Annotated in this window: 56 protein-coding genes (2 of these 56 cut by a window edge); 26 read left to right on the plus strand and 30 right to left on the minus strand. The window is 60.6% G+C overall.

Annotated elements, in window-relative coordinates; translation table 11 throughout:
- Together AC1Q9F_RS05115 and AC1Q9F_RS05120 are read right to left on the minus strand one after the other, a co-directional pair.
- Window positions 1-1,072, minus strand: the 5' portion of a protein-coding gene (locus AC1Q9F_RS05115) for a methyl-accepting chemotaxis protein (RefSeq protein ID WP_492634777.1). It extends 533 nt beyond the left edge of the window; 1,072 of the gene's 1,605 nt are visible here — the first part of the coding sequence; it begins with the start codon at window positions 1,070-1,072; its stop codon lies off the left edge, out of view.
- 228 nt (window positions 1,073-1,300) lie between these two features.
- Window positions 1,301-1,705: a TraR/DksA family transcriptional regulator gene (locus tag AC1Q9F_RS05120; RefSeq protein WP_007935965.1), complete on the minus strand. Its 405-nt coding sequence runs from the start codon at window positions 1,703-1,705 to the stop codon at window positions 1,301-1,303.
- 409 nt (window positions 1,706-2,114) lie between these two features.
- Between AC1Q9F_RS05120 and AC1Q9F_RS05125 the strand changes: the two genes are divergently transcribed.
- The 3 genes from AC1Q9F_RS05125 to AC1Q9F_RS05135 all read left to right on the plus strand — a co-directional run bounded on the left by AC1Q9F_RS05125 (window position 2,115) and on the right by AC1Q9F_RS05135 (window position 4,554).
- Complete coding sequence (locus tag AC1Q9F_RS05125; protein WP_492618769.1) at window positions 2,115-2,720, plus strand: glutathione S-transferase; 606 nt, start codon at window positions 2,115-2,117, stop codon at window positions 2,718-2,720.
- 2 nt (window positions 2,721-2,722) lie between these two features.
- Window positions 2,723-3,826: a DNA alkylation repair protein gene (locus AC1Q9F_RS05130; RefSeq protein ID WP_492618768.1), complete on the plus strand. Its 1,104-nt coding sequence runs from the start codon at window positions 2,723-2,725 to the stop codon at window positions 3,824-3,826.
- Between the two features lie 110 nt (window positions 3,827-3,936).
- Entirely contained in the window at window positions 3,937-4,554 is a 618-nt protein-coding gene (locus tag AC1Q9F_RS05135; RefSeq protein ID WP_492618767.1) for a LysE family translocator, read from the plus strand.
- Between the two features lie 462 nt (window positions 4,555-5,016).
- On the opposite strand, the gene AC1Q9F_RS05140 is transcribed toward AC1Q9F_RS05135, so the two are convergent.
- Window positions 5,017-5,673, minus strand: a complete 657-nt coding sequence (locus tag AC1Q9F_RS05140) for a DUF2931 family protein (RefSeq protein WP_492618766.1) — start codon at window positions 5,671-5,673, stop codon at window positions 5,017-5,019.
- Complete coding sequence (locus tag AC1Q9F_RS05145; protein WP_492618765.1) at window positions 5,673-7,202, minus strand: phospholipase effector Tle1 domain-containing protein; 1,530 nt, start codon at window positions 7,200-7,202, stop codon at window positions 5,673-5,675. The genes AC1Q9F_RS05140 and AC1Q9F_RS05145 overlap by 1 nt, the downstream gene beginning before the upstream one ends.
- 172 nt (window positions 7,203-7,374) lie before the next feature.
- Between AC1Q9F_RS05145 and AC1Q9F_RS05150 the strand changes: the two genes are divergently transcribed.
- Window positions 7,375-7,731 carry a hypothetical protein gene (locus tag AC1Q9F_RS05150; protein WP_492618764.1) on the plus strand — a complete coding sequence of 119 codons (357 nt, stop codon included), beginning with the start codon at window positions 7,375-7,377 and terminating at the stop codon, window positions 7,729-7,731.
- Between the two features lie 67 nt (window positions 7,732-7,798).
- On the opposite strand, the gene AC1Q9F_RS05155 is transcribed toward AC1Q9F_RS05150, so the two are convergent.
- The 10 genes from AC1Q9F_RS05155 to AC1Q9F_RS05200 all read right to left on the minus strand — a co-directional run bounded on the left by AC1Q9F_RS05155 (window position 7,799) and on the right by AC1Q9F_RS05200 (window position 16,525).
- Window positions 7,799-8,161, minus strand: coding sequence for a DUF6124 family protein (locus AC1Q9F_RS05155; protein ID WP_492618763.1), 363 nt, complete (start codon window positions 8,159-8,161; stop codon window positions 7,799-7,801).
- A gap of 424 nt (window positions 8,162-8,585) precedes the next feature.
- A complete protein-coding gene (locus AC1Q9F_RS05160) occupies window positions 8,586-8,909 on the minus strand; it encodes an antibiotic biosynthesis monooxygenase family protein (RefSeq protein ID WP_492618762.1) in 324 nt (107 codons plus the stop codon).
- Entirely contained in the window at window positions 8,906-9,901 is a 996-nt protein-coding gene (locus tag AC1Q9F_RS05165; RefSeq protein WP_492618761.1) for a zinc-dependent alcohol dehydrogenase family protein, read from the minus strand. Before AC1Q9F_RS05165 ends, AC1Q9F_RS05160 begins: the two co-directional genes overlap by 4 nt.
- 63 nt (window positions 9,902-9,964) lie before the next feature.
- Window positions 9,965-10,267, minus strand: coding sequence for an ArsR/SmtB family transcription factor (locus tag AC1Q9F_RS05170; RefSeq protein WP_007950555.1), 303 nt, complete (start codon window positions 10,265-10,267; stop codon window positions 9,965-9,967).
- A gap of 114 nt (window positions 10,268-10,381) precedes the next feature.
- Window positions 10,382-11,620, minus strand: a complete 1,239-nt coding sequence (locus AC1Q9F_RS05175) for a DUF2599 domain-containing protein (protein WP_492618760.1) — start codon at window positions 11,618-11,620, stop codon at window positions 10,382-10,384.
- A gap of 75 nt (window positions 11,621-11,695) precedes the next feature.
- The gene (locus AC1Q9F_RS05180; RefSeq protein WP_492618759.1) at window positions 11,696-13,384 is read right to left on the minus strand and encodes a DUF2599 domain-containing protein; all 1,689 of its coding nucleotides are present in this window, start codon (window positions 13,382-13,384) and stop codon (window positions 11,696-11,698) included.
- Window positions 13,385-13,469: 85 nt separating this feature from the next.
- On the minus strand, window positions 13,470-13,955 hold the full coding sequence (locus AC1Q9F_RS05185; protein WP_492619432.1) for a GNAT family N-acetyltransferase: 486 nt from the start codon (window positions 13,953-13,955) through the stop codon (window positions 13,470-13,472).
- A 13-nt stretch (window positions 13,956-13,968) separates the two neighbouring features.
- On the minus strand, window positions 13,969-14,184 hold the full coding sequence (locus tag AC1Q9F_RS05190; protein ID WP_492618758.1) for a DUF4287 domain-containing protein: 216 nt from the start codon (window positions 14,182-14,184) through the stop codon (window positions 13,969-13,971).
- A 91-nt stretch (window positions 14,185-14,275) separates the two neighbouring features.
- Window positions 14,276-15,538 carry an MFS transporter gene (locus AC1Q9F_RS05195; RefSeq protein WP_492618757.1) on the minus strand — a complete coding sequence of 421 codons (1,263 nt, stop codon included), beginning with the start codon at window positions 15,536-15,538 and terminating at the stop codon, window positions 14,276-14,278.
- A 99-nt stretch (window positions 15,539-15,637) separates the two neighbouring features.
- Entirely contained in the window at window positions 15,638-16,525 is an 888-nt protein-coding gene (locus AC1Q9F_RS05200; RefSeq protein ID WP_492618756.1) for a LysR family transcriptional regulator, read from the minus strand.
- 133 nt (window positions 16,526-16,658) lie between these two features.
- On the opposite strand from AC1Q9F_RS05200, the gene AC1Q9F_RS05205 reads away from it, so the two are divergent.
- Window positions 16,659-18,308 carry a GMC family oxidoreductase gene (locus AC1Q9F_RS05205; RefSeq protein ID WP_492618755.1) on the plus strand — a complete coding sequence of 550 codons (1,650 nt, stop codon included), beginning with the start codon at window positions 16,659-16,661 and terminating at the stop codon, window positions 18,306-18,308.
- Window positions 18,309-18,389: 81 nt separating this feature from the next.
- Window positions 18,390-20,012, plus strand: coding sequence for an MFS transporter (locus AC1Q9F_RS05210; protein WP_492618754.1), 1,623 nt, complete (start codon window positions 18,390-18,392; stop codon window positions 20,010-20,012).
- A gap of 49 nt (window positions 20,013-20,061) precedes the next feature.
- Here the strand turns inward: AC1Q9F_RS05210 and AC1Q9F_RS05215 are convergent, their stop codons facing one another.
- Window positions 20,062-20,430, minus strand: a complete 369-nt coding sequence (locus tag AC1Q9F_RS05215; protein ID WP_085602857.1) for a DUF427 domain-containing protein — start codon at window positions 20,428-20,430, stop codon at window positions 20,062-20,064.
- A gap of 180 nt (window positions 20,431-20,610) precedes the next feature.
- Between AC1Q9F_RS05215 and AC1Q9F_RS05220 the strand changes: the two genes are divergently transcribed.
- Complete coding sequence (locus AC1Q9F_RS05220; protein ID WP_492618753.1) at window positions 20,611-21,825, plus strand: MFS transporter; 1,215 nt, start codon at window positions 20,611-20,613, stop codon at window positions 21,823-21,825.
- Between the two features lie 93 nt (window positions 21,826-21,918).
- Here AC1Q9F_RS05220 and AC1Q9F_RS05225 read toward each other — a convergent pair whose 3' ends face one another.
- A complete protein-coding gene (locus AC1Q9F_RS05225) occupies window positions 21,919-23,325 on the minus strand; it encodes a serralysin family metalloprotease (RefSeq protein WP_492618752.1) in 1,407 nt (468 codons plus the stop codon).
- 279 nt (window positions 23,326-23,604) lie between these two features.
- Here AC1Q9F_RS05225 and AC1Q9F_RS05230 point away from each other — a divergent pair, with 279 nt between their 5' ends.
- The 4 genes from AC1Q9F_RS05230 to AC1Q9F_RS05245 all read left to right on the plus strand — a co-directional run bounded on the left by AC1Q9F_RS05230 (window position 23,605) and on the right by AC1Q9F_RS05245 (window position 26,940).
- Complete coding sequence (locus AC1Q9F_RS05230; RefSeq protein ID WP_492618751.1) at window positions 23,605-25,548, plus strand: DNA topoisomerase III; 1,944 nt, start codon at window positions 23,605-23,607, stop codon at window positions 25,546-25,548.
- Window positions 25,549-25,595: 47 nt separating this feature from the next.
- Window positions 25,596-26,099, plus strand: a complete 504-nt coding sequence (locus AC1Q9F_RS05235; RefSeq protein ID WP_492618750.1) for a GNAT family N-acetyltransferase — start codon at window positions 25,596-25,598, stop codon at window positions 26,097-26,099.
- A gap of 45 nt (window positions 26,100-26,144) precedes the next feature.
- The gene (locus tag AC1Q9F_RS05240; RefSeq protein WP_158248202.1) at window positions 26,145-26,435 is read left to right on the plus strand and encodes a hypothetical protein; all 291 of its coding nucleotides are present in this window, start codon (window positions 26,145-26,147) and stop codon (window positions 26,433-26,435) included.
- Between the two features lie 175 nt (window positions 26,436-26,610).
- Window positions 26,611-26,940 (plus strand): hypothetical protein, encoded by a 330-nt coding sequence (locus tag AC1Q9F_RS05245; RefSeq protein ID WP_007950569.1) that lies wholly within the window; start codon window positions 26,611-26,613, stop codon window positions 26,938-26,940.
- 73 nt (window positions 26,941-27,013) lie between these two features.
- Here AC1Q9F_RS05245 and cynR read toward each other — a convergent pair whose 3' ends face one another.
- Window positions 27,014-27,892 carry a transcriptional regulator CynR gene (gene cynR, locus AC1Q9F_RS05250; RefSeq protein WP_492618749.1) on the minus strand — a complete coding sequence of 293 codons (879 nt, stop codon included), beginning with the start codon at window positions 27,890-27,892 and terminating at the stop codon, window positions 27,014-27,016.
- Between the two features lie 120 nt (window positions 27,893-28,012).
- Here cynR and cynS point away from each other — a divergent pair, with 120 nt between their 5' ends.
- The 3 genes from cynS to AC1Q9F_RS05265 all read left to right on the plus strand — a co-directional run bounded on the left by cynS (window position 28,013) and on the right by AC1Q9F_RS05265 (window position 29,469).
- A complete protein-coding gene (gene cynS, locus AC1Q9F_RS05255) occupies window positions 28,013-28,477 on the plus strand; it encodes a cyanase (RefSeq protein ID WP_492618748.1) in 465 nt (154 codons plus the stop codon).
- 83 nt (window positions 28,478-28,560) lie between these two features.
- Entirely contained in the window at window positions 28,561-28,797 is a 237-nt protein-coding gene (locus AC1Q9F_RS05260) for a DUF2790 domain-containing protein (RefSeq protein ID WP_492618747.1), read from the plus strand.
- A gap of 12 nt (window positions 28,798-28,809) precedes the next feature.
- Window positions 28,810-29,469, plus strand: coding sequence for a carbonic anhydrase (locus AC1Q9F_RS05265; RefSeq protein WP_007950573.1), 660 nt, complete (start codon window positions 28,810-28,812; stop codon window positions 29,467-29,469).
- A 47-nt stretch (window positions 29,470-29,516) separates the two neighbouring features.
- On the opposite strand, the gene AC1Q9F_RS05270 is transcribed toward AC1Q9F_RS05265, so the two are convergent.
- Together AC1Q9F_RS05270 and glsB are read right to left on the minus strand one after the other, a co-directional pair.
- Complete coding sequence (locus AC1Q9F_RS05270) at window positions 29,517-31,019, minus strand: aldehyde dehydrogenase family protein (protein ID WP_492618746.1); 1,503 nt, start codon at window positions 31,017-31,019, stop codon at window positions 29,517-29,519.
- A 69-nt stretch (window positions 31,020-31,088) separates the two neighbouring features.
- Window positions 31,089-31,997 (minus strand): glutaminase B, encoded by a 909-nt coding sequence (glsB, locus tag AC1Q9F_RS05275; RefSeq protein WP_011334745.1) that lies wholly within the window; start codon window positions 31,995-31,997, stop codon window positions 31,089-31,091.
- Window positions 31,998-32,359: 362 nt separating this feature from the next.
- Between glsB and AC1Q9F_RS05280 the strand changes: the two genes are divergently transcribed.
- Together AC1Q9F_RS05280 and AC1Q9F_RS05285 are read left to right on the plus strand one after the other, a co-directional pair.
- On the plus strand, window positions 32,360-32,563 hold the full coding sequence (locus tag AC1Q9F_RS05280) for an HvfA family oxazolone/thioamide-modified RiPP metallophore (RefSeq protein WP_492618745.1): 204 nt from the start codon (window positions 32,360-32,362) through the stop codon (window positions 32,561-32,563).
- A gap of 57 nt (window positions 32,564-32,620) precedes the next feature.
- The gene (locus tag AC1Q9F_RS05285) at window positions 32,621-33,136 is read left to right on the plus strand and encodes an HvfX family Cu-binding RiPP maturation protein (protein ID WP_236195080.1); all 516 of its coding nucleotides are present in this window, start codon (window positions 32,621-32,623) and stop codon (window positions 33,134-33,136) included.
- 3 nt (window positions 33,137-33,139) lie between these two features.
- Here the strand turns inward: AC1Q9F_RS05285 and AC1Q9F_RS05290 are convergent, their stop codons facing one another.
- A complete protein-coding gene (locus AC1Q9F_RS05290) occupies window positions 33,140-34,753 on the minus strand; it encodes a L,D-transpeptidase family protein (RefSeq protein ID WP_492618744.1) in 1,614 nt (537 codons plus the stop codon).
- A 151-nt stretch (window positions 34,754-34,904) separates the two neighbouring features.
- Between AC1Q9F_RS05290 and AC1Q9F_RS05295 the strand changes: the two genes are divergently transcribed.
- From AC1Q9F_RS05295 to AC1Q9F_RS05310, 4 genes are all read left to right on the plus strand, one after another.
- Window positions 34,905-35,618: a murein L,D-transpeptidase catalytic domain family protein gene (locus AC1Q9F_RS05295; protein ID WP_007950579.1), complete on the plus strand. Its 714-nt coding sequence runs from the start codon at window positions 34,905-34,907 to the stop codon at window positions 35,616-35,618.
- Window positions 35,619-35,765: 147 nt separating this feature from the next.
- A complete protein-coding gene (locus tag AC1Q9F_RS05300) occupies window positions 35,766-36,023 on the plus strand; it encodes a DUF2790 domain-containing protein (protein WP_115078329.1) in 258 nt (85 codons plus the stop codon).
- A gap of 12 nt (window positions 36,024-36,035) precedes the next feature.
- Window positions 36,036-36,707 carry a heavy metal response regulator transcription factor gene (locus AC1Q9F_RS05305; protein ID WP_007950581.1) on the plus strand — a complete coding sequence of 224 codons (672 nt, stop codon included), beginning with the start codon at window positions 36,036-36,038 and terminating at the stop codon, window positions 36,705-36,707.
- Window positions 36,704-38,119, plus strand: a complete 1,416-nt coding sequence (locus AC1Q9F_RS05310; RefSeq protein WP_207983108.1) for a heavy metal sensor histidine kinase — start codon at window positions 36,704-36,706, stop codon at window positions 38,117-38,119. Before AC1Q9F_RS05305 ends, AC1Q9F_RS05310 begins: the two co-directional genes overlap by 4 nt.
- Here AC1Q9F_RS05310 and AC1Q9F_RS05315 read toward each other — a convergent pair.
- A complete protein-coding gene (locus AC1Q9F_RS05315) occupies window positions 38,064-39,464 on the minus strand; it encodes an MFS transporter (protein ID WP_492618743.1) in 1,401 nt (466 codons plus the stop codon). The two genes, AC1Q9F_RS05310 and AC1Q9F_RS05315, sit on opposite strands and share 56 nt — an antisense overlap.
- A gap of 103 nt (window positions 39,465-39,567) precedes the next feature.
- On the opposite strand from AC1Q9F_RS05315, the gene AC1Q9F_RS05320 reads away from it, so the two are divergent.
- Window positions 39,568-40,455, plus strand: a complete 888-nt coding sequence (locus tag AC1Q9F_RS05320; protein WP_492618742.1) for a LysR family transcriptional regulator — start codon at window positions 39,568-39,570, stop codon at window positions 40,453-40,455.
- Here AC1Q9F_RS05320 and AC1Q9F_RS05325 read toward each other — a convergent pair.
- Window positions 40,452-41,072, minus strand: a complete 621-nt coding sequence (locus tag AC1Q9F_RS05325; protein ID WP_207983110.1) for a cell wall hydrolase — start codon at window positions 41,070-41,072, stop codon at window positions 40,452-40,454. The genes AC1Q9F_RS05320 and AC1Q9F_RS05325 overlap by 4 nt on opposite strands.
- Before the next feature lie 199 nt (window positions 41,073-41,271).
- Between AC1Q9F_RS05325 and AC1Q9F_RS05330 the strand changes: the two genes are divergently transcribed.
- A complete protein-coding gene (locus AC1Q9F_RS05330) occupies window positions 41,272-42,123 on the plus strand; it encodes a CAP domain-containing protein (protein ID WP_007950586.1) in 852 nt (283 codons plus the stop codon).
- A 46-nt stretch (window positions 42,124-42,169) separates the two neighbouring features.
- On the opposite strand, the gene AC1Q9F_RS05335 is transcribed toward AC1Q9F_RS05330, so the two are convergent.
- From AC1Q9F_RS05335 to AC1Q9F_RS05350, 4 genes are all read right to left on the minus strand, one after another.
- Window positions 42,170-42,325: a DUF2474 domain-containing protein gene (locus tag AC1Q9F_RS05335; RefSeq protein WP_102687029.1), complete on the minus strand. Its 156-nt coding sequence runs from the start codon at window positions 42,323-42,325 to the stop codon at window positions 42,170-42,172.
- Window positions 42,312-43,328: a cytochrome d ubiquinol oxidase subunit II gene (cydB, locus tag AC1Q9F_RS05340; RefSeq protein WP_492618741.1), complete on the minus strand. Its 1,017-nt coding sequence runs from the start codon at window positions 43,326-43,328 to the stop codon at window positions 42,312-42,314. Before cydB ends, AC1Q9F_RS05335 begins: the two co-directional genes overlap by 14 nt.
- Window positions 43,329-43,345: 17 nt before the next feature.
- Entirely contained in the window at window positions 43,346-44,761 is a 1,416-nt protein-coding gene (locus AC1Q9F_RS05345; RefSeq protein ID WP_492618740.1) for a cytochrome ubiquinol oxidase subunit I, read from the minus strand.
- Between the two features lie 109 nt (window positions 44,762-44,870).
- Window positions 44,871-47,195: an FdhF/YdeP family oxidoreductase gene (locus AC1Q9F_RS05350; RefSeq protein ID WP_492618739.1), complete on the minus strand. Its 2,325-nt coding sequence runs from the start codon at window positions 47,193-47,195 to the stop codon at window positions 44,871-44,873.
- 357 nt (window positions 47,196-47,552) lie between these two features.
- Here AC1Q9F_RS05350 and moaA point away from each other — a divergent pair, with 357 nt between their 5' ends.
- Together moaA and AC1Q9F_RS05360 are read left to right on the plus strand one after the other, a co-directional pair.
- Window positions 47,553-48,551 (plus strand): GTP 3',8-cyclase MoaA, encoded by a 999-nt coding sequence (gene moaA / locus AC1Q9F_RS05355; RefSeq protein WP_492618738.1) that lies wholly within the window; start codon window positions 47,553-47,555, stop codon window positions 48,549-48,551.
- A 29-nt stretch (window positions 48,552-48,580) separates the two neighbouring features.
- Entirely contained in the window at window positions 48,581-49,480 is a 900-nt protein-coding gene (locus AC1Q9F_RS05360) for a bestrophin family protein (protein WP_007958819.1), read from the plus strand.
- Between the two features lie 148 nt (window positions 49,481-49,628).
- Here the strand turns inward: AC1Q9F_RS05360 and AC1Q9F_RS05365 are convergent, their stop codons facing one another.
- From AC1Q9F_RS05365 to AC1Q9F_RS05375, 3 genes are all read right to left on the minus strand, one after another.
- Complete coding sequence (locus AC1Q9F_RS05365; RefSeq protein WP_492618737.1) at window positions 49,629-50,915, minus strand: ATP-binding protein; 1,287 nt, start codon at window positions 50,913-50,915, stop codon at window positions 49,629-49,631.
- Complete coding sequence (locus AC1Q9F_RS05370; RefSeq protein ID WP_007958821.1) at window positions 50,916-51,623, minus strand: response regulator; 708 nt, start codon at window positions 51,621-51,623, stop codon at window positions 50,916-50,918.
- 140 nt (window positions 51,624-51,763) lie between these two features.
- Window positions 51,764-52,372 (minus strand): MiaE family protein, encoded by a 609-nt coding sequence (locus AC1Q9F_RS05375; protein WP_085602796.1) that lies wholly within the window; start codon window positions 52,370-52,372, stop codon window positions 51,764-51,766.
- 159 nt (window positions 52,373-52,531) lie between these two features.
- Here AC1Q9F_RS05375 and AC1Q9F_RS05380 point away from each other — a divergent pair, with 159 nt between their 5' ends.
- Window positions 52,532-53,395: a universal stress protein gene (locus AC1Q9F_RS05380; RefSeq protein ID WP_007958823.1), complete on the plus strand. Its 864-nt coding sequence runs from the start codon at window positions 52,532-52,534 to the stop codon at window positions 53,393-53,395.
- Window positions 53,396-53,440: 45 nt separating this feature from the next.
- On the opposite strand, the gene AC1Q9F_RS05385 is transcribed toward AC1Q9F_RS05380, so the two are convergent.
- Complete coding sequence (locus AC1Q9F_RS05385; protein WP_492618736.1) at window positions 53,441-53,911, minus strand: DUF1289 domain-containing protein; 471 nt, start codon at window positions 53,909-53,911, stop codon at window positions 53,441-53,443.
- 469 nt (window positions 53,912-54,380) lie between these two features.
- On the opposite strand from AC1Q9F_RS05385, the gene acnB reads away from it, so the two are divergent.
- Window positions 54,381-54,766 carry the beginning of a bifunctional aconitate hydratase 2/2-methylisocitrate dehydratase gene (gene acnB, locus AC1Q9F_RS05390; RefSeq protein ID WP_179695755.1) on the plus strand. The gene runs 2,224 nt beyond the window's last position, so 386 of the gene's 2,610 nt are visible here — the first part of the coding sequence; its start codon is at window positions 54,381-54,383; its stop codon lies beyond the right edge, outside the window.

The raw sequence follows: 54,766 nt of genomic DNA on the forward strand, positions 1-54,766 counted from the left end.
CGGCCAGACGTTCGCTGATGGTTTCCGCCTGCCCTTCCATCTGCACCGCGGCCTCGGCCAGGCGCCGGGTCTGTTGGTCGCTGATCGCCAGATCGCTGCGCATCTGCTCGATGGCGGTGAACAGGCTGTCGAGCTGTTCGCGATTGGTTTCCGCGCCTCGGGCGATTTCGCCGACTTGGGTTTCTACGCCGGCAGCCAGTCGCGCGATGTTTTCCAGGTGCTGACCGGTGTGTTCGACCTGCTCGACGCCCGTGTGCAAATCGTCGGAGAGCTGGCGAATCTGCTCCACCACCTGCGCCGTGCGTTGCTGGATGTCGGCGACCATCTCGCCCACTTCGCCGGTGGCTGTCGCGGTTCGGGCAGCCAGACCGCGCACTTCATCCGCCACCACTGCAAAACCACGACCGTGCTCGCCGGCCCGGGCCGCTTCAATCGCGGCGTTCAATGCCAGGAGATTGGTCTGGCTGGCGATAGACTGAATCACCAGTGTCACGCGCTGAATGTCATCACTGCGCTGACTCAAGGCTTCGATCAGTTCGCGGCTGGCATTGGCGCGCTGGCTGAGCTGATGCATGCGCGAGATCGAATCCACCAGTTCGGTGCGCCCCGCTGCGCTGCTGTGATGGGCTTCGCTGGCAGCGCCCAATGCCTCACGGCTGAGCTGCGAAGTAGCCTGCTCAGTGGCGATCATGACTTCAGCGTTGTTGACGATCTGCGCGGCGGCGTCGAGTTGCGATTGCAGCTTGCCGGCCAGCTCCTTGACGGAAAACGCCACGCCGGCGGCTGACAGCGCGTTATGACTGGTGGTGTAGGAAAGGTCGCGAGTCAACTCGGACATCGCGCTATTGCTGTCGACCGGTTGCGCATCGCGGACCGCCCGGGAACGCAGGCGCGGCAGCCAGATAATCAGTACCGCCAGCGGCATGCCGACGTACAACGGCCATTCGCCCAGGCTCATCCCGGCCAGCAACAGCATCAGGGCGATGCTTTGCAGGGTCGGCGTCAGCCAGCGATTCTTCGGCAAAACAACTGGTGCAGGCAGAGCCGCAACCAGAGATCCATCTCTCGTCATTTTGTTACCCCACGCTTGTTCTCATTGTTGTGGCTGCATTAAACGCCACTACAACGCCATTATCCATGGTCCGTTAGTCGTGGGTCTGTGGCAGGTCAATGGAATGGTGCGGGGACTTTCCGGCAGACGAGAAAAAGCAAAGATCGCAGCCTTTTGCAGTTCCCTTAGGAGCTGCAAAAGGCTGCGATCTTTTCGCGACGACCCGCATTGAAGGGGTCGCCTCAGAAATCAGGCCTGACGCTGGTGCTTGTCGATCTGCTCGTGACGCTCTTGAGCTTCGATGCAGTACTTGGTGGTCGGGCTGATCAGCAGGCGTTTCAGGCCGATCGGCTCGCCGCTGTCGTCGCACCAGCCAAAGCTGTCTTCCTTGATACGCTCAAGGGCCTGCTCGAGTTGCGGCAGCATGCGCTGGTCGCGATCGATCGCGTTTACCAGCCAGGTGCGCTCTTCTTCCACCGATGCGGCGTCCGCCGGGTCAGCCGGGGTGTCCAGGCTTTCGATGGCAATACGGTTCTGCTCAATGCGCTCATGGGTTTCGACTTTCATGTTCTGCAACAGCTCGCTGAAAAAAGCGTGTTGCTCGGCATTCATGTAGTCATCTGCCGGCATGGCCAGCAACTTGTCCTTTGTCATTGATATCTCTATAAAAAAACGTGCATTAAGGCGAATTAGGGAGCGTTCCGGCGAACCGCCTGCGGTCATCGGAAAGGCATCGTTTATTGCAAACGCCACCCGGCACTCAATTTACGAAGGGGCGGCAGTCTAAGGCCCGTTTGAGGCCTCAGCAACTGTAAATACCGGGAATTTGTCCGACAAGGCCCGGAAACTGCTCTGACACAGGCTTCACAGCGCTCATCGGAGTGCGTTTATAGCAAGAAATTCAGTCGAGCGGCTGTATATAGAAGACAAACGTCGGACGAGCGGCGCTTTGTCGCAATTCGTTACGGTCGTTGACGGCAACACCAGCCCTTCCAAAGACTGACAAAATCCCCCAACCTCAGCTACGTTATGCCCTCCCCGGTTCGACTTGAAGGAACGCGTCATGAAACTGATCGGCATGCTGGACTCCCCTTACGTGCGCCGCGTGGCGATCTCCGCCAAATGCCTGGGGATCGAATTCGAACACGATCCGGTCTCGGTGTTCCGCCACTTCGAGCGCTTCCAGCAGATCAATCCGGTGGTCAAGGCGCCGACCCTGGTGCTCGATGACGGCGAAGTGCTGATCGACTCGACCCTGATCCTCGACTATCTCGAAGCCCTGTCCGGCAAAACCCTGCTACCCGCAGATCTGCCGCAACGGGTCAAAGCCCTGCGCCTGATCGGCCTCGGCCTCGCCGCCTGCGAAAAAGCCGTGCAGCTCTACTACGAACGCAACCTGCGCCCGGCCGACATTCAATACCAGCCGTGGGTCGAACGCGTCGAAGGCCAACTCGCCGCCGCCTTCACCGCCCTCGAACACGAACTCGAAAAACACCCATTGCCCACCGACGGCCCCCTCCAACAGGACGGCATCACCCTCGCCGTCGCCTGGAGCTTCACCGGCCTCGTCGTCCCCGACCAGATCGACGCGGATCGCTTCCCGCGCATCGCCCAATACACCGCGTACGCCGAAAGCACCCAAGCGTTCATCAGCACCCCGATGACCTGACCATGAGCGCAACCGAAACCGCCGCCCCGGCCCTCAAAGAAATCTTCAACGCCGAACGCCTGCAACATATCGCCACAGAAATGAGCGCCGTGTACCTGGCGTTCAAGGCCAAAGCATTTCTTAAACACGCCCATAACGGCCTCGCCGATCTCTCCGTCATGCAACGCATGGCCCGTGTCAGCGAAAGCCTGCACCACGTGCTACCGCTGGATTACGAAGATTCCCTCGCCGTACTACGCGAACTTGCCCCACGCCTGAACAGCGGCTTCGTCAGCATGTGCCTGCCGCACTACGTGGCGAGCTACGGCGCGCACGCGTTCGATACATCGATGGACGCCCTGAAGTACTTCACCACCTTCGGCTCCTCCGAATTCGCCATCCGCCACTTCCTGCGCAGCGACCTGGAACGCTCGCTGGAACTGATGCACGACTGGACCCGAGACGAAAACCACCACGTCCGAAGACTGGCCAGCGAAGGCAGCCGCCCTCGCCTGCCGTGGTCATTTCGACTGGAACCGGTGCAGGCTGATCCGCTGTTGGCTGCCGGGATTCTTGACCGGTTGAAGGCGGATGAGAGCTTGTACGTGCGCAAGTCCGTGGCGAACCATTTGAACGACGTGACGAAAGAGCATCCGGAGTGGGTGCTGGATACGGTTGAAGGATGGTCGCTGGAGAACAAACACACGGCGTGGATAGCCAAACATGCGTTGCGGAGTTTGATCAAACAGGGGGATTTGCGGGAGCTCACTGTGATCGGTGCGGGGGCGAAGGCTGAGGTTGAGTTGCTGGATGTGAAGGTGGAACCGGCGGTTGTGCGGCTTGGGGATACGATTACCTTGTCGTTTACGGTGCGATCGTTGGTGCCGGTGGAGCAGCGGTTGGTGATTGATTATGCGATTGACTATGTGAAGGCGAATGGCGGGACGTCGGCCAAGGTTTTCAAGTTGAAGACGTTGGTGTTGGCGGGGTTTGGGAGTGAGGTTGTTGCGCGGCGGCAAGTGATTAAGGATTTCACTACGCGGAAGCATTATGCGGGGGTGCATGCGGTGCATGTGGTGGTAAATGGGGAGCGGTTGGGGAGTGCCGCCGTTGACATCATCACTTGAGAGGCGTCAAAAATAGTCTGCTCATCAGATGAAAACCGAAAATAGCAGGTCTGTTGGGCCTTGAACCGAATGATGAACTCACCAGCCAAAAGATTCGCAAAGGAATGCATATGATCGATGGTCCCGCCGTTTTGACAGTCTTTTTGGTTTACCTGGCCGGTGTCGTTATTCCAGGACCAAATTTCGTTGCGGTAGTCCACAAAGCGGTAGCTGCATCGCGGCCAGAAGCCTTGGCCTTGGTGGCAGGCATTGTATTGGTCAACTTACTCTGGGCCACCTGTGCAATAGCAGGTATCGGCGTTGTATTTGCTGCGTTTCCTTGGGCGGCGCTGATCGTAAAAGTTCTGGGGGCCGCCTATCTGATGTGGTTTGGACTGCGCCTGCTGCTAAATGCCGGAAAGACCGCGCTTGCCCCCAATAATGACGCTGCCGTCGGAAACTTTCGGCAGTCGTTCATTCAGGGAGTCATCACGAACATCGGCAACCCAAAATCCATGGCCTTCTACGCCGCTATTTTCTCAGCGGCAGCCCCCGCCCACGTGTCAACAAGCACGTTTTTGTCGATGCTGGCGGTCGTAGTGGTGGTTTCAATGACCTGGTATGGAATGGTCGCAATCGCTCTTTCGCAACCTGATATCGCTTCGGCGTATCGAAGGAGGAAAAAAGCTATTGATCAATTTTGCGGTGGATTGATTTTGTCTTTGGGGATCCGGCAGCTTGTTCAATGAGTCAGGGAGGAATGGGGATAGATTTACTTTCGGACTGCTTTTGGCCCAGATCCTGTAAACACGCGTGGCACTTTCTCGCGGCAGGCTTCAGGTTGGAAGGAATGTCAAACTATCAAGATTGATCTCGGCGTAACACCCCATATCCCCCTTGTAAAGTGAGACCCTGGACACTCCCAACTCGGACTGTAAGAGTTCGACAAGCTTTCTGAGTCTCTTGTTTTTGGACAGCGAAGCCGGACGTACCACCGTTGCCTGTCCGGGTTCGTCATCGTAAATTCTGATCAGAAACGTATCCTCTTCGCTCTGTATTTCGTAGTTATAACCACGATACTCATACCCGAGGTCGTGGTCGACGTCATCAAAGCGAGTAGCTTTTATTATCTTCAAAGCAAAAAATGGGGACGCATCTATTTATCAAAAGACCCGTCCTACATTTTCCGACTCACCCCCGCCTTCCAAGAATTACCAACTACCATACGGAATGCCAAATTTCTCGATGTAGCGTTGCGATTTTTCACTGACCGGATAAGCGTAACGCCCTTGGTTCTTACCCTGACTCGGACCTAGCGGTTCGATTTCTGCTTTGGCTTTCGCCACTTTCACCGGATGGTGACACGAGTCCCTGACCCAGACTTGTACAACCCCACCGGGAGCCAGCCCCAGGTAGATAGAAGCGGAATAACTCGCTTGCTCCTTCGGCGTTTCCGAACAACGCTGATTGACCGACGCCCTCATTAACTGTCTGGCCTCTTCGGGCACATCCAACCAAACACTGTAGGTCTGAGGTTCGACAATCGATTGCCAACGCACGTAAATGCGTTTGGGGAGATCGGCACCAATCACTGGCTTTGCAGCAGCTCCCAATGCGTGCCAGCCTCGTGCAGATTCTTTACCGTCTTCAGGCTCCCCGCCAGCAGCCGTACCTCCTCCCGTACGCTTGAACAGCTTGCCGTTTATATCTTCGACAGCACTGTCCTCCACCCACACTTTCATGTAGTAAGGCTCAGTAAATGCGAGTTCCCACGACTCGGACTTAGGGTCGTTTTTTGCAGACAGCGGGTCCGCAGACTGACAGCCAGTCATGAACAAAGCACAAAACAGGGTTACAAAAACTCTCATTACCAAAGCGTCCAATCAGGTACGTGTGGGTGTAGCACGCGGATGGCATCGGCGGTCGGGGCGTTGATGTATACCGCATTTAGTCCGCTGCCATCTCTGCGGCCGAGTGGATGGTTCCAGTTTGCGGACATATGAATGTACTTGAGTTTCAGCAGCTGCTCCTCTTCAGGCGTGGTGCTGTAGTCACCCGCAACGAACCGATCACACAAAGCTTTAAGTTCTGCGGGGACGGTCAAATCCGGAGTGTCAGGAATATCGTTGAATCGAGCGCCTTTCTCTTTTGCCAGATGATGCATCACTCTCAGGTAAACCCTGGATAGCATGCCACTCACCGGACGCTTGAGCTGTACAGCTGCGTAAACACGTTTTGCGCTTGGACTCAGCCGATCTTGCGGACTATTCGGCACCAGAAGCGCTTCTGGAGTCACAATCTCAAGCATGTCTGCAGGCCATCCCTTGGATAACCATTGGTTTCTAACATTAACCGCATCGCTGTAGATCGAGGTAGTCACGACGTCGGTGTTCAATGGCACGATCAGTGTTTGCATTGGGCTAACAAGAACACACTCCTCCGCTTCCTCCAGATACCCCCCGCCTATGTCGGAATGCACTCCAGGCAGAATAATCTCCAGATGATCAGGTTTGACGCGACTGAGTGCGAAGTTGGCTCTGCATTCATCACGAGCAACCAACTGAGCGACATCACTGAAAAAACGACGATCAAGGTAAAGCTTAATACCCGTCGCAATTGGACTTTTGATGTTTCCCAAATTCGACCAACCAGCAATCGAGGGCACTGTATCGAATAAGCCGATAAACCCCATATTGATGTCGCTTTTATACTGGTCATTGAATCTAGGACTGAATGCTCTCGGTAGATTTCGCAATACATGACCAAGAGGGCCGCGACTGGTGCGAACAATTTCGTTGGCGAAATGCCGTGCGGCTGCGGCGCCACGACTGAAACCAAACGTATCGAACGTCAGTGAGGTGATTTCACTGTCCGGGTTATCTTCCAGGACTCGATTGATTGCTTGTTGGATCATGGGAAACGCAGATTCGACTCGCCCTGCAACACCTGTTTCCCCGCGCCCGGTACCAGCACCGAGTGTGCTGTCTTTTTCGCCAGATCGCGTGCCGATCCCCTCGACGTAGACAACGCGGGAGGCTCGTCTCCCTTGCGCCACAGGAACCGCGTCATACAGCTCACTCAGCTTTTTGATATTGCTGACATCATTGCCATAACTACTATCCGGATCACTCATATACGGCTTGCAACTCGCATCAATATCTTGAGCCGCAATCGGATGATGAGCACCACACAGAAGCCCGGCAGCAGCGTTATTGGCATTATTCCCCGTCCCATCGAAGAACACTCCGATCCGCAGGGCAATGCCGATTTTTTCACGAGCCGATGCCGGTTCCTTCCCGTGTTTCTCATACTCAGCCCAACGCTGGGCATGAATATCGACGGGGTCGGTTCCTTTGTTGCGATAGTTTTTAGGCGGGTTGGGAATGTAGCCACTCAATCCTTGATTCCTTCTTCTGATCCTTGAAGAACGGGCCGAAGGGTGACAGCGGAAATCGGGGGGCGCAAGGCGTGGCCGCGTGCCAGCACCTGGCGCTCTTTCTCCCTGCCTGCATTGGTGGCGCCGAGCCACGAATGATAAGGTTCAGCCTCAAAATCAGGGACGACACCTCGTGCACAAACAATGTCTGGCAACAGCAGTAACCTTCGCCATCAGTTTTTCCGCTCTTGCCTCTCCTGTGCCGCAGGAAGAGCTCGAAGAGTGCCAACGAATAGAAAACTCGGCCAAACAGGTCATGAAAACCAGGCAGCAAGGCGTGCCCATGGCTTCGGTGTTGGAATTGGCCGAAGCGGCAGGTAAGCAGAACGAGTACGTGGGTGAGGTGTTCAAGTCGTTGATCCACGAGGCGTACGCGATTCCGCAGTACTCAAGCGAGAGCTTGCAGCAGAAAGCGATCAGCGATTTCCATTCCAATTTCTACAAGGCTTGCATCGTGACGGTGGAAAAGAGAGCAAACGCCAAAGGCTGAGCTCAACGAACAAAAAAGGGAGCAGATTCAGGTAACGAATCTGCTCCCTTCTTACTGAAGTACAGCCTTAAGTTTTCAGTTCGACGTTATCCAACGCCTGATTCACCGCCAATTCCCCGAGCATCACAATCTGCGCAATCCCTATCGCAGTCTTACGATGAGAGGGCTCCAGCGTGGCCGCAAAGTTGTTGAGCATTTCGCTGGCCGAGCCTAGGGATTCGCTGGCATTGGCGAGCAGTGATTCGGTGTCATACGCCGGATTGGCCAGGTACATCGGATCGTGTTTGTGGTGACTCCCCATGACCCGTTGCTGCGGAGTGAGGTAATGGTCGAGCGCGCGTTCGGCTGCCTCGTTCAGGGTTCGGGAGTCGGGGAATTTGTAGGGTGAAACCGGATCGGTTTCCGGGGGATTCGGTGTCGGTTTGATCATGGTGAAACTCCTGATTTTCAATAGGAGCTACCAGCATCACTTGCAGATGATGGGTGGCAGCCATGTGCGGGTCTGCAAGACCGGGAAACCAGGCACCCGGCAGACCCGAGGGTCTCCCGCACAAAGCCGCCATTGGGCGGACGCGAACGAGCGTCCTTTTGGCAGGCTGTGCGACTGGTTTTTCCGGCGGGCTTGCAGACCCGATCACTGATGGGCAGTGACGGGAAGCAAGTTACGGTCGGAGGTCCAGACGCACAAGCCGGCGGATTCTGTCTTAGGTGTAGGGGACGGCGCAAGGCGCTGTGGGCATCCGGGTGTGACTGTAGGACTGGTTTAAACAACCAATGCGCACCGCGTTTAACTCCAGACAAAAGCCGGACTGTCACCCAGTCCGGCCCCCTCGTCACAAAAGCCTGATTCAGTTTCAGGGCCAAAGAGCCCCATCACCTTCGCCAGCAGTAAACGCCGCCCCCTCAATGTGATAAACCTGCGGCTCTTCCGAAAAATACCCCTCCAGCTCCAGCATAAAGACCCTGTGATCCTCACCCGCCTCAAAATCCGTATGAGCCTCAAGCGATTCCCATCGCACGATCAAGTTGAACCGCTCCGGCGTTTCAATCCCCTGCGCAAGCATGTGCCCGCCATACCCATTCGCGCGGCGAAGCAAAGGCGCAACCTCGGCAAATGCACGCCGGAACTCATCAACACGTTCTGCGTGAACAGGCAACAAAGCGATCTCATAAATCATGACGCATCCCCCACAGAACCTGCCCGAAGCGACGGCTCAACCGCAATCGCGATTTTCCCTTGAAGACCGTTATTGGGACTTTCCAACCGAGCATGGGCCTGCGAAATCTCCGCAAGCGAATACACCGCGCCAACATGTGGCCGCAGTTGACCGCGCTCCACCAGCGCACTCAATTCATCAAGCTTGCCACGGTTCTGCCGGGTGAAAACGAAGTGATAGCTCGCGTTCTTGCCCCAGGCCTGAACGAGGTTTTGTGGCCGGGCGATGTCGACGATCGAGACTACGCGGCCAAGCTGTGCGAGGGCGTCAGGGCTGCGCGTCAGGGTGTCGCCGCCGATAGTGTCGAACACCACGTCCACTCCGAGGCCATCGGTTTCTCGCAGGATGGCGTCGACGTAGTCGTCCTTTTCGTAGTCGATGATCACATCGGCGCCCATGCGGCGGACGAACTCGGCGTTTGCCTCGCGCGCGGTGGTGAACACTTTGGCGCCCATCGCCTTGGCGAGCTGGATGGCGACATGTCCGACACCTCCCGCGCCGCCGTGGATCAGAATGCTCTCCCCGACTCTGAGCGCTGCCCGCACGATCAGGGCTTCCCACGCCGTCCCGCCGACCAGGCTCAGGCTGGCCGCTTCGAGATGGCTCAGCGAGGAAGGCTTTTTGCCGATGATGCTGGCGGACGCCACGTGATACTCGGCATAGCTGCCGGGGCCGTCGAAGATTTGCGGCGTGTACCAGACTTCGTCTCCGGGGGCGAAAGCCGTCACGCCGGGGCCGACCGCTTCGACTACGCCGGAGACGTCATGTCCGGTGATGACAGGCAGTTGCACCAGGTCGGGATAGTCGCCGCGTCGGACTTGATAATCCAATGGATTGATCGAGGTGGCGTGTACCCGGACCAGCACTTGCCCCGCTTCCGGCACGGGTTTGGGTACATCGCAGAGTTCGAATGATTCCGGGTTGCCAAATGATTCAAGCAGCATCGCTTTCATGGTGAATCCTCGTATCGACAATAAGGGATATCGAGATATCTCGATATCATGCGGTAAATTTTTTTACAGCTCTTTCCCTATGACCTCGGCCAAAGCGCTGATGTTGGCTTCATTGCGCTTGTAGTAGGTCCACTGACCGATGCGCCTGACTTCAACCAGGCCCACTCGCTGCAGCGTTGCAAGATAACCGGACACCGTTGACTGCGAGAGTCCGATGCCCTCTTGAATACTGCTCACACACACGCCCACCGTGTGAACGTCGCCCTCGTCCTGCGGGGGGAAGTTCTTTACGGGGTCTTTCAAGCCTTTCAGGATTTCAAGCCGTACCGGGTTTGAGAGTGCTTTGAATACTTCGATCAGGTCCATGCCGCGAGAATATCGAGATTATTCGATATGTCAATACACTGATTGACCAGCGGAAAACGAATCGGTCTGCCGACACCCACGACATCGGCAGACCGGATTTCACCGCGAAAAACTTCAGTACGGATTACACCGCTGCGCCACCGCGGTCGCCTGATCCACATACGGCCGCGCCGGTTCAAGGTTCCACTCCGGCTTGTTCCTCACAGGCTTGCCATCAAATGTCGCTGCCAGATGACAGACCAGCTGCCGGCGCAATGACCCGCCGTTGACGCTGTACTGGCGCCATTGCTCGTCGTTTTTGTGTTTGTTGTACAGCTCGGCAAACATGCGGTCGGTCTGGTCGTCCTTGATCGCGCGGCCGCAGGCGGTCGGCACGACTTCCAGTGACCAGGTTTTCGGCCCGAGTTTCGGGTCGTCACGCTGAACCCAGGTGCTGGATTCGATGTACTTCTCGCAGAACTGTTGCGCCGGTGGCGCTGCCGTCTGGATGCACGAGAACGTGGCCTTGGCGGTTGGAGTTTTCGGGAAGTCGATCTTGACGATATTGCGGTCCTTGCCGGTCTTGGCTTTGTAGTCGCGCTGGTTGGCCAGCGCATCGTTCAGGCCCCGCGAGTCGCTGTAGAAAAACGCCAGGATTGGCAATTCATCGGTTTTCGGATTGCCCAGGCGCAGCTCGGTCTGGGTCTGGAACTCACGGGTGTTGATGACGCGCCGGGCGCCCATGAAGTTCTGGAACGCCGTGACCCGATCCTGGCTGCTCATCGGGTTGCGCATGTTGAAGCCACATTGCAGCTGATCCTGCTGGCGGTTGTTGTTGAACTTGGTGAAGTGCGCGACCCACGCGTTGACGTTGGTGATCGGCGGCGCCATGGCCTGGCAGACCGCTTCGGTCGGGCTGGTGTTCTTGTTGTTGCCGCAGCCGCGATCGTCGCGAAAGTCGGTCCAGGCATCGTTGGGGAACGCGCAGTAAACATGCACCGGGCTTTCGGGATCGCGCACCATGTCGACCGGGGTGATGATGTAGCCGTTCTGCGTGCTCATGCCGGGGTCTTCGTAGCTGATGTTGTCGGCGCGCATGTAGGAGGCGGCAAACGTTCCCAGCTCTACCGCTTTGGGGCTGGGGTTCCAGACGTCCCACTTCTGCCCTTTCGCCGGATCGGCCCGGTGCGTGCCCCGGATCAACAGCCCCGAGCAGTCCGACGCCGGGTCTTTGCCGCAACTGGCGGTGGTGTTGTTGTACAAGCTTTCAACGCGTTTGAGGGTTTCCTCACAGGACTCGGCACTGGCCGATGTCGCGTGCAGAAACAATGGAACCGCGAGTAACGGGACGATCCTGTTCCAGTGCTCTTTCATGACGTATTTCTCCCTGATGATGCTTCTGACCTTCCCTGCTCAACCCGATGCGACGTCCTGCTGCATCGGGCGGGCTTAACGCGGAATCGGGTTGCAACCTGCCGAGCGTGTCTCGCTGTCCGAGAGCGCAGGCCGGAAGGGTTCAAGATTCCATGGCGTCTTGGCGCGGTAATTCACCAGTACGCAGCTCAATTGCTGGCGCATGCTGCCGGCGGACTTCTCGTTGTCGCGCCAGTTGCCATCGGCGCCCCTGAGCGCGAACAACTGCTGGTACAGGGCATCAATCTGCTCGTTGGGCAAGGCGCGACCGGCGGCTGTCGGCACGACGCTCAAGGTCCATTCATCCTGACGAGTGCCCGGGTCGTAGCGTTTGACCCAGTCGGCGGAAGCGATGTACTGCGGCGCCTTGGCCGGCAGCGGGTTACAACCGGCCTTGGCGGCTTCCTGAGGGGTGACGACGGGGCGGAACGGCTCCAGATTCCATTCGGTCTTGCCCGGGTAGTTCTGCACCAGACAACTGAGTTGCTGACGCATGCTGCCGGGGGATTTTTCGCTGTCGCGCCACTGGCTGTCGGCGCCGCGCAGCGCGAACAACTCCTTGTACAACGCCTCCTGATCGCTGGCCTGAATCGCTTTGCCCTGGGCTGTGGGCGTGACATTGAGCGTCCACTCGTTCTTGCCGGTGCCGGGGTCATGGCGTTCGACCCAGTTGGCCGACGCAATGTAGCGAGAGGTCACCGGTGCAGGCTGACCGTTGCCGGCGGTCGTCAGATCGATCGCCTGATCCGCCGCGACATAGCTGAAGCGCTGCTCCGGTGGCTTGGTGAAATCCAGCCGCAGGATCGGCACGCTGTAACCCTGGGCCTGGAGTTTCTTCTGGAAATTGCGCGCACTGTTCAGGCCGTTTTCCGGTTTGGGTGGCGCCTGATCGCCGCGAGTGGCGAAGTTCTGGGTACTGTTGACGTTGTAGATGAAGGCGTCGATGTACTTCATGTTTTCGCTGCCGTCGTTGGTGGCCGAGGCATTCTTCAACATGAATTCGTTGACCTGTGCGCTGAAGGCAAAGGGGTCTTTGTTGGTGGTGTTCACCCGCGATTCGTGGACGCGGATCATCGCATTCCAGTCGCTGGGTTTTTCCGCGTTCCAGGAGCACTGGCCGTACTGGATCGGTCCTTTCATCAGCCCGGTGTACTGGCTGGTCCACTGCTCGGCGGTACTCACCCCGGCCTCCGCGCAAGTGCCATAAGCCAGCGCGGCGTTCTTGTTGTTCATCGGAGGCTGGGCGGCGCGCGGCGGTTCGCGGCTGTCGAAAAAGCCGCAGCCATACCACTTGCGCTCGGGCCCGGTTCCGCCATCGAAGGCATAGATGCAAGTGAAGCCCTGCTCCTTCACCGGCAGTTGCAGCGCCGCTGCGTCGGTGGGATTGCGCAGGATGAAACCGGCCGGGTGAATGAGGATACGGGTGCTCAGGTCCTTGCGAATCCACGAGTAGGACGTCGCGCCGATCTTGATCGCGTAAGGGCTGTAGTCCCACGGGTTGAAAGGCCCGTCGTTAACCATGCGCAACGTCACCCCGCTGCAGTAGTAATGCCCGCGAGCGGCGCCGGTGTCAGGTTCCTGGCATGCGTCCTTGAGGGTGTTGTAGTTGCGGTTGATGCGGTTCAGGGTTTCGAGCGGATCCAGGGGTGGCTGGGCAGCCGCGACGCTGAATGCGAGGGAGGTAAAAAACGTCAGGAAAAAGGGCGAACCAACGGCTGCGCGCATAACCGACACTCCTTGTCGTGCGAGATGACACTTCCATGAAAAGCAGCGTAGTTAGCACAACCCTGACGGTCAAACCGATAGTAGATCAGGCCGCACTTCTACTGCGCCTCATGTGAATCAACGCGGTTCGCCCACCTCCCGGCGAGGCTCGCTCCTCAATGTCAAACGGCACAAACCCCAGCGTCGGATACAACAGCAATCCGGCGGTGTTTTCGTTGAAACAGGACAACTGCACCTCATTGGCCTCCCAGTGCTCGAAGGCCAATTCAGTCATGGTCTCGACAATGAACCGGGCTACGCCTTTGCCCCGCGCGCTCGGCGCCACGATCACATTGCCGATGCAGCAAATACCCTGGAGTTCGGCGCGATAGAAGTTGGCGAACCCGACAATCTCGCCATCCGCCTCGACCACCGTGGAGTCAAACCGCTGACTGATCGCAGCGTTCATCTGCGCTTCCGTCAACGGAAATTCCGCCTTCGGGAACATGAAATACAACTCCTGAACACCCTGCGGAAAACTGCAAATCGTTTTGACGTCTTCGGCCGTCACTGGCCTGTGTTTCAAGTTCATCGCTGCCCTGCCCTCACTTCCTGCCACTTGCCAGATGATGAGCAACCAGCGCGTTCGCATGCCCGTGGCCCATGCCGTGTTCGGTCTTGAGCCAGGCGACCAGTTCCATGTGTTTTTTGTCGGTGATGCTGGCAAGCAGGTTCAGCCAGTGGTCGATGGGTTGGCCGTACTTCTTTTCGATTGAAGGAAAGTAGGATGCCGGGCCTTTTACTTTTGCGTCTTCGCTCATGCTGCAAGCTCCCTGTTTGCGATGGAATGTCATGACTCCACAGATTGAAGGCCATGACGTTCACACAGTCCAGTACAAGCATGCCAAGACGTCAGGGAACAACGATCGGAGGCACACGATCTTGCAACCCGGTGGTTTCAACACCGGATCGCGACACCGTCTCCGGCACCGCCACCCAAAGCAGCACCAGCGCCGCCATCGCTACCCCCGCCAACGTCAGGAATGCAGCGCTGTACCCCGCCTCCTGAACCACAATCCCCGCCAGGGTATTGCTCAGCGCAGCGCCCAGACCAAACACTGTCGAAATCGCCCCAAGGCTGACATTGAAATGCCCGGTGCCCAGCGTGAGGTCTTTCACCACCACCGGAAACAGCGCACCGAAAATCCCCGCGCCGATGCCATCGAGCAACTGCACCGAGACCAGCCACCACGGATCGTTCGACAGCACATACAACACGCCACGCAACGGCAGGATCAGAAACCCCGCCAACAGCAATGGCTTGCGCCCCCACAGATCGGCTTTCGCGCCCACCAGCAACGCAACCGGCACCATCACCATTTGCGCCGCCACAATGCAGGCGGAGGTGAGCGGCGTGGCCATCTGCAGATTGGCCTGGGCCAGTTTCTGACTCACCAACGGCAACATCGCCGCGTTCGCCAGATGAAACAGCGCGCAGCAAATCGCGAACATCAGCAGCGGTCTGTTGGTGAGCAACACGGAAAGCCCCGAAGGCTGCTTGCCCTGCCCTGTTTCGCTCGGTGAAAGGCCTCGGGCCAGATCGTGGTCAATGGCATCGGCCGATACGAACGAGACGGCAATCACACTGGTCAGCGCCATGACGGCCATCAAATAAAACACGGCGACCGGGCCGAACAGGTATGCGGACAAACCGGCCAGCAATGCAGCGCAGGCATTGCCGGCGTGGTTGAAGGTTTCGTTGCGCCCGGTCCTTCGCGTGAAGGCGCGCGGCCCAGTGATCCCCAGGGTGATTGCGCAGATGGCCGGCGCAAAGATCGAAGCGGCAATGGCACTGATGGCTTGCGTCACGGCCACCAGCGTAAATGACGTCACGAACGGCAGCAGCAGACAGCTTCCGGTCACCACCAGTGCAGCAATCGCGATCAGCGCCCGCTTGAAGCGTGTGCTGTCGACCAGCGCGCCTGCCGGGGTCTGCGTGATGAGCGCGGCGATCCCGGCAATCGTCATGACCAGACCAATGCTCGCCGGCTCCCAGTGGTGAACCGCCAGCAGATAAATCGCGAGATACGGACCGAGCCCGTCACGCACGTCGGCGAGGAAGAAATTCAGGCTGTCGAGGGACAGGTTATTGCGGCGATCGAGGTGAGTGGCCACGGGTAACGTCTTCGTTGTCGAGGTTCTGCGAGATGACTCAACCTCCGCCATTCGAATGACCTTTTGCCGGGCGTTTTAGTTGCATGAAACAGCCGTCCGTTACTGCCCCATCAACAACGCTCGCTCGCCTTCGCACAACCCCACCACGTAATCCCAAACCACCCGCAAACGCACCGACTTGTGCAACTCTCGCCGCGTACTGATCCAGTAACTGCGCTCGATACTCTCATCCGGCAACAGCGCCACCAGATCCGGATCCGACGCCGCCATGTAGCAAGGAAGCACTGCAATCCCCAGCCCCGAACGCGCCGCCTGCTGCTGGGCAATCACGCTGGTGCTGTGAAACACCACCCGTGGGTTACGACAGAAGCTATTGAGAAACATCAGCTCCTGACTGAACAGCAAATCATCGACGTACCCGATCCACGCATGCCGTCCAAGATCTTCGCGACTGCGCAGCGGTAGCGCGTTGTCGAGATAGGCGCGGCTGGCATAGAGCGCGAGCCGGTAATCGGTGAGTTTGCGCGTGACCAGCATGTCCGCCGCCGGCCGCTCCAGGTGAATGCTGATTTCCGCCTCGCGGTTGAGGATGCTGACGAAGCGCGGCACCGCCACCAGTTCCACTTCCAGTCCCGGATAGCGCTCGAACAACCCGATCATGCGACTGGCGAGAAACATGATGCCCAGGCCTTCGGTAACACCAACGCGGATCTTGCCCAGCGGTGCGGTGGACTGAGTGATTTCCTCCTGAGCCAGCAGCGCGACGTTTTCCATGGCTTCGGCGTGCTTGAGCAGCGCCTCCCCCGCCGGAGTCATCTCGTAGCCTTGGGCGTGCTGGACGAACAGCGCGGTGCCGAGGCTTTTTTCGATGGCCTCGATGTGCCGCGCGACGGTCGCGTGCGTAGTGTTCAAACGGCGGGCGGCGGTGAGCAGGCGGCCGCTGCGCTGCAACTCGAGAAAGAAACGCAGGTCGTTCCAGTCGAACATGGCTTGTCCTTGTCGGCTATCGTCAGGAAGCGCTGTTTGAAAACGCACAGCGGCTGCGCAAAAACTAACATTCTTTTGACGAAAGCTAACAACTAGGATGACTGACAACAAAAACAATAAGCGAGGTCAGGGAATGCAGACTTCCCTCGATGAATTCGATTACATCGTGGTCGGCGCCGGGCCGGCCGGGTGTTTGCTGGCCAATCGGCTGTCGGCGGATCCGCAGCAGCGCGTGCTGTTGCTGGAAGCCGGCGGGCGCGACAACTATCCGTGGATTCACATCCCCGTGGGTTACCTGTTCTGCATTGGCAACCCGCGCACCGACTGGTGCTTCAAGACTGAAGAACAACCGGGCCTCAATGGCCGCGCGCTGAGTTATCCGCGCGGCAAGGTGCTGGGCGGCTGTTCGTCGATCAACGGCATGATCTACATGCGTGGGCAGGCCAACGACTACGACGGCTGGGCCGCCGAGGGCAATCCGGGCTGGGCCTGGAATGACGTGCTGCCGCTGTTCAAGCAGAGCGAAAACCACTTCGCCGGCGCGGCGGACTTTCATGGTGACAAGGGTGAGTGGCGGGTCGAACGCCAGCGCTTGTCATGGCCGATTCTCGATGCGTTCCGCAGCGCTGCGGAACAGAGCGGCATCGCCAGTATCGATGACTTCAACCAGGGTGACAATGAGGGTTGCGGCTACTTCCAGGTCAATCAGAAGGCCGGGGTACGCTGGAATGCGGCGAAGGCGTTTCTGAAGCCGATTCGCGATCGGGCCAATCTCACGGTATTGACCGAAGTTGAAGTGGATCGCGTGTTGTTCGAAGACGGTCGCGCTTCGAAGGTCAGCGCCCGCTGGCAGGGTCAACAAAAGAGCTTCAAGGCGCGCAAGGAGATCGTGTTGTGCGCCGGCTCCGTGGGTTCGCCGAGCATTCTGCAACGCTCCGGAATCGGCCCGCGCCCGCTGCTGGAAAAGCTCGGGATCGGCGTGGTGCATGAACTGCCGGGCGTCGGCGGCAACCTGCAGGATCACCTGCAACTGCGGCTGATCTACAAACTGGAAAACGCCCGCACCCTCAACCAGATCGCCGGCAGCGTGTGGGGCAAGATGGGCATGGGCCTGCGTTATCTGTATGACCGCAGCGGGCCGTTGTCGATGGCGCCGAGTCAGCTGGGCGCGTTTGCCCGCTCGGGGCCGGAACAGACCTCGGCCAATCTCGAATATCACGTGCAACCGCTGTCGCTGGAGCGCTTTGGCGAGCCGTTGCACAGCTTCCCCGCGTTCACTGCATCGGTGTGTGATCTGCGGCCGCAGAGCCGTGGCCGAATAGAGATCCGCTCCGCCGATCCGCAAACCGCGCCACTGATTCAGCCCAATTACCTTAGCCATCCCGAAGACCTGCGCGTGGCCGCCGATGCGATTCGCCTGACCCGGCGTATCGTCAGCGCCCCGGCCCTGCAAGCCTTCAATCCGGTGGAATACCTGCCCGGCGCCAGCCTGCGGACCGAAGAACAACTGCACGAAGCGGCGGCGAAGATCGGCACGACGATTTTCCACCCGGTCGGAACCTGTCGCATGGGCAACGACGCGGACGCGGTGGTCGATGCGCAGTTGCGCGTGCACGGCGTGCCCGGTCTGCGGATTGCCGATGCGTCGATCATGCCGCGCATTACCTCGGGCAACACCTGTTCGCCTACGCTGATGATTGCTGAAAAAGCGGCACAGCTGATTCTCAACCCAACCGCCCGGAGTTTTCCCGCCGAAGAAAAAGCACTGACCGCACTCTCTTGACCAAAGGAACAGCGGCGCCCGCCCACAAGGTCGGCGCCGACAGTGGAAACAACAAAAACAATCACTGTGAGGGATACCGATATGTCAGAACACGTTCAGCCTCTGGACGCCGTGCGCAGCACGGACGTCAGCCCCGATACCCGAAAGGTCATCTTCGCCTCGTCCCTGGGGACGGTGTTCGAGTGGTATGACTTCTTTCTCTACGGCGCCCTGGCGGCGGTCATCAGCAAGCAGTTTTTCGCCGGGGTCAACGACACCACGGCGTTCATCTTTGCGCTGATGGCGTTCGCCGCAGGCTTCATCGTGCGGCCGTTCGGGGCGCTGGTGTTCGGTCGGTTGGGGGACATGATCGGGCGCAAATACACCTTCCTCGCGACCATCATCCTGATGGGCGTGGCGACCTTCGCGGTGGGCCTGCTGCCGACCTACGCCAGCATTGGCATCGCCGCGCCGATCATTCTGGTGATACTGCGCATGCTGCAGGGCCTGGCCCTCGGCGGCGAATACGGCGGCGCTGCGACTTACGTGGCCGAACACGCGCCGATCGGCAAACGCGGCTTCCACACCAGCTGGATTCAATCCACCGCGACCCTCGGTCTGCTGCTGTCGCTGCTGGTGGTGCTCGGCTGCCGCTACTTCACCGGCGATCAGTTCGAAGTCTGGGGCTGGCGCATTCCGTTCCTGCTGTCGATCGTGCTGCTGGGCATTTCCACCTGGATTCGCCTGAGCCTGCACGAGTCGCCGGCCTATCTGAAAATGAAAGAGGAAGGCAAGACCAGCAAGGCGCCGATCCGCGAATCTTTCGGTAAATGGGAAAACCTCAAAGTCGTGCTGATCGCCCTGTTCAGTATCAACGCCGGGCAAGCGGTGACCTTCTACGCCGCGCAGTTCTACGTGCTGTTTTTCCTCACCCAGTTCCTGAAAATGGACCCGGCAGTGGCCAACAGTCTGCTGATCATCAGCGTGGTGATCGGCGCGCCGTTCTTCATCTTTTTCGGCTGGCTGTCGGACAAGGTCGGGCGCAAACCGGTGCTGATGCTCGGCCTGTTGCTGGCCACGGCGCTGTACTTCCCGATCTTCAAATCCCTGGCCCACTACGCCAACCCGGCCATCGACCACGCCAGCCAGCAGGCGCCGATCACCGTGGTGGCAGACCCGGCGACCTGCACCTTCCAGTTCGATCCGGTGGGCAAGGCCAAATTCGACAGCCCGTGCGACAAGGTCAAGACCTTCCTGGTCAAGCAAGGCCTGCCCTACTCCAGCGTCGCCGCCCCGGCGGGCAGCGCGGTGCAAGTGAGCGTTGGCGATGTGAAACTCGACGGTTTCGACGAGGCGGCACTGCGCGGCGCCATCACCCTCGCCGGCTACCCGCAACAGGCCGACATGCAGCAGATCAACAAACCGATGATCGTTGCCCTGATTGTCGGCCTGATCATCATTTCCGCCATGTGCTACGGCCCGCTCGCGGCGCTGATGGTCGAACTGTTCCCGACCCGCATCCGCTACACCTCGATGTCCCTGCCGTACCACATCGGCAACGGCTGGTTCGGCGGATTCCTGCCGACCGTGTCGTTTGCGCTGGTGGTGTACACCGGGGATATTTTCTATGGGCTGTGGTACCCGGTGCTGATTACCGGGGTGAGCCTGGTGGTGGGGATGATCTGTCTGCGTGAGACGAAGAATATCGATCTGGACAAGAACTGATTGATAAACGAGTGGCGGGGGCGCAATGCCCTCGCCACCCTGCGGAATCTCAGACTTCCGCCTCCAGCAATTCAAACTTCACCTGATCGGGATAGAACGCCACGTAGTCCTTGATCTGGCTCACCGAAATCTTCGGATGTTCGTACGTCCACACCGCATTCGCCCCTTCATGCCCCGGCACTTGCAGACTGAAATAGTTGGCATCGCCCTTGTACGGGCAGTAGGTGGTGTGGTCGGTGCGGGCGAAGTATTTTTCGTCGATGTCTTCGCGGGGGATGTAGTAGACCGGCGGGTAATTGGCTTCGAGCAGCACCAGTGCTCGGGCGGAGGCGGCGACTTGTATGCCGTGGAATTTCACCAGGAGGCAGCCAGGCTGCTCGGCGATGGTGATGACGGGACTGGGACCGGAAGTTTTCATCGGTTTCTCCTGACTGCGGCGAAGGCACCGGTTCAGGTATAACCCATGCGGGGGAATCTCGTCGGGTTCGCAGCCGAACGGCCTTTCTTCGATCAGATATGACCGCCGCTTGCGAGGGCGGCGGTTTCTGGTTTCATATCACGCGCAAAACAGCCAAATCGCCCACCGACAGGAGTCATCATGCGTAAGGATTACCTGGCTTTTTTCATCTCGCTGTTCCTGTCGCGGCTGGCGGATCAGATCCTGTTGTTCATCGTGCCGTTGGTGGTATTCCAGACCACCAACAGCGCGTCCTGGGCGGGGCTTGCATTTTTCGTCGAGTCGCTGCCGCGCTTTCTCGCGTTTCCGCTGTGCGGGGCCCTGTGCGACAAGTTCTCGCCCATCAGAATCCTGCACATCAGTCAGGTCTACCGGGCGCTACTCTGCGTGCTGGCGGTAGGGCTTTATGCCGTCTTCGGCGGTATCGCATGGCTGGTGGTGCTGTCAGCGCTGTGCGGCGTGCTGACTACTCAGGGCATCATGGCCCGCGAAGTGCTGATGCCGCATATCTTCCAACACTACAGCTACACCAAAACCCTTTCCTACTCGCAGATAGCCGACCAGACCGGACTGGTTCTGGGGCCCTTGGTGGCGGCATTGCTGCTGGAGGTTTCGGCTTGGCACTGGGTGGTGCTGTGGGTGGCCGGACTGTTCCTGCTGGCCGACCTCAGCATGCTGGTGTGGCAACGTTTCAGCCGTATCACCCTGGAGGTGTTCGAGCAGCATCAGGACATCTGGCTACAGCCTCTGCGCATCGCTTTCAGGCATATCCGCGAACTGGCGGAGCTGAAAAAGATCATCACCCTGGCAGTCGGGGTCAACCTGATTGTCGGGGTCACCCTGGCCACTTCGGCGGCCATGGTGCTCGGTCAATACAGCGCCGGCAAGGACGACTACGCCGTGCTGCAAGCGGCTGGCGCGGTGACCACCATCGTGATTCTGTTTTTCCTCGCCCGGGTGGTATTGCCGTTGCGCGTACTGGGTGGCGTTGCCTGTTCGATGCTCGCCGCCGGCGCCTTCATCAGCGCCCTGAGCCCGAACCTGGCGGGTTATGTGCTGGGTTTCCTGCTGATCGTCGGTTTCGACAAGATGTTCAACGTTTACATGCGCAGCATTCGCCAGCGAGTCATTCCCCCTCAGGACTTCGGCAAGACCGTGGGCGTGATCACCCTGCTCAACAACTTGTCGCAACCGCTGGCCGGTCTGCTGGTCGCACTGCTCGCTGCGCCATTGGGGACGCAACGTGTGATTCTGATTCTGGCCGTGCTGGCGACGCTGCTGGGCGTGGCGGCTCTTTGGTGGTTTGCCAGAGTACGTAATGCCCCCGCCACGTCGATCCTCGAGACCGAGCAGTAACGGATTTCACTGTCGTAGAGCGATGTCCGAAAACAAAAAACCGCAGCCTGCGAAGGGCTGCGGTTTTTTCGTTTCAGATTTTCCGTTTTCAGATCAGGCGACGATATCGGTCGCCACGGCCTGCCCCACCACACCCACGGCGAAGTCCACCGAACCCTGGCCTGTCAGGTCGATCATCAGGCTGGTCTGGTTGGTCTGTTCGAAGTAAGTGAGAATCGCGTCGCCTGCGTGCCCGGTGAAGCCGCTGACAAAGTTCAGCGTGGCCGCGCCGGTGGCGAAACCGGCGATGCCCGACAGGTCGATCTTGTCCAGGCCGCTGGTGAAATCCATGATCCAGTCCGGCGCGGTCATGGTGGAGTCGCTGGCCGCGCCGAACACGAAGGTGTCCGCACCTTCACCGCCCCACAGCGAATCACCGCCGCCACCGCCGTAAATGATGTCGTTGCCTGCGCCACCGATCAGGTCGTTGACCGCCGCGTTGCCGATCAACAGGTCATTGCCCGAGCCGCCAATGGCGTTTTCCACGGTCACGCCGTGAGCGATGGACACGTTGCCCACCAGACCGCCGACGTCGGAGAACGAACCTTCGTTGAGGTTGATCTTCTGGTTCTGGCTGAAGCCGGAGAAGTCCAGGGTGTCGTTGCCGCCGCCGTCCCACACCGAGAACACCACTTTGGAGGTGTTCGAGGTGGCGCTGTAGAAGTCACGATCAGCGTTGGAGTTGAAGCCGTACACGGTGTTGTCGGCACGGGTTTCGAAGTTGGCGCCGTAGAGTTTCTGCACCGCGACGATGTCGTCCATCAACGGTGCCGAGGCGTAGGCGCCGCCGCCGTCCTTGCTGAAGTTCTGGTCGGTGTTGGCCTCGCTCCAATAGCTCATCAGGCTGTAGCCACGGGTGTCTTCGGCGTATTTGGCGTCGCCGTAGGTCGGGTTGCCGTTGCCGGCGTTGTAGGCGCCCGGGTGCGACAGGCCGAGGGTGTGGCCGATTTCGTGGGTCAGGGTCTGGCGCCCGTAGTTGTTGGTGTCCGGGGTCTTGTTGACCTGGTACTGATCGTTTATCAGGTACCACGATTGACCGTCGTAGCTGCTGCCCTGCGGCAGGTAGGCGAACGCCGCGCCGCCGGTGCTGACGTCGTAGTTGCCGAAAGTCATGTGGCCGTCGCCGCCCTTGCCTTCGGTGAAGGTTACGTTGGCCACGTCCGACCAAGATTGCATCGCCAGCACGGCCTGGGCCTTTTGCTGGGCGCTGAACTCGCTGAAGTTGCCGAGTTTCGGGTTGTAGTTCGACGGTTTGTCGGTCAGGAGCGTGTAGGTCAGATCAATCTTGCCGTCGGCGTTCTTGTCCTGCCACGACATGCCCTTGCGCAGGATTTCGTCGGCCGCCTGGTCGGCGGTGAACGACGGCTTGCCATTGACGGTCCCGGTGCCACGGTCATACAGGTGGCTGAAGGTGTCGACGGCGGTGAAGGCGCTGCTGGCCTGGGAGGAAGGTTGAGACATGGTGTACGTCCTTGTTTCTGAAGAGTCAGTGTCAGACAGAAAAGCGGCGATCTTCTGGCGAGATCGTCCTGTCACTCGCCCTGATTAGGCAGATTGAACCTGCCACAGCCGCCGACGGGGGCGCTAATCAATTTCTCGATAGCGTCCCGGATTGCCACGACGCGGGCTGTCATGACCGGCAATCCTTTTATCTGTATATCCATACAGATAAAAGTTGCCCGAACGCCCGACTCAGGCCATTCTGTGCGCCTCTTCGGGCAATGATCGACGACGGTGGTTATGCGGCTGTACCTCTGTGAAAAACCTTCCCAGGCCAAGGATATTGCGGCCGTGCTCGGCGCAAAACGTCGCGGTGACGGCTGCTGGCTGGGAACGGACGTCACGGTGACCTGGTGCATCGGCCATTTGCTGGAAACCGCGCCGCCGGACGCCTACGACGCCAAATACAAGCGCTGGGTGCTGGCCGACCTGCCGATCATCCCGGACAAATGGAAAATGACCGTCAAGCCGCGCACCGCCAGCCAGTACAAGGCGGTCAAGCGCCTGCTCGGCGAGGCCAGCGAGTTGATCATCGCCACCGACGCCGACCGTGAGGGCGAGATGATCGCCCGGGAGCTGGTGGAGCATTGCCGCTATCGCGGGCCGATCCGCCGTTTGTGGCTGTCGGCGCTGGACGAAGCCTCGATTCGCAAGGCGTTGGCGGCGCTCAAGCCGGGCGCTGAAACCTTCAGCCTGTATCACTCGGCACTGGGGCGCTCGCGGGCGGACTGGCTGATCGGGATGAACATGAGTCGGCTGTTCACCCTGCTTGGCCGGCAATCCGGCTATCAAGGCGTGCTGCCGGTGGGCCGCGTGCAGACGCCGACGTTGCGGCTGGTGGTGGATCGCGACCGCAGCATCGCCGATTTCGTGCCGGTCGCGTACTGGGCCATCGACGTGCAACTGCTGCACAACGCCACGGCGTTCACTGCGCAATGGCGTGCACCGGGCGATGCTTGTGACGATCAGGATCGCTGCCTCAATCAGGCCCTCGCTCGGCAAGCGGCCGCTGCAATCAGCAGCGCTGCCAGCGCCCGAGTGGTCAAACTGCGCACCGAACGCATGCGCGAAGTGGCGCCCCTGCCTTTCGATCTGGGCACCTTGCAGGAAGTCTGCTCGAAGAAGCTCGGCCTCGGTGCCCAAGAAACCCTCGACATCGCCCAGGCCCTCTACGAAACCTACAAAGTCATCACCTACCCGCGAAGCGATTGCGGCTACCTGCCCGTTAGCCAGCACAGCGAGGCGCCGGGGATTCTTGCAGCGCTGCGTCAGGCCGATCCGGGCCTCGAAGCGTTGCGTGACCATCTGGAGCCGCAACGCCGCTCCCGCGCCTGGAACGACGCCAAGGTCAGCGCTCACCACGGCATCATCCCGACCGCTGCCGCGAAGAATCTCGAACGCCTGACCGGCAAGCACCGTGCGGTCTATACGCTGATTCGCGCGCGGTATCTGGCGCAGTTCCTGCCCAATCACGAATACGACCGTACCCAGGCCGATTTCGATTGCGCCGGGGAAGCCTTGCGCGCGGTCGGCAAGCAGATCATCGAACCGGGCTGGAAACGCGCGCTGCCCGAAGCGCTGGCCCCGGCCAAGGGCCGTGAAGCCCCCGCGCCACAGACGCTACCGACACTGACCCAAGGTGCCGAGTGCGCCGTGGCGGACGTGAAGCTCAAGGACCTGTGGACGCAGCCGCCCAAGCCCTACACCGAAGGCGACCTGATCAAGGCAATGAAGAACGTCGCCAAACTGGTGGAAGATCCGCTGCTCAAGCAGAAACTCAAGGACACCACCGGCATCGGCACCGAAGCCACCCGCGCCTCGATCATTCAAGGGTTGCTGGATCGCGGTTATCTGGTGAAGAACGGCAAGGCGCTGTCCGCCACACCCGCCGCGTTCAGCCTGATCGACGCCGTGCCGCGAGCGATTGCCGACCCTGGCACCACAGCGATCTGGGAGCAGGCGCTGGACATGGTGCAGAGTGGCGAGATGAGTCTGGAAGAGTTCGTCACCAAACAGGCAGCGTGGATGAGCAAGCAAGTGACCCGTTGCGCCGGGCTGAGCCTGACCATCAGCGGCCCGCCGCCTGCCGGCAAGGCCGCTGCGCCATGGAAGAACAAACGCAAGACCACTCGGCGCAAAACCACCGGAACCGGCAAGCGCGCGGCAAAACCGGCAGCCAAATAGCCCGCTGCGCGCTACTGTTTCTGCAGTGATGGTCAGGAGGCAGCGGCATGTCTGTCATCGAACTGCGCGTCGCCCGGCGCGACGAACTGGACACCCTCGAGAACCTGATGCAGTTCTACACCTATGACTTCAGCGAGTGGCTGCCGCTGAAGCTCGGCGGGCATGGGTTCTTCCCGATCCAGTTGAAAGACGATTACTGGCGCCAGCCGGCGACCCGGCCATTCCTGATTCACGTCGACGGCGAACTGGCAGGATTCGTGACCGTGGATGACCACCTCCTCATCGAAGGAGCCGACTACAACATCGGCTACTTCTTCGTCAGCCGACGCTGGCGTGGCCAAGGCGTCGCGCAGTTTGTCGCCTCTGCCCTCTTGAGCCACCTGCCCGGTCGATGGCAGATTTTCCATGTCGACGCCAACCTGCCTGCACAGCGGTTCTGGGCCCGGCTCGTCCCCGAGCTGAGCGGCGGCGACTTTATCCTCCAGACCAAAACAGTGGACGGCTATCCCTGCACGTTCTACTGCCTGCGCAGCCTTTCTCCCGCTGCCTGAACGCCGCTTTTTTCATTCCAGAATGACTTTGTCCGACAATATGTAGTGACCAAGAATAATCACTACAAAACCGTTGACGGCATCGTTTTGCTTTTGCATGATGCAGACGTCTCCCCGATCGGGAGCACTGGCAACACGCTTGAGCAAGCTCGTCTGACCGCCGAGCTGTTTTTTCCGGATACACGCTGCCCACAAGGCAGATTGAAGAAGCTGACCTGGCCTGAACGTCCAGTACAAGGACGAGAAGCGCTGGCGAAAATTCTCAAGACGCTTGTGGTCGACCCTGAAAACGTCGTCAAGGAGCCTCCCGGTTTTCGCTGCTTCTCCTCGTTGTGACGCTATTGCGTAGCAGTTATTCAACACGACTACATGCAACAGACGCATGACCCCGTACTTCACACGGGCGACCGCTGACGTCCTGGTTTCGGTGCCAGGGATCAACTAACCGATGGGCTACCTGTATTAGCGAATCAACTTTGAAAGATCACCAGACTGGTCAAGGGGCAATATCATGAATCTGAACAATCAACCTACTATCGAAGAACTGGCTCGTATGTTCGCTGCGCAAAAAGACAGCCACGACAGCCATATTCTGTGGATCAGCAAGTCGGGTCAGGTCCATATCGACTGCCTGTCGCCCCATGCTGGTGAAGAAGAGTTCGACCGGAACAACCAGAACCTGCTGGCCCGCCTGAAGATGTACCGCCGCGGCCACGGCTACGTCGGCAAGAAAGCCGCGGCCGACAAGGACTTCATCGGTAATGTTCTGCAGACGCTGAAACAGGCGTGGGACTCGATGCAGAACAACAACGAAGTTCGGGTGATTGATCGGTTCTACTGAGTTCTGACTTCAATAAACAAAAGGGCCTGCTTCCGATAAGGAGCAGGCCCTTTTTATTGCTTGCAAACAATGCTCATGAACGGGTTTCCAGCACCATCTCCATGAACGCCACCGCCGCCGCACTGTGATAATTATTCTGGCGCCGCAACAACGCCGCTCCCCGCTGCGGTGCCTCACTCTCGACACGCAACCGGCGCAATGCCCGGTCCTCGGTCGCAATCGCTTCCGGCAACATGGTCGCAATCGGCGCATGCCGGATCACTTCCAGCAACGTACTTACCGAGTTCACCTCGATCTGCACCTTGGGCGTGATGCCGTTGTGGCGGAAGTATTCGTCGATCGACAAGCGCGTGAAGAAGTCTGGCGCCAGCAAGGCGAAATCCAGCTGCGCAATGTCATCCGGGGTCAGCACCGAAGCGCTGTCATACAACGGATGCTCACGCCCGACCATCACTCCCAATGTCTCGACAAACGCCGGAATGCACTCGATGTCCGGATTGCGCACCGGCGTGAAGGCAATCGCGATATCCAGCGAGTCATCCGCCAGCCCGGCCTCGATGTCGTCCATCGACAACTCGAAAATCTCCAGGTGAATCCCCGGATACCGCGCCACGTAATCACGCACCAATGGCCCGACCAGGTACGCCATGAATGTCGGCGTCATGGCCAGCCGCAGTGAGCCTCGGGACAGATCCTTCACGTCATGCAACGCGCGCTTGCCCGCCTCCAGCTCCACCAGCACCCGCCGCGCACACTCGATATAGGCCTGGCCGGCGTCAGTCGGTTTCACCGAGCGCGAGGTGCGGTCGAACAGATCCACCCCGAGGCTTTCCTCCAGTTGGCGGATCTGTTGCGACAGGGTCGGCTGCGACACGTGCAGCGCTTCGGCCGCCCGGGTGAAGCCGCCGTGATCGGCCACGGCCAGCAGGTATCGCAAATGTCGCAGCAGCATGGGACGCTCCATCTATAGGCAGTGCTTATGCTTTGCATTGTATATCGGTCTTGGACGCTATGGATCAATCGGCAGAAGATGAATCCCACACAGCAAGCCAACCCCGAAAGGAGAAGCACCATGCAATCCCAAGCCTACAACGACAGCCGCATCGCCCTGACCACTCGCGCCCTGGATGCCAAGGCTCAGAAAAACCTGTCGTGGCAGGATCTGGCCGACGGCACCGGCCTGAGCCTGGCCTACGTCACCGCCGCCCTCCTCGGCCAGCATCCACTGCCGAAAGCCGCGGCCGAAGTGGTCGGCGACAAGCTTGAGCTGAGCGTCGAAGACATCGCCGCCCTGCAAATCATCCCGCTGCGCGGCAGCCTCGACGGTGTGCCGACCGACCCGACCATCTACCGCTTCCACGAGATGATCCAGATCTACGGCACCACCCTGAAGGCGCTGGTTCACGAACAGTTCGGCGACGGCATCATCAGCGCAATCAACTTCAAGCTCGACATCAAGAAAGTCGAAGACCCAGAAGGCGGTTCCCGCGCCGTGGTCACCCTCGACGGCAAGTTCCTCCCGCTGCGTCCGTTCTGATCCCTCCGGGCCCGCACCCCGCGTGCGGGCCCCTCCAAACCTGAATTGCCAAGTCGTCACCACATCTGTCTGGAGGCTGCCCCATGCAAAAAATTCTGTTGACCCTGGCCCTGTTCGCCGGCCTTGCCGCCCAGGCCCAGGCTGATGAAGAGGCCGTCGCCTATCGCTACGGCATGTCTCTGGACATCGCTGAAGTCGTGAGCACCACCCCGGTGGCCGACGTCTGCGGCGTAGTGCCGGTCGAGATGACTTACCTCGACAGCCACGGCGCAAAACACATTCTTCAATACAGCGAATTCGGCACCGGCTGTTCGAACTGAGAGGACTACACCATGAAAAACCTGATCGAAGGCTTCCTGAAGTTCCAGAACGAAGCGTTTCCACAACGCACCGAGCTGTTCAAACACCTGGCGACTACCCAAACCCCGGGCACCTTATTCATCACTTGCTCCGACAGCCGCGTCGTCCCGGAACTGCTGACCCAGCAAGAACCCGGCGAGCTGTTTGTGATCCGCAACGCCGGCAATATCGTGCCGTCCTACAGCCCGCATCCGGGTGGGGTTTCAGCGACGGTGGAATACGCGGTAGCCGTGCTCGGCGTGACCGACATCGTGATCTGCGGCCACTCCGATTGCGGCGCGATGACCGCCATCGCCCAGTGCAAATGCATGGATCACCTGCCCGCCGTCAGCGGCTGGTTGCAACACGCCGAGTCGGCGAAAGTGGTCAACGAATCGCGGCCGCACGCCAATGACGCGGCCAAGCTGAGTTCGATGGTGCGGGAAAACGTGATCGCGCAACTGGCGAACATCCAGACTCACCCGAGCGTGCGTCTGGCCCAGGAGAAAGGCCTGCTGAATCTGCACGGCTGGGTGTACGACATCGAGACCGGCTCGATCGACGCGCTGAGTGCCGACCGTCGCACCTTCGTCTCGCTGGCCGAGCAACCGTCGACGTGCGCGGTGTACGGTCAGGCAGTCGATGCTGCTTGAAAACACAACGCCGCGCCCGTCATTTCGACGGCGCGGCGTTGTTCTGTTCAGCGTTTTACACCCAGATCGATTTGCGTCATGCGGCTGCGTACGGTGAACACACCGTCACCGGAGAGAATCGCGCTGCGAGCAAAGAGGCGGCCGCTTTCCCAGTTCGAAAGCCCCAGTTCCGGCTTGTTCAGCGCGTACTGTCCATCGACCCAACGGGTGATGCCATTGCCCACGAACGGCGCGTTGACCGCGCTGTAGAAGCGCTCCTGAACCGCCGCGTCTTCGCTGATCAGCGATACAGTGAATTGCGGGCTGTAGCGATTGAACAGCGCGATGGCCTGATCCAGATCGTCGACGATCATCAGGCTGGTTTCCGGGGTTTCTTCCCATTCCCACTCGCGCCCCAATTGCGCTTCTGGCAACGGCTCGGCCAGCGCTTCAGTCTGGTAACCCTCCGCCCGATAGACCTCGACTGTCGCGTTCTGCCAGTCGCCCGGCAGATAGCTTTCGCTGCCTTCGACGATGTGCAGTTTGCAGCCCTGACCGCGCGCGGTACCGGCCTGCTTCAAGGCATCGAGGAATAGCGGCACCAGTTCGGCAGCACGGTCGCGCTGGATCAGGCAGACGTTCAGCGTGTTGCAGACCTTGCGGTCCAGCGAGTTGCGCACCACAGCGGCAAAGCGCTTGGTGTCGGCATCGCGGTCGGCGATCAGCCACGCGCCACCGGTGCCGTGCAGGCTGACGGCGGTGCCGGCCTGCTGGGCGATGCTGCCCAACTGACTGACCGCACGACCCGAACCACGGGCCACCGCCAGCGACAGACGCCGGTCGGCGAACATCGCCCAACCGGCGGCGTGGTTGACGCTCTCCACCAGCGACACCGCACCCGCCGGCAGACCGGCATCGGCCAGCGCCGGGTTCAGGGCGTGGGTGACGATGGCTTGCGCGGTGCCCAATGCATCGCTGCCAATGCGCAGCACGGCAGTGTTGCCGGTGCGCAGTACGCCAGCGGCGTCGGCGAAAACATTTGGCCGGCCTTCGAACACGAACGCGACGATGCCCAGCGGCGACACCACTTGCTCGACCTTCCAGCCGTCATGTTCGACGCTGCTGATGACTTTGCCGCGGGTGGCCGGCGCATCACGCCAGGCGCGCAGGCCGGCGATCATGTCGCGGCGCATGCGCTCATCGGCGAGCAACCGGGTAGTGGAACGGCCGCGAGCCTTGGCCCGTTCGATGTCGGCGAGGTTGGCGGTTTCGATCAGGGCCCAAGCGTCCGGGTTTTCCAGGCGTTGAGCGAACAGATCGAAGAAGCGGCTGATGGCCTCATCCGGCACAGCGGACAACGCGGTAAACGCCGCTGCTGCACGCTCGATCGCCACTGATGCGGCCTGCTGATCCACCACCGGAATCAGCAACAGCTCGCCGCTCACCTGCTCCACCAACAGGTGGTCGCCGGGTCGGAAACGCTCAGCCAGTTCGGGGCTGACCACGGTGACGCGGTTACCGGCGAAAGGGATAGGCGTGCCAGCGACGAGACGTTCGAGCGCGAGAGACATGGAGCGGATTCACCATATTGAGGGCGGCCGGAAAATGTATAGGTTGGCCTCCCTCAAAGCAACACGGCCTCAGAACACCGACCAGCCAATCCGCGAACTGAGCATTTCCAGCGCCGCCATCCCCGCCAGCGAGTTGCCCGCCGTGTTCAGTTCCGGCGACCACACGCACACCGTGAACTGCCCCGGCACCACCGCAACGATACCGCCACCGACGCCGCTTTTGCCCGGCAGACCGACGCGGTAGGCGAAGTTGCCGGCCTCGTCGTAGAGACCGCTGGTGGCCATGATCGAGTTGACTTGCTGGGTCTGGCGGCGAGTAAGAATCTGTTCGCCGCTGTGCTTGCAGAAGCCGTCGTTGGCCAGGAAGCAGAACGCCCGAGCCAGGTCGATGCAGTTCATGCGCAACGCGCAGTGACTGAAGTAGCTGCGCAGCACCGCTTCAACGTCGTTGTGAAAATTGCCGAAGGATTGCATCAGGTACGCCATCGCCGCGTTGCGCGCGCGATGCTGGTATTCGGAGTCGGCGACCTTGCCGTCGACCATCACCTGCGGGTTGCCCGACAACCGTCGCACGAAGTCGCGCATCGACAAGGCTGGCGCGGCAAAGCGTGACTGGTTGATGTCGCAGATCACCAGCGCCCCGGCATTGATGAACGGATTGCGCGGACGGCCGCGTTCGAATTCCAGCTGCACCAGCGAGTTGAACGGCTGGCCGGACGGCTCGTGGCCCAGGCGTTCCCAGATCGCCTCGCCGGAATGTTCGATGGCCTGCACCAGACTGAACACCTTGGAAATACTCTGCACCGAGAACGGCGTCTCGGCGTCGCCGGCGCAATACATCTCGCCGTCGTTGCCATACACGGCGATGCCCAGTTGATTGGCCGGCACGGTGCCGAGGGCGGGAATGTAGTCAGCCACCTTGCCCTGCCCGATCAGGGGCCGGACAGCGTCAAGGATCTCGTTCAACAGCGCTTGCATGCCGGGTTCCGAAGTCTCGCCCCATGGGATTGCGGGGACACCGTGGCTAGACGCTGCGGGTCTGAGGCAAATCACACATTCGAAATAATTGGAGATCCAGTGTGGGAGCGAGCTTGCTCGCGATGAGGCCAATACAGCCAGCACCCTCGGCGCCTGACCCACCGCTATCGCGAGCAAGCTCGCTCCCACAGGTTTTGCGCAGGCTGTGTATCGCAGTGTGTACGGCCCGACGCCCGACACATCCCGCGCACAAATCCGGGCCTTCGCGACACATCAGCGATACAGCCCGACGTTCAAATGAACCTGTCGATCGGCAGCCCCGATCAAGCCTTTGAACTCACCTATCGCATCGGAGATTCACCATGACCAAGCTCTCGAAAACCTCCCTGACTCTCGGCCTGCTGCTTGCCGGTGGCCTGGCCCTGTCCAACGCCGCTTCGGCTTCCGAAGCGTTCAGCGTCAAACAACTGGATCACGGCTACAGCCAGACCCAGGCCAAGGCCGACCCGGCGGAAAAAACCTCGGAAGGCAAATGCGGCGAAGGCAAGTGCGGCGCCGGCGAATAACCCTTTTCACGGGGCACGTCGGTGCCCCGTTTTCTCTTGAATGAATGGAGCCTTCCTATGACCACAGCTCTCTCGTCGGCCGTCAAAGGCCTGCATGTGAACCTTGACCGCGCCGGCCAGTGGCTCGCACCGCTGACCCTGCGCCTGTTCATCGCCTGGGAATTTTTCGAATCGGGACTGGAGAAATTCAACGGCCAGAACTGGTTCGAAGACATTCAGGAGCGGTTCCCGTTTCCCTTCGACCACTTGCCCGCCACGCTGAACTGGGAACTGTCGATGTGGGCAGAGCTGATCTGCGCGCTGGCGATCCTGATCGGATTCGGCACGCGGATTTCGGCGATTTCGCTGATCGTCGTGACCGTCGTCGCCACCGCTGCCGTGCACTGGCCGGCGGACTGGTCATCGCTGAGTGAACTGGCCCAGGGTTACGCGATCACCAACAAGGGCTTCGGCAACTTCAAGCTGCCGGCAATTTATCTGGCTGCGCTGGTGCCGCTGGTGTTTGCCGGGGCCGGCAAGTTGAGCGTGGATGCGTGGCTGGCGCGGTTTTTCTGGAAACGCGCCAGCCGCTGAGGATCAATGCGCCCGGTCCAGCCCCGCCAACAACGCACTGTCCCGGCTGTAGATGTCCGGCGCATAGAGCACGCGACCCTGGCCATCGACCTGTGCCGTCCAGTAAGTCATGAGGATCGGCACCGGATTGCTCAGGCGGAATTCATGGGTGGTGCCGGTGGCGAGCAAGGTGTCGGTGCGCGCCTTCTCCGCCGGGCTGAGCAGGAAGTCGCGCAGCTTCATCGGATGCTCGACCCGCACGCAGCCGGAACTGAACGCCCGTGGCCCCTTGTCGAACAGCGCCTTGCTCGGCGTGTCGTGCAGGTACACCGAGAACGGGTTGGGGAACCGAATGACCATCTGCCCCAGCGGGTTGCGCGGCCCGGCATCCTGACGCAGGAGGATGTTGCCGGGGTTGTCCCAGTCGATGTCGGCGGCGGCCAGCGGCTGGCCGTTGGCGTCGAGCACTTGCAGGTTCTGACGGCTGAGGAAGGTCTGGTCCTTGCGGATTTCCGGCAGCTTGTCTTCCTTCCAGATGGTCGGCGGCACGGTCCAGGTCGGGTTCAGGGTCAGGCGCGTGACCCGCGATTTGAGCAGCGGGGTCTGGCGTTCGGCGCGTCCGACCTGGGTGCGGGTCTGCCACACCGGCAGGCCACCCTGATAAAGCGTCAGTTCAGCAGCGGCGACGTTCACCAGCAAACCGTCCGGCTCCATGTCCTGGGCCATCCAGCGGAAACGTTCAAGGTTGACCCGCAGCTGTTCGCGACGAGTCAGCGGACTGATGTTGAGTTCGGCAATCGTCCCCGGCCCCACCACTCCGTCAGCCTGCAACGAATGGTTGGCCTGAAAACTCTTCACCGCCTCCACCAGTACACCGTGATAAGCGTTGTCCGGCGTGCCGATCACACTGGTCAGATAGCCTTCGCTATGCAGCCGGCGAGCCAGTTCCGGCACGCGCTTGTCTTCCATGTCCGGACGCAGCAACGGGCCGTTGCCCACCGATGTCCACTGGGGCAAGGCTTTCAGGCGTTGAGCTGCGTAGAGATGACGCAGGTTCTGATACTGCGCCAACTGCGGGCGGGCCAGATCGAAGGCTGCCGGAACGTTGTGCACGCCCGGTACGGCGATGGCGAGCAATTCGGCCTGCCGGTCGCGTGGCGTTTCGTCGGAATGCCACAGCGGTTCGAAGTGCGATTGCAGCAGACGGCCGTAATGCAGATCCTGCAGGGCTTGCAGGTAATAACGGCTGATCTCGATGTCGGCGCACAGTTCGCCGTCCTGCGGGGCGGTGAGGGCCACCGGATAGCGTTTCGGGTTCAGGCCATCGTCGGCCAACAGCTGCAATTGCGCGTGCAAGGCCGGCAATTGCCCGCCATCAGCCCACACCGGCAGCCAGTCCTGCTGCTGGTAGAACGCGCGCAACTGATCCAGCGCCGGACCGTTGAGGCTGGTGCCGATCGTCGGACACGCCTGTGGCAGGCTGATCAGCGCAGCCTGCAACGGGCTCTGCGGCTCGATGGGCATTTCCGTCGGCACGGGCGGCAGCGTCGGGAGTCCTGGCAACGGCTCTTCGGCGCAAGCGACAAACGGCGCAGCGAGCAAACAAATGCTCAAGTAGCATGCGTACTTTTTGAACAACTGCTTTACTCCAATCCATGGCCGTCCTGATTGACGGTCAACCTTACCTCAGGTGCGGTGAACAGTCAGGCCCGATTCGCGGGCTTGCCGGGAACGACTGGACGTCAGGAGCCTAAGTGCCAAACAAGTAGCAAGTGGAGACTCACTTTAAATGTTGACGTTTTTGCGCCGACTTCTGCTGACTGCCACCGCCATTGGCGTGCTGACCAGTCCAGCCTTTGCCGCCGGCACCTCTTCGCCGGTTCTGTACACCAGCCTCGCGCACGCCGCTCCGGAACTCAATCCCCAGGCGCTGAAAGGTGCCTTGAACGCCATGCAATGTGCGATCAACAACGGCGCGAAGCAGTCCCGTCACCTGGCGATCATCGACTATTCGCAGCCGTCCACCGAGCGCCGGTTGTGGATCTTCGACCTGACCCGGAAAAAACTGGTGCTGCGCGACCTGGTCGCCCACGGTTCGAACTCCGGGGAAAACTTCGCCACCCGGTTCTCCAACCGTGAAGGCAGTTTTCAGTCCAGCCTCGGCCTGTTCCGCACCCAGGAAAGTTACCAGGGCACTCACGGTTACTCGCTGCGCATGGACGGTCTGGAACCGGGCGTCAACGACATGGCCCGTGACCGCGCCATCGTGATCCACGCCGCCGACTACGTGAACCCGTTCTGGAGCAAACGTACCGGCCGTCTGGGGCGCAGCCAGGGTTGCCCGGCCGTGCGACCGCAAGTCGCCAAACGGGTGATCGACAGTCTGAAGAATGGCCAATTCATGTTCTCCTGGTACCCGGATCAGCAGTGGCTGAAATCCTCGCCGTACCTCAACTGCCAGCCTCAACAGATCGCGAGCATTCTCAGCACCCACGCCAGCTGAATACTCTGTGGGAGTGCGCAGGCTCCCACAGGTTCGGTTTATTACAGATTTGTCATCGAGTTGTCGGTTTGCCGAGCGGATCGCCCGGTAGCTTGAAGTTGTCCCGGCCAGAACGCCGATCAACTTCAACGACTCGAGTGACCCATCATGAAAACCCTGATCCTCGCCTTCACCGCCCTCCTCGCCACCGGTTCCGTGTTCGCCGCTGAAATGCCTGAGCGCACAGTGATTCACGACACCAACGGCTTCTACGTGCACCTGGATGTCGACAAAGTCCTCTCCAGCACCGATATTTCCCAGGCTTGCGGCGTGATCCCCGCGCGACTCAACTACCTCGACCACCAGGGCCGTGAACATGTGCTGGACTATCAAGTGCAAGGCAGCGGCTGCATCAATGACAATTGAGGCACAGTGCCCATGAATATCCTTGTTGTCGAAGACGAACCCAAGGCCGGCAATTACTTGCTCAACGGCTTGCAGGAACTGGGCTACAGCGTGAGCCTGGCCCGGGACGGCGCCGACGGTCTGCACCTGGCGCTGGAGTTCGACTTCGACGTGATCGTGCTGGACGTGATGATGCCGAAAATGGATGGCTGGGAAGTCCTGCGCCGGCTGCGCAAGGAAACCGACACGCCGGTGCTGTTCCTGACTGCCCGCGACGACATCGCCGACCGGGTCAAAGGCCTGGAACTGGGCGCCGACGACTACCTGATCAAGCCGTTTTCCTTCGCCGAACTGGTGGCGCGCCTGCGCACTCTGACCCGGCGCGGGCCGATCCATGAAGAAGAGCAATTGCAGGTGGCCGATCTGCAGATCGACGTGCTCAAGCGCCGGGTCACCCGCGCCGGCAACCGGATCACCCTGACCAACAAGGAATTCGCCCTGCTCCAATTGTTCGCCACCCATACCGGGCAAGTGCTGTCGCGTTCACTGATCGCCTCGCGGGTGTGGGACATGAATTTCGACAGCGACACCAATGTGGTCGATGTCGCCGTGCGCCGCCTGCGGGCGAAGATCGACGATCCGTTCCCGCTCAAGCTGATCCACAGCGTGCGCGGCATCGGCTACCGCTTTGATACTCAGCCATGAAAATCGCCGGCACGTACTCCCTGACCTTGCGACTGGCGCTGGTGTTCGCCGTGCTCGCCTTCGCCGCACTGGCAGGCCTCGGCGCGGCGCTTTACAACCAGTTGGAAGAGCAACTGACCCGCCGCGACGACATCCAGTTGGTCAGCCGCATCGATCAGTTGCGCACCATCCTCAACGACAGCAACACGCTGGAGTTGATCAAGACCAAACCGGCGCTGTTCCAGAACATGCTGGGCAACCGCGAAGCGCTGCTGACCATCGGTGCGCCGGGGCAACCGCCGCTGTTCGTGGTCAATCCCAGCGACCTGGCACTGCCGAGCGTGCCCGCCGTACCAATCGACCATGTCATGGCGCTTAACGACGTGCAGCATCTGCCGAGCCTCAACGGCGTGCCGTTCTCGGCGGTGGCGGCGAGTATCGACTCCGGCGACCAGGGCAACCTGCAGGTGCTCATCGCCAAGGTGATGAGCGAGCGCACGGCGATGCTCGCCAATTACCGGCTCAGCGTGTACGGCCTGGCGTCATTGGCAGCGATCGTGCTGGCGCTGGTCGGCTGCCTGCTGGTGTATCGCGGTTTGCTGCCGTTGCGGCGGATTGCCCGGCATGCCCACGGGATCGGCATCGCCAACCTCGGCGAACGCCTCGACCGCCAAGGCACGCCCCGGGAATTGCAGCCGATGATCGAGTCTTTCAATGCGATGCTGGACCGGCTCGACCGAGGGGTTGCGCAACTGAGCCAGGTCTCCACCGACATGGCCCACGAACTGCGCACGCCGATCAACAACCTGCTCGGGGAAACCCAGGTCGCCCTGCAACAGAACCGCAGCGTCGACGCCTATCAACAGCTGCTCGCCTCCAACGTCGAAGAACTCGAACGGCTGTCGCGGATGCTCGACAACATGCTGTTTCTCGCCCGCACCGACCCGGCCAGCGCACTGAGCCAGCGTCAGGAACTGGACGCCTGCGATGAAATGCAGCGCATCGCCGACTACTTTGAAGGGCTGGCGGCGGATGTCGGCGTCACCATCGAGGCCAGTGGCAGCGGTGTGATCTGGGCCGAGCCGATGCTGCTGCGTCGGGCCCTGGCCAACCTGTGCGCCAACGCGATCAAGTACGGCGCGGCGGATTCGACGTTGCAGGTCGAAGCCATCGCCGAAGCGGACGGCAGCTATCTGCGGGTGCGCAATCAGGGCGCGACGATTCCGGCGGAACACCTTTCGCGGCTGTTCGAGCGCTTCTACCGCGTCGATCCGTCCCGCGAGCGCTCGGCCCAATCCAACGGACTAGGCCTGTCGATTGTCGCGACCATCATGCAGTTGCATCAGGGCCGCTACAGCGTCAGCAGCGCCGACGGCATCACCTGCTTTGAACTGTTCTTTCCGGCACGGGAGACGCGAGACGCAGGTGCGTGAAGGCACCGAGCGCAAACGCCGCGAACATCAATGCCGAGGCCACGCCGAAAGTCATGTGCAAGCCGGCCGCAATAACGGCGGCCGGTGCCTGAGTCGGATCGCCCGTGGCCAGGGCGAACACCGCGCCCATCGCCGCCGCCCCGGTGATCAACCCCAGGTTGCGCGACAGCCCGAGCATGGCCGAGACCACGCCGCGCTGATCCTGAGCAACCCCGGACATCAACCCGGTGTTGTTGGCGGCCTGGAACAGCGCATAACTCAAGGCGACCACCGTGATCGGCAGCACGTATGCAAGCACTCCGACACTCATCGGCAACAGCGCCAACAAACCGCAACCGCAAGCCAGGCCGAGCAACGCACCCGGCACCATCCGCCGCGCACCGAAACGATCCACCAGCCGCCCGGCCGGTACGCCGCTGAACGCCGCCAACAACGGCCCGATCGACAACACCAGTCCGACCTGCGTACTGGTGAGCCCCAAACCTCGGTTCAGGTAAAACGGCCCGACCACCAGCGTGGTCATCATCACCGTGGTCACCAGCAACGTCAGCGCCAGACTGCTGCTGATTCGCGTGTCGGTGAACAACGACAAGTGGATCAGCGGCGCCTTGCTCCGCTTCTCGACCAGGATGAACAACCCAACGCCCAACAGGCTGAGCAACAGCAACGTAGGGGTGAGTCCTTCAATCGTCATCGCCAGTGCGTAGGCCGCCAGCGTCAGCATCAGTACGGCGGTGCCGGGATAATCAAATGCAACACCCGAGCGCACGATGCGATCCTTCGGCAAATACCGATACACCAGCCACGCATTGAGCAATCCCAACGGCACGTTGATCACAAAGATCGACTGCCAGCCAACATGCGCCATCAACAGCCCGCCAAGCGACGGCCCGAGGGTGGTGCCAGTCGCCGACATCGTAGCCAGCAAGCCCATCGCACTGCCGGCCCGGGCTTTGGGCACCGCATCGGCCACCAGCGCCACCGTAAGCGCAAACATGATCGCCGCGCCCAGACCCTGCACCGCCCGCGCACCGATCAGCCAGCCAAGGCTCGGCGCCAGTGCGCAGGCCAGCGAAGCGGCGGTAAAAATGCCGATGCCGATCAACAGCAAGCGCCGCCGACTGAAGCCGTCACCCAGCCGCCCGACGCTGACAATCAATGTGGTGACCGCCAGCAGATAGGCCAGCACGATCCACTGCACTTGTTGAAACGTCGCATCGAACGCCGCTGCCAGCGTGGGCAATCCGGCGTTGGCGATGCTGGTGTCGAGCGACGGCATCAGCATCGACAGCGCCAGACTGGTCAGCGCCCAGCGGGCTGAAGGGCTCAGAGGTTCTCGGTGCATGGGGGGCTCACAATGCGGAAGTCATGGGACATAGCCTGAGCCTCGACAATACAAGGCGCAAGACGCATGCTTTGCACTTGATACCTGCATGGAACGCCATGTCATGAATGCACCGGATCTGAACCTGTTGATCACCCTCGACGTATTGCTGAGCGAAGGCAGCGTCGCCCGCGCCGCCGAACGCCTGCGCTTGAGTCCGTCAGCCATGAGCCGTGCGCTGGCCCGGCTGCGGGAAACCACCGGGGATCCGCTGCTGGTGCGCGCCGGTCGCGGACTGGTACCGACCCCGCGCGCGCTGGAACTGCGCGACCGGGTCAGTTACCTGGTGCAGGAAGCCGAAGCGGTTTTACGCCCGGCAGAGGTGCTCGATCCCGGCCAGTTGCGGCGCACCTTCACCCTGCGCAACACCGACGGGTTTGTCGAAACCTTCGCCGCCGCCCTGCTCGCCCGCATCGCCGAAGAGGCGCCCGGCGTGCGCCTGCGCTTTGTGCAAAAAGCCGACAAGGACAGCACGCTGCTGCGCGTAGGTCGGGTGGATCTGGAAACCGGCGTGGTCGACGACAGCACCGACCCGACGCTGCACAGCCGCATCCTGTTCCGCGATCACTGGATAGGCGTGGTGCGTGAGGGTCATCCATTGAGCAGCGGCAAGGTCAGCGCCAAACGCTTTGCCGCAGGCCAGCACATTCTGGTGTCACGACGCGGGCGCAGCAGCGGACCGGTGGACGAAGCATTGCTTGCCTTGGGGCTGACGCGGGATATCGTCACCTCGTTCGGCGGGTTTTCGGCGGCGCTGACGCTGGTCCGTGAGTCGGACCTGATCGCCACTGTTCCGGAACGTCACACCAGCAAACTGCGCACGGGCCTGCACAGCTTCGCCCTGCCATTCCGGATGCCGGACATCAGCGTGTCGATGCTCTGGCATCCGCGCATGGACGCCGACCCGGCGCATCGCTGGCTGCGCAATTGCGTGCGAGAAGTCTGCGCCTAACGCGCATCTCCGCCTGCGGGTTTATAGAACAGGAATTTCTTGGTCTCGGCGGTCTTGGTGTATTCCTTCGCCCAACTTGGATGAACATTGCGGTCGTGGAAATACAGCGCGCCGTGGGTGCGGTCGGTGAGCTGGCGGTTCAGTGCCTTGCCGGCGATTTCCTTGGCCAGCGCGTATTCGGCATCTTCCTTGACCTGATCCGGACGCCCGTCGCACCACCAGGAAAACTGGCAGCTCTTGGTTTCCGAGCCCTGCTTGACCACCTCGCAGACCGTGCCTGGAAAGCCGTCATGCCCGAGGCGATTCATCACCACACTGGCCACGCCTTCCATGTCGGCATTGTCCTTGCCCTTGGCTTCCCAATAGATACTGCGCGCCAGACAGGTGATCGGATCGTCCAGCGGTGCGGCGCCGGCGGGGTCAACCGCCTGCGCTTCAGTCGGGGTGATGGCTTCGGATTTAGGTGCCGGGGGCGCGTCGGGTTTATCGGCGGCCTTCTCTTCCAGAACCTCGGCTTTCGCCTCGGCCTTTTCCTTGATCGGAGCCTGATCGGTGGCCAGTGCCGCGCCGCTCAGCAGGGTCAACGCAAGACAGCAAAGCAACCCGTTCAATCGCATGATCATTCTTCCGGCAGGGCCCGATGCGGGCAAAGTGTTACGTGGTTGAGACGCCCGGTTTCCGGGGTCTTCGCAGAGTGTAGACGGCAAATTGCACGGAATCGTTCTGCAGAAAAATCCGCGTCGTGAAGAAAAAGACATTGCACGAACCGGGGCCCTTTCGCGCATGATGTGCGCACTCAGCCCAAGGGAGATTTCCATGCGCTTCATGCCATCCGTTCTGCGACTCGCCGCGTTGTCCGTGGGCCTGGCGCTGGCCACTTCGGCCATGGCCACCGACGAGTCGCAATTGATCGAATCGATCAACAGCTACCGCAGCCAGCCGCAGCGTTGTGGCAGCCAGGCGTCCAGCGAATTGCCGCCGCTGTCGGCCGATCCGCGCCTGATTCTGCCGGCCAGCGGCGTGGTGGATTTGCAGCAGGCGATGTCCAGCGCTCGCTACCCGATGGTCAACGTGCAGGCGATTACCCTGAACGGGCCACGGGATGCGGCGTCGGCAATGAAGGCGATCCAGGAAAGTTTCTGTCAGGTGGTGCTGGATCCGCAGTTCGTCGATATCGGCGTCAGCCGCGCCGACCGTGACTGGCGCATTACCCTGGCGCGACCGCTGCTGTCCGCCCGCCTCGGCGACGGTCAGGCTGAAGGCCAGAAACTCCTCGAACAACTCAACGCCGCCCGCGCCCAACCGCGCCAGTGCGGCGGTCAGGCATTCGCAGCGACTGCGCCGCTGGCGTGGAACGCAGTACTCGGCGGCGTCGCCCAGGAACACAGCCGCGAGATGGCCAACAACAATTATTTCGACCACAAGGACCGCGACGGCCGCACCCCCGGCGACCGCGCGGAACTTGCCGGTTACAGCGGTCAGCAGGTCGGCGAAAACATCGCCGCCGGGCAGGACACGGTGCAGAAAGTCGTCGCCGGCTGGCTCGCCAGTCCCGGCCATTGCGCCAACCTGATGAATCCGCAATACCGCGAGCTGGGCGCTGCTTACGCAGTTGATCCGAAGAGCAGCGCCGGGATTTACTGGACTGCGATGTTTGGCGGGGAGTAAATCCCGCGCAATAAAAAACCGGAGCCAGGCTCCGGTTTTTTTATGGTCAATGAGTCCTCATCCCGGCCGCATACATCGCCAGTTTCAGCAGACTCGCCACCACCGCCAGCGAGACCACGCTGCCCAACCAGATCAGCAACAGCCAGCCCAGACGCTTGTACCAGGGGCTGGATTTCACTTCACGCGAATCAATGGTAGCCATCGCCAATCCTCACTTTGCCGCGGAACACGTAGTAGTTCCAGAAGGTGTACATCAGGATCACCGGAAGAATGAACAGCGCGCCGATCAGGGCGAACAGCTGGCTGGTGGCCGGTGATGCGGCCGCCCACAGGCTGACCGACGGCGGGATGATGTTCGGCCAGATGCTCAGCGCCAGGCCGATGTAACCGAGGAACATCAGCACCAGAGTGAACACGAACGGCCAGTGAGTGTGGCGCTGACGCAGCGAGCGCAACAGCCCGATCAGCGCTAGCACCGCCAACACCACCAGCCCGGCGAACACGGTCAGGTGCGCATGGTTGAACCAGCGACTGGCCAGCTCCGGGTGCAGTTGCAGCGTCCACGCGCCGATCACCACCACCATCGCCAGCAACAGCCACGCCAGCGGACGGCTGTAGTGACGCATCCGCGATTCCAGCATGCCTTCGGTCTTGACCAGCAGCCAGGTGCTGCCGAGCAAGGCGTAAGCGATCACCAGACCGACGCCGCAGACCAGCGGGAACGGCGCCAGCCAGTCGAGACCGCCACCGGCAAACTGCCGATCCACCACCGGAATTCCCGCCACATACGCGCCGATCACCACGCCCTGGGAGAACGTCGCCAACAGCGAACCGCCGATGAATGCCCAGTCCCACAGATGACGTTTTTCAGCCGGCGCCTTGAAGCGAAACTCGAACGCCACACCGCGGAAAATCAACCCCGCGAGCATGAAGATCAGCGGCAGATACAGCGCCTCAAGAATCACCCCGTAAGCCAGCGGAAACGCGCCGTACAGCGCCGCGCCACCGAGCACCAGCCAGGTTTCGTTGCCGTCCCAGACCGGCGCGACGGTGTTCATCATCACGTCGCGTTCCTGCTCGTCGCTGATCATCGGGAACAGGATCCCGAGGCCCAGATCGAAGCCGTCCATGATCACGTACATCATCACCCCGAAGGCAATGATCACGCCCCAGATCAACGAGAGATCGATACCTTGAATACCCATGACTCAACGCTCCTTTTTCAGTGGATCCGGGTCGCGGATTCGAGGTTGTCGGTGACCGCCGAAAGTGGCCGGCGCGGGGTCTGCACCTGAGTGCCTTCGGGCGGATGTTCGTGGTGCGGCTGCGGGCCCTTGCTCACCAGTTTCATCATGTAGCCGATGCCCACGGTGAACACCGAGCAGTAGATGACGACGAACAGCGCCAGCGAGGTGCTCATCTGCGCCACCGAGTGATGGGACGCCGCGTCGTGGGTGCGCATCAAGCCGTACACCACCCACGGCTGACGCCCGACTTCGGTGGTGATCCAACCCGCCAGCAGCGCGATCAGACCGCTCGGCCCCATCAATAGCACCAGACGCTGGAAGCCGCGATGCCGGTAGACCTTGCCGTTGCGCCGCAGCATCAGCCCCAACACGCCGACCAGAATCATCAACATGCCGAGCCCGGCCATGACGCGGAAGCTCCAGAAAATGACGGTCGAGTTAGGCCGGTCTTCTTTCGGGAAGCTCTTGAGCGCCGGAATCTGCTTGTCGAGGCTGTGGGTGAGGATCAGGCTGCCGAGGTACGGAATCTCGATCGCGTACTTGGTCTTTTCCGCCTGCATGTCGGGGATGCCGAACAGCACCAGCGGGGTCGGCCCGTTGTCGGCGTTTTCCCAGTGGCCTTCGATGGCGGCGATTTTCGCCGGTTGATGCTCCAGGGTGTTCAGGCCATGGGCGTCACCGACCACCGCTTGAATCGGCGCCACGATCAGCGCCATCCACAGCGCCATGGAAAACATCTTGCGCACCGCTTTGCTGTCGTTGCCACGCAGCAAATGCCAGGCTGCCGAAGCGCCGACAAAGAACGCCGTGGCGACGAATGCAGCAATCGCCATGTGCGCCAGACGGAACGGGAACGACGGGTTGAACACGATCGCCAGCCAGTCGACCGGCATCACCCGGCCGTCAACGATTTCGAAGCCTTGCGGGGTCTGCATCCAGCTGTTGGAAGCAAGAATCCAGAAGGTCGAGATCAGCGTACCGATGGCAACCATCACCGTGGCAAAGAAGTGCAAGCCACGGCCGACGCGGTTCCAGCCGAACAGCATCACCCCGAGAAACCCGGCCTCAAGGAAGAACGCGGTCAGCACTTCATAGGTCAGCAACGGCCCGGTGACGCTGCCGGCGAAGTCGGAAAACCCACTCCAGTTGGTACCGAACTGGTACGCCATGACCAGCCCCGAGACCACGCCCATGCCGAAGTTGACGGCGAAGATCTTCGACCAGAAATGGTAGAGATCGCGGTAAGTGTCGTTGCGGGTTTTCAGCCACAGGCCTTCGAGTACCGCCAGGAAACTCGCGAGGCCAATGGTGATCGCCGGGAAGATGATGTGGAACGAAACCGTGAACGCGAATTGAATTCGCGCCAGGTCCAGTGCCTCCAGGTTGAACATGATGATGTCCTCATCAAGGCTGAAAAGCGGCAGCACACGGCCGGGCCACCGCCAGGCGCGAACGCCTGCAGCCAGTCAAAATACAAAAGGGTTGGATCGCGTGAGTCGGTTACGCCACCGACGACGGGATCAGGTTGCTCGCCTCGGCCGCTTCGAGGCGGATCGCCACGAATTTGGAGGTCGGCGTGTAGGTGCGGTCACCGTAGCTTTCCAGCGGCACCAGCGGATTGGTTTCCGGGTAGTACGCGGCAGCCTGCCCGGCCGGAATGTCGTAGGCGATCAGGGTGAAACCGCTGACCCGACGTTCACGCTCATCGCCCCACAGCGCCACCAGATCAACCTTCTGCCCCGGTTCGAAACCGAGCCGTCGGATGTCCTGCTCGTTGGCGAACACCACGTCGCGCATGCCGTAAACCCCGCGATAACGGTCGTCGAGGCCGTAAAGCGTGGTGTTGTACTGATCGTGGGAGCGCATGGTTTGCAGGATCAGATGCGGTTTGACCGGCAGGTTGCGCACGCCTTCGCTGATCAGATGTTCCGGCAGCACACACGAGGTGAACTGGGCCTTTCCGGATTCGGTTTTCCAGACCCGGTCGGAAGCGTTGTTGCCGAGGTGGAAACCACCGGGGATCAGCAGCTTCTCGTTGAAATTCTCGAAGCCCGGAATCACGTCGGCGATCAGGTTGCGGATGCGCCCGTAGTCGCCCACCGCCCATTCCCAGTCGATCGGGTGTTTGCCCAATGTGGCGGCAGCGATCCCGGCAATGATCGCCGGCTCGGATTTCAGGTGCGCCGACTTCGGCTTCAGTTGGCCGAACGACAAATGCACCATGCTGAAGGTGTCTTCCACGGTCACGCCTTGCGGACCTTCGGCCTGCACGTCGATGTCGGTACGGCCCAGGCACGGCAGGATCAACGCATCACGCCCGGTCACCAGATGGCTGCGGTTGAGCTTGGTCGAGATGTGCACGCTCAGGTCGAGTTTGCGCATCGCGGCGTGGGTGCGCGGAGTGTCCGGCGTGGCCTGGGCGAAGTTGCCGCCCAGACCGATAAACACCTTGGCTTCGCCGCGCTCCATGGCGCCAATCGCCATCACCGTGTTGTGGCCGTGCATGCGCGGCACCTTGAAGTTGAAGCGTTTTTCCAGGGCGTCCATCAGCTCGGTCGGGGCCAGTTCGTTGATGCCCATGGTGCGGTCGCCCTGCACGTTACTGTGGCCACGCACCGGCGACAGCCCGGCGCCCGGACGGCCGACGTTGCCGCGCAGCAGTTGCAGATTGATGACTTCCTGCAGGGTCGGCACCGAGTGCACGTGTTGGGTCAGGCCCATGGCCCAGCACATGATCACACTCTTGGCGCGAGCGTACATGCGCGCGGCCAGTTCGATGTCATGCAGCGGCACGCCGGACTGCTCGACGATGTGCTCCCAGCTGGTGGCATCGACTTCGGCCAGGTAGCTGTCGAGACCCGACGTGTGCTCGGCAATGAACGCGTGATCGAACACCGGTTCACCGCCCGTGGCCTGAGCTTCGCGCTCCCACTCCAGCAGGAATTTGGCCATGCCGCGAATCATCGCCATGTCGCCGCCCAGTGCCGGGCGGAAGTACGCGGTGTTGGTCGCTTCCCAGCCGTTGCTGAGCATCTCGATCGGGTTCTGCGGGTTCTGGAAACGCTCCAGCCCACGCTCCTTGAGCGGGTTGATGCACACCACTTGAGCGCCGCGTTTCACCGCTTCTCGCAGCGGTTCGAGCATGCGCGGGTGGTTGGTGCCGGGGTTCTGGCCAATCACGAAAATCGCGTCGGCATGGTGCAGGTCTTCGTAGACCACCGTGCCTTTGCCGACGCCCAGGCTCTCGCCCATGCTCACCGCACTGGCTTCGTGGCACATGTTCGAGCAGTCCGGGAAGTTGTTGGTGCCGTAGGCACGGACGAACAACTGATAGAGAAACGCCGCTTCGTTGCTGGCACGGCCCGAGGTGTAGAACTCGGCCTCGTGGGGCGATTTCAGGCCTTTGAGGTGTTTGGCGATCAGTGCGAAGGCGTCGTCCCAGGTGATCTCGACATAGCGGTCGACCCGCGCGTCGTAGCGCATCGGATGGGTGATCCGGCCTTGGTATTCGAGCCAGTAATCGCTTTGCTCGGCCAGCGTCGAGACCGTGTACTTGTTGAAGAACGCCGGATCGACCAGGCGGCCGGTGGCTTCCCAGTTCACCGCTTTGGCGCCGTTCTCGCAGAACTTCAGCATGCTCGCGCCGGGCGCTTCACCCCAGGCGCAACCGGGGCAGTCGAAGCCGCCGTTCTGGTTGGTCTTGAGCATGGCGCGGATGTTTTTCAGGGCGTTTTCACTGCCCAGCCAGTTCTTGGTGAGGCTGATCACAGCGCCCCAACCCGCAGCGGCGCCCTTGTAGGGTTTGTAACGGTCGACTTGTGACATGGGACTTCTCCATGACGATGCACACAGGCAAAAACCTGATCGGGTTTAAACAGCGACGACTGACTTTCAAGTTAAAAAAGTGGTCGTTTCGTTTGACGGGGCCAAGGATAGGAACCGCTGCAAAAACTTGTCTAATCGCTATTAATGACTGCGTTATCGAAAGCATCTATCACGGCTTTAAACCCTTTAAATACGGGCACTTGCAAAACTAAGAAGCGCAAAAAACCGAATAATTATTTCATCATCGACAGCATCAATCGGCCGGTCATTAAGAGTGATTGGACGCTGTTCGAAGTTGCTCATAACCTGCGCCGACCCAATCCCTTCAATAGCGGATTTCACCCAAGCGAGGCTGTCATGTCAGAGCGCGTCTTGATCGATGGTTACAACCGCCGCGTCGACTACCTGCGCATGTCGGTCACCGACCGCTGCGACTTCCGTTGCGTGTATTGCATGGCCGAAGACATGCAGTTTCTGCCGCGCCAACGGGTGCTGACGCTGGAAGAGATCTATCAACTGGCGCAGAGCTTCGTCGCACTGGGCACCCGCAAGATCCGCCTGACCGGCGGCGAGCCGTTGATTCGCCCGGGCGTCGTCGGGTTGTGCAAGCAGATCGCCGCCCTGCCCGGCCTGCGCGAACTGTGCCTGACCACCAACGGCTCGCAACTCAGCAAACTCGCCAGCCCGCTGTTCGACGCCGGGGTCAAGCGCCTCAACGTCAGCCTCGACAGCCTCGATGCCGAGCGCTTCAAGCAGATGACCCGCACCGGCGACCTGGCCCAGGTGATCGACGGCATCGACGCCGCGCGCGCCGCCGGATTTACCCGCACTAAACTCAACTGCGTGGTGATGCAGGGCCGCAACGATCACGAGATCAACGATCTGGTGCAGTTCGCCATCGAGCGCGATCTGGATATTTCCTTCATCGAGGAAATGCCGCTGGGCATCATCAGCGAACACAGCCGCGCCGAGTCGTTCTTTTCCAGCACCCAGGTGCGCGAAAAGATCGCCGAACGCTACACCCTGATCGACTCCGCCGAATCGACCCAGGGCCCGTCGCGCTACTGGCGGCTTGCCGAAGCGCCGCACATTCGGCTGGGGTTCATCTCGCCCCACAGCCACAACTTCTGCGGCACCTGCAACCGGGTGCGGCTGACCGTCGAGGGGCGTTTGCTACTGTGTCTGGGGAACGAGCATTCGGTGGATCTGAAAGCGGTGTTGCGCGCTCATCCGGGTCAACCGGAACGCTTGGAGAAAGCCATCATCGAAGCGATGAAACTCAAGCCTTACCGGCACAACTTTGAAGTGAACGACGACGTGCAAGTGGTGCGTTTCATGAACATGACCGGCGGCTGATCCGCCACGTTTTCAAGGCAGAGAGCCGCATGATCATCCGACCCAAGGTCAATCAATTCGCCATTCTCTTCACCCTCAAGGGCTCGATTGCCAAACGCATCGCCCTGCGCGCCCTGATGGTCACGCTGCTGGCGTCGGCCATCGTGCTGGTGGAAATGCTCCACCCGAGCAACTTCACCAAGGTCAACGCCACGCCGTTCACCCTGCTCGGCCTGTCGTTGTCGATCTTCATGAATTTTCGCAACAACGCCTGCTACGACCGCTGGTACGAAGCGCGCAAGGCCTGGGGCGAAGTGATCGTGCATGTGCGCTCGGTGATTCGCGAGACCCATGTGATCCGCGAATCGGCACAGCGCCGTCTGTTGCTGCTCAACCTCGCTGGTTTCGCCCATGCGCTGAATGCACGGTTACGCCGGGAAGACGAAGCCGCCGCCAGCGCCGAATGGATCACCCCGCAACATGATGCGCAGGTGCCGGACTACAGCGGGCGCATCCTGCAGACGGTCGGTCAACAATGCTCCGATCTGCACGAGTCAGGCGATCTCAGCGAATGGCGCTACATGCTGCTGGCCAATCACCTGACCAGCCTGACCCAGGCGCAGGCGGTGTGCGAGCGGATCAAGAACACGCCGCTGCCCTTCCCCTACACCTTGCTGCTGCACCGTACGATTTACCTGTTCTGCATCCTGCTGCCGTTCGCCATGGCCGAACCGCTGGGCTGGCTGACGCCGCTGTTCACGGCGATTGTCAGCTACACCTTCTTCGGGCTGGATGCGATTGCCGATGAGCTGGAAGACCCGTTCGGCCGGGATGAAAACGATTTGCCGACCGATGCGCTGGTGCGGGGTATCGAGCGGGATATTCTCTCGGAGCTGGGGACTGAGCCGTTGCCGCCGGCGCTGAAGCCAGTTGACTATGTACTCAGCTGACGGAACTCCGATCCTGTGGGAGCGACGGTGCGACGATTCGACTTGCTCGCGAGTTCGCCCGTTTAGCTGACATCAATGCTGAATCTACCGGCCTCTTCGCGAGCAAGCTCGCTCCCACAGGGATTGAGGGTGTTCAAAGGGCTTTGGGTTAATCCAGATGCGCCCAGGTCATGCGAAATGACGCGCCGCCCCACGGTGAATCGCCGACTTCCACCTGCCCGCCATGGGATTGTGACACCCGCCGCACCAGCGCCAGACCGAGGCCGAAGCCGCCCGTGCGGCGATCACGGCTGGCGTCCAGGCGCGAGAACGGTTCGAAGATTTTCTCCCGTCCTTCCAGCGGCACGCCCGGCCCGTCGTCGTTGACCTGCACTTCGTATTGATCGCCGATGCGCACCAGCGACACCTCGACCCGCTGCTCGGCATAACGAATGGCATTGCGCAGCAGATTGATCACCGCCCGCGCCATGAACCGCGGTTCGATCCGCACTTCATCGACCCGGCAATCAACGATCAACAGCTGCACCCCGGCCGCCTCGGCTTCCAGCGCCACGCTGCCGACCACGCTGTCGAGCCAGTTGGCCGCCTGAATGTTTTCGCGGGTGATCACCGTCGCACCGCGTTCAAGGCTGGCGTAGGTCAGCAGTTCGGAGACCATTTCTTCCAGCTCGCCGAGGTCGGCGTACATGTCGGCGATCAGTTCGCGATTCTGGCTGGCGTCCGGTTGTTGCTTGAGCTGGTCGAGTTCGAACGACAGCCGGGCAATCGGCGTGCGCAGTTCGTGGGAGACCGCGTTGGTCAGTTCGCGCTGATTGGCGATCAGGCCTTCGATGCGCGCCGCCATCAGGTTGAAGTGGCCGGCCAGGTCGCGGATGTTCGAGCGTTTGGACAGCTGGATCCGCACTGAGAGGTCGTTGTCGCCGAAGCGCTCGGCGGCCAGCCGCAGTTTTTCCAGATCGCGCCAGTGCGGGCGAACCCAGAAGTACAAAACGATGCCGAGCAGCACCGCCAGCATCAGGTAGGCCCCGGCAATGTAGAACGGCATCAGGCTCGGTTCGGGCGGCAGCTTGATACTGAGCAACTGCGAACCACCGTCGATGTTGCTGATGAACTGGGTGTAGTCATCGCGAATCACCAGCAGGTCCTGGGCCAGTTCGGCTTTCTCCTGATCGTTGAGGCTCAGTTGGTCAGCCTCGACCAGGCTCAGCGTGAGCCCGTAGTGCGGCCGCAACGCCTCCAGTTGCGCCTCGCGCGCCGCGCCCTGCTGGTCGCGCATGTGTTCGATCAGCGACCAGGCCTGACCGCGCACGGCTTCACGGTTGTAGGCTTGCATCTGGTTGTCGAGCAACGCGTTGAAGGTGTGTTCGACGGTTTGCAGCGCCGCCACCAGCCCGACCGTCATCACCAGAAACAGCCCGAGAAATAACCGCAGCATCTACAACTCCCACGCGAACGGATTGAACAGGTAACCCTTGCCCCACACGGTCTTGATGCACACCGGTTCGCGAGGGTTGTCCTTGAGTTTGTTGCGCAACTTGCTGATGTACACGTCGACGCTGCGATTGAGGCCATCGAAGGCGATGCCGCGCATGCGGTTGAGAATGTCATCGCGCGACAGGATCTTGCCGGCGGCGCTGGCCAGCAGCCACAGCAGCTCGAATTCCATGGTAGTCAGCTCGATCAACTCGCCCGCCAGGCGCACTTCGCGGCAGCTGCGGTCGATGATCAGGTTGCCGAACTCCAGCGAACTCACTACGCCGCTTTCGGGGACTTGCCGGCGTTGCAGGGCACGCAGGCGCGCGAGCAGGACGGGTGGCTTGATCGGTTTGATCACGTAGTCGTCGGCCCCGGACTCCAGGCCCAGAATATGGTCGAGGTCGTCTTCCTTGGCGGTCAGGATGACGATCGGCGTGTCCGACACGCTGCGGATTTCCCGGCACACGTGCAGGCCGCTCTGCCCCGGCAGCATCAGGTCGAGCACCACCACCTTGGGCTTGAATTCGAGAAACGCGGCCACGGCCAGATCGCCGCGATGCACGGTGCGTACCTCGTAGCCGTGTTGTTCGAGAAAGTGCGCGATCAGCGCGGCCAGCCGCTCATCGTCTTCCACCAGCAGGACTCTGCCAAAACCCAGGTTATCCATAACAACCGCCGCCAACCGCTTTGTGAAGTGGGCGACATTATGCGGGCATTCAATGGCGAGACGTTTATCGCAGGCAGCAAAAACCGGCCTCCAGGGCCGGTTTTCGTTGATGTTTCATACTCTTAAGAGTTTTTAACAATTCATGCCGCGACGGGTACGCCGCTGTGGAAACGGAATTCCTCGTCCGGCGACTCGATCAGGTCCTGCTCGGCAGCGCGGACTCTCTCGATTACTTGCGCGATGTCCTTGGCGTCGCCGTACTGGTAGGCCAGTTTCAGGTAACCCTGGAAATGCCGGGCCTCGCTTTTCAGCAGGCCGAAGTAGAACTTGCCGAGTTCTTCGTCCAGATGCGGCACCAGCGCTTCGAACCGCTCGCAACTGCGCGCTTCGATGAAGGCGCCGACCACCAGGGTGTCGACCAGTTTCACCGGTTCGTGGCTGCGCACCACTTTGCGCAGGCTCGAGGCATAACGGCCGGCGTGCAGCTGGCGCAGTTCGATCTTGCGTCGCTTCATGATGCGCATCACCTGTTCGTGGTGCACCAGTTCTTCCCGGGCCAGACGCGACATCATGTTGATCAGATCGACGTGGGAATGGTACTTGGCGATCAGGCTCAACGCGGTGCTGGCGGCCTTGAACTCGCAGTTCTTGTGGTCGATCAGCAGGGTCTCCTGATCGGCCAGCGCGGCTTCAACCCAGGCGTCAGGCGTGCGGCAACCAAGGAATTCGTGGATTTCGGGAAGGATCATGGGGCTCACGGTCAAAAGGTGTTCGAGCGAAGGGCGCCGATTATACCGGCCTGCCCGCAGACCACCAGCCGCCCGCGTTGATATGCATCAAGTCGCAGACGGATGCGCAGCAACTATAGTTGTGCAACGCCGTGCCTTTTCATTGCTGGAGACTCACTCATGCAAGCCATTCGCAGCATTCTGGTGGTCATCGAACCCGAACACGCGGAAAGCTTGGCGCTCAAGCGCGCCAAGCTGATCGCCGGGGTGACCCAGGCCCATCTGCACCTGCTGGTCTGCGACAAGAAGCACGATCACGCCGGCATGCTCAGCGTGCTCAAGGCCGCGCTTTTGGCGGACGGCTACAGCGTCACCACCGAGCAGGCGTGGAACGAGAGCCTGCACGAAACCATCATCGACGTGCAGCAAGCCGAAGGCTGCGGGCTGGTGATCAAGCAGCACTTCCCCGACAGCTCGCTGAAAAAGGCCCTGCTGACCCCGGCGGACTGGAAACTGCTGCGCCACTGCCCTACGCCGGTGCTGCTGGTGAAAACCGCCGGTTCGTGGAAGGACAAGGTGATTCTGGCAGCGGTCGACGTGGGCAATGCCGATGGCGAACACCGTCATCTGCATACCACGATCATCGACCACGGCTTCGACATCGCCAGCCTGGCCAAGGGGCATCTGCACGTGATTACCGCTCATCCATCGCCGATGTTGTCGGCGGCCGACCCGACCTTCCAGCTCAAGGAAACCATCGAGGCGCGCTATCGCGAACAATGCCGGGCGTTTCAGGCTGAATTCGACATCGATGACGCTCACTTGCACGTCGAGGAAGGCCCGGCGGATGTGCTCATTCCGTTCATGGCGCACAAGCTGCAGGCGGCTGTGACCGTGATTGGCACGGTGGCGCGCAGTGGGGTATCGGGAGCGTTGATCGGCAATACGGCTGAACAGGTGCTGGATCAACTGGAAAGTGACGTGCTGGTGCTCAAACCGCAGGAGGTCGAGGATCATCTGGTAGAGCTGGCGGTGAAACATTAAGCATTGTTGTGATCCTGTGGCGAGCGTATTCGCCACAGGTAATGCTCAGTCGCCCAGCGCATCCTTGAGGAAACCGGGCGCGATGTAACGCTGATAGTGCGCTTCCGACAGCAGGAAAAATTCCCGATCAATGGCATCCCGCAGTTCCGGCAGGTTCCAGTCGCGAAACTCCGGCAGCAGCACCATCCCGTAGGCTTCCAGATTAATGATCACTCGCGCGCCCCGGGCGATCAGCTGATAAGCCCAGCAATATTCCGACTGATGCGGCACAAAGCGGATCTTGCGCTGTTCCAGCTGATGGCGCAGACGCGCCGGATCGAAGACTTCGATCTTGCTCGCCATCACTTGTGACAGCAATTGCTCGAGACGCAGCCAGACCGCGCGCTTTTCTTCCTCGTTGTAACCGTTCCAGTGGATCACTTCGTGGTGGAAACGCTTGCAGCCACGGCACACCAGATCACCGTAAACGGTGGAGCAGAGGCCGACGCAGGGGGTCTTGATGGTCTGATTGGGCATAGAATGGGCAGAACACTTGAAACGCGGAACAGGTCGGCATGTTAGCCCTTTGTCCGCCATTCATCACCCCTCAAACGTCAGGGACAAGCGCTGGATCAAGGTTTGCCCCAGCCGCGCACAACGCAACCAAAGTCCAATAGAGCGCGACTTACCTTTAAATTTTTTTTGCCGTAGAATCAGCCAGCCTTTTTAGGCGCCAATGTCCGTTAGAAGCTGTTTTCAAAGCGTCACGAGCACAGTCGTTCCTTCAGAGCGGTGTTGGCGTAAGGTTTTTCCAGCGGGGAAAAGCCAAACGCCAACCCTCATCAGCTCCCCGTTCTGCAGGCGTAAAACTTTGAAAGCAGCTTCTGTAAGGAATTGCCGGTAATTCTGGCCGAACGACCCACAACGTCGTGAGGAGCATGAGTACGGCAATTTCGGGATGAGCGTCCCGGACACCCATTTGGGACCACTGATGAGGGTAATAACTGTGCTTGAAGCCTACCGCAAACATATCGAAGAGCGTGCAGCCCTGGGTATCGTTCCCCAGCCGCTTAACGCCGAACAAACTGCAGGCCTGGTCGAGCTGCTGAAGAATCCTCCGGCTGGCGAAGAAGCTTTCCTCGTTGACCTGATCACCAATCGCGTACCACCAGGAGTGGACGAAGCCGCCTACGTCAAGGCCGGTTTCCTCTCCGCACTGGCCAAGGGCGAAGTCTCCTCCCCTCTGCTGGACAAGAAGCGCGCTGTAGAACTGCTCGGCACCATGCAGGGCGGCTACAACATCGTGACCCTGGTTGAACTGCTGGACGACGCCGAGCTGGCGCCAGTGGCCGCCGAAGAACTCAAGCACACCCTGCTGATGTTCGATGCCTT

This window comes from Pseudomonas sp. GW823-FHT04A03 (assembly GCF_058796615.1).

Excerpts from the sequence above, each read along its gene's own strand:
- AC1Q9F_RS05120 (WP_007935965.1), bottom strand. The coding sequence starts at position 1,705 with ATGACAAAGGACAAGTTGCTGGCCATGCCGGCAGATGACTACATGAAT.
- AC1Q9F_RS05125 (WP_492618769.1), top strand. The coding sequence starts at position 2,115 with ATGAAACTGATCGGCATGCTGGACTCCCCTTACGTGCGCCGCGTGGCG.
- AC1Q9F_RS05130 (WP_492618768.1), top strand. The coding sequence starts at position 2,723 with ATGAGCGCAACCGAAACCGCCGCCCCGGCCCTCAAAGAAATCTTCAAC.
- AC1Q9F_RS05135 (WP_492618767.1), top strand. The coding sequence starts at position 3,937 with ATGATCGATGGTCCCGCCGTTTTGACAGTCTTTTTGGTTTACCTGGCC.
- AC1Q9F_RS05140 (WP_492618766.1), bottom strand. The coding sequence starts at position 5,673 with ATGAGAGTTTTTGTAACCCTGTTTTGTGCTTTGTTCATGACTGGCTGT.
- AC1Q9F_RS05155 (WP_492618763.1), bottom strand. The coding sequence starts at position 8,161 with ATGATCAAACCGACACCGAATCCCCCGGAAACCGATCCGGTTTCACCC.
- AC1Q9F_RS05160 (WP_492618762.1), bottom strand. The coding sequence starts at position 8,909 with ATGATTTATGAGATCGCTTTGTTGCCTGTTCACGCAGAACGTGTTGAT.
- AC1Q9F_RS05165 (WP_492618761.1), bottom strand. The coding sequence starts at position 9,901 with ATGAAAGCGATGCTGCTTGAATCATTTGGCAACCCGGAATCATTCGAA.
- AC1Q9F_RS05170 (WP_007950555.1), bottom strand. The coding sequence starts at position 10,267 with ATGGACCTGATCGAAGTATTCAAAGCACTCTCAAACCCGGTACGGCTT.
- AC1Q9F_RS05175 (WP_492618760.1), bottom strand. The coding sequence starts at position 11,620 with ATGAAAGAGCACTGGAACAGGATCGTCCCGTTACTCGCGGTTCCATTG.
- AC1Q9F_RS05180 (WP_492618759.1), bottom strand. The coding sequence starts at position 13,384 with ATGCGCGCAGCCGTTGGTTCGCCCTTTTTCCTGACGTTTTTTACCTCC.
- AC1Q9F_RS05185 (WP_492619432.1), bottom strand. The coding sequence starts at position 13,955 with ATGAACTTGAAACACAGGCCAGTGACGGCCGAAGACGTCAAAACGATT.
- AC1Q9F_RS05190 (WP_492618758.1), bottom strand. The coding sequence starts at position 14,184 with ATGAGCGAAGACGCAAAAGTAAAAGGCCCGGCATCCTACTTTCCTTCA.
- AC1Q9F_RS05200 (WP_492618756.1), bottom strand. The coding sequence starts at position 16,525 with ATGTTCGACTGGAACGACCTGCGTTTCTTTCTCGAGTTGCAGCGCAGC.
- AC1Q9F_RS05205 (WP_492618755.1), top strand. The coding sequence starts at position 16,659 with ATGCAGACTTCCCTCGATGAATTCGATTACATCGTGGTCGGCGCCGGG.
- AC1Q9F_RS05210 (WP_492618754.1), top strand. The coding sequence starts at position 18,390 with ATGTCAGAACACGTTCAGCCTCTGGACGCCGTGCGCAGCACGGACGTC.
- AC1Q9F_RS05215 (WP_085602857.1), bottom strand. The coding sequence starts at position 20,430 with ATGAAAACTTCCGGTCCCAGTCCCGTCATCACCATCGCCGAGCAGCCT.
- AC1Q9F_RS05220 (WP_492618753.1), top strand. The coding sequence starts at position 20,611 with ATGCGTAAGGATTACCTGGCTTTTTTCATCTCGCTGTTCCTGTCGCGG.
- AC1Q9F_RS05225 (WP_492618752.1), bottom strand. The coding sequence starts at position 23,325 with ATGTCTCAACCTTCCTCCCAGGCCAGCAGCGCCTTCACCGCCGTCGAC.
- AC1Q9F_RS05230 (WP_492618751.1), top strand. The coding sequence starts at position 23,605 with ATGCGGCTGTACCTCTGTGAAAAACCTTCCCAGGCCAAGGATATTGCG.
- AC1Q9F_RS05235 (WP_492618750.1), top strand. The coding sequence starts at position 25,596 with ATGTCTGTCATCGAACTGCGCGTCGCCCGGCGCGACGAACTGGACACC.
- AC1Q9F_RS05245 (WP_007950569.1), top strand. The coding sequence starts at position 26,611 with ATGAATCTGAACAATCAACCTACTATCGAAGAACTGGCTCGTATGTTC.
- cynR (WP_492618749.1), bottom strand. The coding sequence starts at position 27,892 with ATGCTGCTGCGACATTTGCGATACCTGCTGGCCGTGGCCGATCACGGC.
- cynS (WP_492618748.1), top strand. The coding sequence starts at position 28,013 with ATGCAATCCCAAGCCTACAACGACAGCCGCATCGCCCTGACCACTCGC.
- AC1Q9F_RS05260 (WP_492618747.1), top strand. The coding sequence starts at position 28,561 with ATGCAAAAAATTCTGTTGACCCTGGCCCTGTTCGCCGGCCTTGCCGCC.
- AC1Q9F_RS05265 (WP_007950573.1), top strand. The coding sequence starts at position 28,810 with ATGAAAAACCTGATCGAAGGCTTCCTGAAGTTCCAGAACGAAGCGTTT.
- AC1Q9F_RS05270 (WP_492618746.1), bottom strand. The coding sequence starts at position 31,019 with ATGTCTCTCGCGCTCGAACGTCTCGTCGCTGGCACGCCTATCCCTTTC.
- glsB (WP_011334745.1), bottom strand. The coding sequence starts at position 31,997 with ATGCAAGCGCTGTTGAACGAGATCCTTGACGCTGTCCGGCCCCTGATC.
- AC1Q9F_RS05280 (WP_492618745.1), top strand. The coding sequence starts at position 32,360 with ATGACCAAGCTCTCGAAAACCTCCCTGACTCTCGGCCTGCTGCTTGCC.
- AC1Q9F_RS05285 (WP_236195080.1), top strand. The coding sequence starts at position 32,621 with ATGACCACAGCTCTCTCGTCGGCCGTCAAAGGCCTGCATGTGAACCTT.
- AC1Q9F_RS05295 (WP_007950579.1), top strand. The coding sequence starts at position 34,905 with ATGTTGACGTTTTTGCGCCGACTTCTGCTGACTGCCACCGCCATTGGC.
- AC1Q9F_RS05300 (WP_115078329.1), top strand. The coding sequence starts at position 35,766 with ATGAAAACCCTGATCCTCGCCTTCACCGCCCTCCTCGCCACCGGTTCC.
- AC1Q9F_RS05305 (WP_007950581.1), top strand. The coding sequence starts at position 36,036 with ATGAATATCCTTGTTGTCGAAGACGAACCCAAGGCCGGCAATTACTTG.
- AC1Q9F_RS05310 (WP_207983108.1), top strand. The coding sequence starts at position 36,704 with ATGAAAATCGCCGGCACGTACTCCCTGACCTTGCGACTGGCGCTGGTG.
- AC1Q9F_RS05315 (WP_492618743.1), bottom strand. The coding sequence starts at position 39,464 with ATGCACCGAGAACCTCTGAGCCCTTCAGCCCGCTGGGCGCTGACCAGT.
- AC1Q9F_RS05320 (WP_492618742.1), top strand. The coding sequence starts at position 39,568 with ATGAATGCACCGGATCTGAACCTGTTGATCACCCTCGACGTATTGCTG.
- AC1Q9F_RS05325 (WP_207983110.1), bottom strand. The coding sequence starts at position 41,072 with ATGCGATTGAACGGGTTGCTTTGCTGTCTTGCGTTGACCCTGCTGAGC.
- AC1Q9F_RS05330 (WP_007950586.1), top strand. The coding sequence starts at position 41,272 with ATGCGCTTCATGCCATCCGTTCTGCGACTCGCCGCGTTGTCCGTGGGC.
- AC1Q9F_RS05335 (WP_102687029.1), bottom strand. The coding sequence starts at position 42,325 with ATGGCTACCATTGATTCGCGTGAAGTGAAATCCAGCCCCTGGTACAAG.
- cydB (WP_492618741.1), bottom strand. The coding sequence starts at position 43,328 with ATGGGTATTCAAGGTATCGATCTCTCGTTGATCTGGGGCGTGATCATT.
- AC1Q9F_RS05345 (WP_492618740.1), bottom strand. The coding sequence starts at position 44,761 with ATGTTCAACCTGGAGGCACTGGACCTGGCGCGAATTCAATTCGCGTTC.
- AC1Q9F_RS05350 (WP_492618739.1), bottom strand. The coding sequence starts at position 47,195 with ATGTCACAAGTCGACCGTTACAAACCCTACAAGGGCGCCGCTGCGGGT.
- moaA (WP_492618738.1), top strand. The coding sequence starts at position 47,553 with ATGTCAGAGCGCGTCTTGATCGATGGTTACAACCGCCGCGTCGACTAC.
- AC1Q9F_RS05360 (WP_007958819.1), top strand. The coding sequence starts at position 48,581 with ATGATCATCCGACCCAAGGTCAATCAATTCGCCATTCTCTTCACCCTC.
- AC1Q9F_RS05365 (WP_492618737.1), bottom strand. The coding sequence starts at position 50,915 with ATGCTGCGGTTATTTCTCGGGCTGTTTCTGGTGATGACGGTCGGGCTG.
- AC1Q9F_RS05370 (WP_007958821.1), bottom strand. The coding sequence starts at position 51,623 with ATGGATAACCTGGGTTTTGGCAGAGTCCTGCTGGTGGAAGACGATGAG.
- AC1Q9F_RS05375 (WP_085602796.1), bottom strand. The coding sequence starts at position 52,372 with ATGATCCTTCCCGAAATCCACGAATTCCTTGGTTGCCGCACGCCTGAC.
- AC1Q9F_RS05380 (WP_007958823.1), top strand. The coding sequence starts at position 52,532 with ATGCAAGCCATTCGCAGCATTCTGGTGGTCATCGAACCCGAACACGCG.
- AC1Q9F_RS05385 (WP_492618736.1), bottom strand. The coding sequence starts at position 53,911 with ATGCCCAATCAGACCATCAAGACCCCCTGCGTCGGCCTCTGCTCCACC.